Annotated in this window: 67 protein-coding genes, 1 pseudogene and 1 riboswitch (1 of these 69 running past the window's edge); of the genes and pseudogenes, 45 read left to right on the top strand and 23 right to left on the bottom strand. The window is 32.2% G+C overall.

The annotated features are described in order from the left end of the window. Positions 1-163 precede the first annotated feature (163 nt). From JV528_RS10570 to JV528_RS10560, 3 genes are all read left to right on the top strand, one after another. Positions 164-685, top strand: coding sequence for a hypothetical protein (locus tag JV528_RS10570; protein WP_000824478.1), 522 nt, complete (start codon positions 164-166; stop codon positions 683-685). 340 nt (positions 686-1,025) lie between these two features. Next, positions 1,026-1,712, top strand: coding sequence for a thermonuclease family protein (locus tag JV528_RS10565; RefSeq protein ID WP_001641381.1), 687 nt, complete (start codon positions 1,026-1,028; stop codon positions 1,710-1,712). Between the two features lie 356 nt (positions 1,713-2,068). Continuing rightward, positions 2,069-2,269, top strand: a complete 201-nt coding sequence (locus JV528_RS10560; protein ID WP_001059082.1) for a cold-shock protein — start codon at positions 2,069-2,071, stop codon at positions 2,267-2,269. Positions 2,270-2,766: 497 nt separating this feature from the next. Here JV528_RS10560 and JV528_RS10555 read toward each other — a convergent pair whose 3' ends face one another. From JV528_RS10555 to tsaA, 5 genes are all read right to left on the bottom strand, one after another. After that, positions 2,767-2,985, bottom strand: coding sequence for a hypothetical protein (locus tag JV528_RS10555; RefSeq protein ID WP_000005880.1), 219 nt, complete (start codon positions 2,983-2,985; stop codon positions 2,767-2,769). A gap of 61 nt (positions 2,986-3,046) precedes the next feature. Continuing rightward, positions 3,047-3,331: a hypothetical protein gene (locus JV528_RS10550; RefSeq protein ID WP_001004402.1), complete on the bottom strand. Its 285-nt coding sequence runs from the start codon at positions 3,329-3,331 to the stop codon at positions 3,047-3,049. An 87-nt stretch (positions 3,332-3,418) separates the two neighbouring features. After that, positions 3,419-3,988 (bottom strand): lipoprotein N-acylation protein LnsA, encoded by a 570-nt coding sequence (gene lnsA, locus JV528_RS10545; protein ID WP_001106650.1) that lies wholly within the window; start codon positions 3,986-3,988, stop codon positions 3,419-3,421. A 187-nt stretch (positions 3,989-4,175) separates the two neighbouring features. Then, positions 4,176-4,364 (bottom strand): type II toxin-antitoxin system toxin TsaT, encoded by a 189-nt coding sequence (gene tsaT, locus JV528_RS10540; RefSeq protein ID WP_000052076.1) that lies wholly within the window; start codon positions 4,362-4,364, stop codon positions 4,176-4,178. A gap of 28 nt (positions 4,365-4,392) precedes the next feature. Further along, entirely contained in the window at positions 4,393-4,653 is a 261-nt protein-coding gene (tsaA, locus tag JV528_RS10535; protein WP_001059690.1) for a type II toxin-antitoxin system antitoxin TsaA, read from the bottom strand. A 340-nt stretch (positions 4,654-4,993) separates the two neighbouring features. On the opposite strand from tsaA, the gene JV528_RS10530 reads away from it, so the two are divergent. Continuing rightward, positions 4,994-5,197: a sterile alpha motif-like domain-containing protein gene (locus JV528_RS10530; RefSeq protein WP_000145163.1), complete on the top strand. Its 204-nt coding sequence runs from the start codon at positions 4,994-4,996 to the stop codon at positions 5,195-5,197. Here the strand turns inward: JV528_RS10530 and JV528_RS10525 are convergent. Next, on the bottom strand, positions 5,194-5,430 hold the full coding sequence (locus JV528_RS10525) for a hypothetical protein (protein ID WP_000368687.1): 237 nt from the start codon (positions 5,428-5,430) through the stop codon (positions 5,194-5,196). The two genes, JV528_RS10530 and JV528_RS10525, sit on opposite strands and share 4 nt — an antisense overlap. A 224-nt stretch (positions 5,431-5,654) precedes the next feature. Here JV528_RS10525 and JV528_RS10520 point away from each other — a divergent pair, with 224 nt between their 5' ends. After that, on the top strand, positions 5,655-6,236 hold the full coding sequence (locus JV528_RS10520) for a histidine phosphatase family protein (protein WP_001140696.1): 582 nt from the start codon (positions 5,655-5,657) through the stop codon (positions 6,234-6,236). Positions 6,237-6,308: 72 nt separating this feature from the next. Here JV528_RS10520 and JV528_RS10515 read toward each other — a convergent pair whose 3' ends face one another. The 3 genes from JV528_RS10515 to JV528_RS10505 form a co-directional block, all read right to left on the bottom strand. Further along, positions 6,309-6,926, bottom strand: a complete 618-nt coding sequence (locus JV528_RS10515; protein ID WP_000255553.1) for a LysE/ArgO family amino acid transporter — start codon at positions 6,924-6,926, stop codon at positions 6,309-6,311. A 155-nt stretch (positions 6,927-7,081) separates the two neighbouring features. After that, complete coding sequence (locus JV528_RS10510) at positions 7,082-7,576, bottom strand: GNAT family N-acetyltransferase (RefSeq protein WP_000569881.1); 495 nt, start codon at positions 7,574-7,576, stop codon at positions 7,082-7,084. 398 nt (positions 7,577-7,974) lie between these two features. Next, the gene (locus JV528_RS10505) at positions 7,975-8,397 is read right to left on the bottom strand and encodes an organic hydroperoxide resistance protein (protein WP_204254830.1); all 423 of its coding nucleotides are present in this window, start codon (positions 8,395-8,397) and stop codon (positions 7,975-7,977) included. Between the two features lie 147 nt (positions 8,398-8,544). Here JV528_RS10505 and aroD point away from each other — a divergent pair, with 147 nt between their 5' ends. Both aroD and JV528_RS10495 read left to right on the top strand, forming a co-directional pair. Then, positions 8,545-9,261, top strand: coding sequence for a type I 3-dehydroquinate dehydratase (gene aroD, locus JV528_RS10500; RefSeq protein ID WP_204177179.1), 717 nt, complete (start codon positions 8,545-8,547; stop codon positions 9,259-9,261). 82 nt (positions 9,262-9,343) lie between these two features. Continuing rightward, entirely contained in the window at positions 9,344-9,883 is a 540-nt protein-coding gene (locus JV528_RS10495; RefSeq protein ID WP_000422908.1) for a nitroreductase family protein, read from the top strand. Positions 9,884-10,033: 150 nt separating this feature from the next. Here JV528_RS10495 and JV528_RS10490 read toward each other — a convergent pair whose 3' ends face one another. Next, the gene (locus JV528_RS10490) at positions 10,034-10,354 is read right to left on the bottom strand and encodes a thioredoxin family protein (protein WP_001147952.1); all 321 of its coding nucleotides are present in this window, start codon (positions 10,352-10,354) and stop codon (positions 10,034-10,036) included. Positions 10,355-10,497: 143 nt separating this feature from the next. On the opposite strand from JV528_RS10490, the gene JV528_RS10485 reads away from it, so the two are divergent. The 9 genes from JV528_RS10485 to JV528_RS10445 all read left to right on the top strand — a co-directional run bounded on the left by JV528_RS10485 (position 10,498) and on the right by JV528_RS10445 (position 17,460). Then, positions 10,498-10,854: an arsenate reductase family protein gene (locus tag JV528_RS10485; protein WP_000589549.1), complete on the top strand. Its 357-nt coding sequence runs from the start codon at positions 10,498-10,500 to the stop codon at positions 10,852-10,854. 157 nt (positions 10,855-11,011) lie between these two features. Continuing rightward, complete coding sequence (gcvH, locus tag JV528_RS10480) at positions 11,012-11,392, top strand: glycine cleavage system protein GcvH (protein WP_204177182.1); 381 nt, start codon at positions 11,012-11,014, stop codon at positions 11,390-11,392. Between the two features lie 178 nt (positions 11,393-11,570). Further along, entirely contained in the window at positions 11,571-12,449 is an 879-nt protein-coding gene (locus JV528_RS10475) for a YwqG family protein (RefSeq protein WP_000932207.1), read from the top strand. 531 nt (positions 12,450-12,980) lie between these two features. Next, positions 12,981-13,367, top strand: a complete 387-nt coding sequence (locus JV528_RS10470; RefSeq protein ID WP_001018959.1) for a toprim domain-containing protein — start codon at positions 12,981-12,983, stop codon at positions 13,365-13,367. Continuing rightward, the gene (locus JV528_RS10465) at positions 13,360-13,656 is read left to right on the top strand and encodes a thioredoxin family protein (RefSeq protein ID WP_001065801.1); all 297 of its coding nucleotides are present in this window, start codon (positions 13,360-13,362) and stop codon (positions 13,654-13,656) included. The genes JV528_RS10470 and JV528_RS10465 overlap by 8 nt, the downstream gene beginning before the upstream one ends. Positions 13,657-13,713: 57 nt before the next feature. Next, positions 13,714-13,817: riboswitch (SAM riboswitch) on the top strand. Positions 13,818-13,905: 88 nt separating this feature from the next. Further along, positions 13,906-14,931: a methionine ABC transporter ATP-binding protein gene (locus tag JV528_RS10460; RefSeq protein WP_000571213.1), complete on the top strand. Its 1,026-nt coding sequence runs from the start codon at positions 13,906-13,908 to the stop codon at positions 14,929-14,931. Further along, positions 14,924-15,619: a methionine ABC transporter permease gene (locus JV528_RS10455; RefSeq protein WP_000520233.1), complete on the top strand. Its 696-nt coding sequence runs from the start codon at positions 14,924-14,926 to the stop codon at positions 15,617-15,619. The genes JV528_RS10460 and JV528_RS10455 overlap by 8 nt, the downstream gene beginning before the upstream one ends. A 17-nt stretch (positions 15,620-15,636) precedes the next feature. Beyond that, positions 15,637-16,458 (top strand): MetQ/NlpA family ABC transporter substrate-binding protein, encoded by an 822-nt coding sequence (locus JV528_RS10450; protein ID WP_000732331.1) that lies wholly within the window; start codon positions 15,637-15,639, stop codon positions 16,456-16,458. Positions 16,459-17,265: 807 nt separating this feature from the next. Beyond that, a complete protein-coding gene (locus tag JV528_RS10445) occupies positions 17,266-17,460 on the top strand; it encodes a CsbD family protein (RefSeq protein WP_000752917.1) in 195 nt (64 codons plus the stop codon). Positions 17,461-17,693: 233 nt separating this feature from the next. On the opposite strand, the gene popT is transcribed toward JV528_RS10445, so the two are convergent. Then, complete coding sequence (popT, locus tag JV528_RS10440; protein WP_001183851.1) at positions 17,694-18,545, bottom strand: polyprenyl-phosphate transporter PopT; 852 nt, start codon at positions 18,543-18,545, stop codon at positions 17,694-17,696. A gap of 328 nt (positions 18,546-18,873) precedes the next feature. On the opposite strand from popT, the gene sufC reads away from it, so the two are divergent. The 6 genes and pseudogenes from sufC to JV528_RS10410 all read left to right on the top strand — a co-directional run bounded on the left by sufC (position 18,874) and on the right by JV528_RS10410 (position 24,721). Then, positions 18,874-19,635: a Fe-S cluster assembly ATPase SufC gene (gene sufC / locus JV528_RS10435; protein WP_000168845.1), complete on the top strand. Its 762-nt coding sequence runs from the start codon at positions 18,874-18,876 to the stop codon at positions 19,633-19,635. 97 nt (positions 19,636-19,732) lie between these two features. Further along, positions 19,733-21,040 carry a Fe-S cluster assembly protein SufD gene (gene sufD / locus JV528_RS10430; protein ID WP_065316539.1) on the top strand — a complete coding sequence of 436 codons (1,308 nt, stop codon included), beginning with the start codon at positions 19,733-19,735 and terminating at the stop codon, positions 21,038-21,040. Between the two features lie 105 nt (positions 21,041-21,145). Beyond that, the gene (locus JV528_RS10425) at positions 21,146-22,396 is read left to right on the top strand and encodes a cysteine desulfurase (protein ID WP_204177183.1); all 1,251 of its coding nucleotides are present in this window, start codon (positions 21,146-21,148) and stop codon (positions 22,394-22,396) included. Next, entirely contained in the window at positions 22,386-22,850 is a 465-nt protein-coding gene (gene sufU, locus JV528_RS10420; protein ID WP_001010508.1) for a Fe-S cluster assembly sulfur transfer protein SufU, read from the top strand. Before JV528_RS10425 ends, sufU begins: the two co-directional genes overlap by 11 nt. Positions 22,851-23,000: 150 nt before the next feature. Next, positions 23,001-24,398 (top strand): Fe-S cluster assembly protein SufB, encoded by a 1,398-nt coding sequence (gene sufB / locus JV528_RS10415; protein ID WP_001074405.1) that lies wholly within the window; start codon positions 23,001-23,003, stop codon positions 24,396-24,398. A gap of 183 nt (positions 24,399-24,581) precedes the next feature. Further along, positions 24,582-24,721 (top strand): annotated as a pseudogene (locus tag JV528_RS10410) (hypothetical protein). A gap of 5 nt (positions 24,722-24,726) precedes the next feature. Here JV528_RS10410 and JV528_RS10405 read toward each other — a convergent pair. Continuing rightward, a complete protein-coding gene (locus JV528_RS10405; protein ID WP_000274024.1) occupies positions 24,727-25,041 on the bottom strand; it encodes a hypothetical protein in 315 nt (104 codons plus the stop codon). A 364-nt stretch (positions 25,042-25,405) separates the two neighbouring features. Between JV528_RS10405 and JV528_RS10400 the strand changes: the two genes are divergently transcribed. The 7 genes from JV528_RS10400 (at position 25,406) to JV528_RS10370 (ending at position 32,418) form a co-directional block, all read left to right on the top strand. Then, a complete protein-coding gene (locus JV528_RS10400; protein WP_000582326.1) occupies positions 25,406-26,446 on the top strand; it encodes a hemolysin family protein in 1,041 nt (346 codons plus the stop codon). Between the two features lie 13 nt (positions 26,447-26,459). Further along, positions 26,460-27,527, top strand: a complete 1,068-nt coding sequence (locus tag JV528_RS10395; RefSeq protein WP_000267243.1) for an NAD(P)H-dependent flavin oxidoreductase — start codon at positions 26,460-26,462, stop codon at positions 27,525-27,527. 342 nt (positions 27,528-27,869) lie between these two features. Beyond that, a complete protein-coding gene (locus JV528_RS10390; protein ID WP_000608136.1) occupies positions 27,870-28,718 on the top strand; it encodes a DUF72 domain-containing protein in 849 nt (282 codons plus the stop codon). A gap of 12 nt (positions 28,719-28,730) precedes the next feature. Continuing rightward, positions 28,731-29,558: a sulfite exporter TauE/SafE family protein gene (locus JV528_RS10385; protein WP_000927619.1), complete on the top strand. Its 828-nt coding sequence runs from the start codon at positions 28,731-28,733 to the stop codon at positions 29,556-29,558. Between the two features lie 26 nt (positions 29,559-29,584). Beyond that, positions 29,585-30,904, top strand: a complete 1,320-nt coding sequence (locus JV528_RS10380; protein WP_001241230.1) for a bifunctional metallophosphatase/5'-nucleotidase — start codon at positions 29,585-29,587, stop codon at positions 30,902-30,904. Between the two features lie 83 nt (positions 30,905-30,987). Next, positions 30,988-31,905 (top strand): lipoyl synthase, encoded by a 918-nt coding sequence (gene lipA / locus JV528_RS10375; RefSeq protein ID WP_000201875.1) that lies wholly within the window; start codon positions 30,988-30,990, stop codon positions 31,903-31,905. Between the two features lie 129 nt (positions 31,906-32,034). Further along, on the top strand, positions 32,035-32,418 hold the full coding sequence (locus tag JV528_RS10370; RefSeq protein ID WP_000598444.1) for a YutD family protein: 384 nt from the start codon (positions 32,035-32,037) through the stop codon (positions 32,416-32,418). A gap of 78 nt (positions 32,419-32,496) precedes the next feature. On the opposite strand, the gene JV528_RS10365 is transcribed toward JV528_RS10370, so the two are convergent. Next, positions 32,497-32,763, bottom strand: a complete 267-nt coding sequence (locus JV528_RS10365) for a DUF3055 domain-containing protein (RefSeq protein WP_000566649.1) — start codon at positions 32,761-32,763, stop codon at positions 32,497-32,499. A gap of 97 nt (positions 32,764-32,860) precedes the next feature. Here JV528_RS10365 and JV528_RS10360 point away from each other — a divergent pair, with 97 nt between their 5' ends. The 9 genes from JV528_RS10360 (at position 32,861) to dltD (ending at position 39,740) form a co-directional block, all read left to right on the top strand. Next, positions 32,861-33,295: a DUF86 domain-containing protein gene (locus JV528_RS10360; RefSeq protein WP_000273979.1), complete on the top strand. Its 435-nt coding sequence runs from the start codon at positions 32,861-32,863 to the stop codon at positions 33,293-33,295. Next, the gene (locus tag JV528_RS10355) at positions 33,295-34,074 is read left to right on the top strand and encodes a TIGR01457 family HAD-type hydrolase (protein WP_000816182.1); all 780 of its coding nucleotides are present in this window, start codon (positions 33,295-33,297) and stop codon (positions 34,072-34,074) included. The genes JV528_RS10360 and JV528_RS10355 overlap by 1 nt, the downstream gene beginning before the upstream one ends. Before the next feature lie 32 nt (positions 34,075-34,106). Beyond that, positions 34,107-35,066, top strand: coding sequence for a 2-hydroxyacid dehydrogenase (locus tag JV528_RS10350; protein WP_065315867.1), 960 nt, complete (start codon positions 34,107-34,109; stop codon positions 35,064-35,066). 253 nt (positions 35,067-35,319) lie between these two features. Beyond that, positions 35,320-35,430 carry a hypothetical protein gene (locus JV528_RS10345; protein WP_001790652.1) on the top strand — a complete coding sequence of 37 codons (111 nt, stop codon included), beginning with the start codon at positions 35,320-35,322 and terminating at the stop codon, positions 35,428-35,430. A gap of 47 nt (positions 35,431-35,477) precedes the next feature. Beyond that, positions 35,478-35,630, top strand: coding sequence for a teichoic acid D-Ala incorporation-associated protein DltX (locus JV528_RS10340; RefSeq protein ID WP_000837752.1), 153 nt, complete (start codon positions 35,478-35,480; stop codon positions 35,628-35,630). 15 nt (positions 35,631-35,645) lie between these two features. Then, the gene (gene dltA / locus JV528_RS10335) at positions 35,646-37,103 is read left to right on the top strand and encodes a D-alanine--poly(phosphoribitol) ligase subunit DltA (RefSeq protein WP_000129656.1); all 1,458 of its coding nucleotides are present in this window, start codon (positions 35,646-35,648) and stop codon (positions 37,101-37,103) included. Beyond that, entirely contained in the window at positions 37,100-38,314 is a 1,215-nt protein-coding gene (gene dltB / locus JV528_RS10330; RefSeq protein ID WP_204177186.1) for a D-alanyl-lipoteichoic acid biosynthesis protein DltB, read from the top strand. Before dltA ends, dltB begins: the two co-directional genes overlap by 4 nt. 17 nt (positions 38,315-38,331) lie before the next feature. Next, positions 38,332-38,568 carry a D-alanine--poly(phosphoribitol) ligase subunit 2 gene (dltC, locus tag JV528_RS10325; RefSeq protein WP_000395692.1) on the top strand — a complete coding sequence of 79 codons (237 nt, stop codon included), beginning with the start codon at positions 38,332-38,334 and terminating at the stop codon, positions 38,566-38,568. Next, complete coding sequence (dltD, locus tag JV528_RS10320; RefSeq protein ID WP_000769416.1) at positions 38,565-39,740, top strand: D-alanyl-lipoteichoic acid biosynthesis protein DltD; 1,176 nt, start codon at positions 38,565-38,567, stop codon at positions 39,738-39,740. Before dltC ends, dltD begins: the two co-directional genes overlap by 4 nt. A 257-nt stretch (positions 39,741-39,997) precedes the next feature. Here the strand turns inward: dltD and JV528_RS10315 are convergent, their stop codons facing one another. Next, positions 39,998-40,240: a NifU family protein gene (locus JV528_RS10315; RefSeq protein ID WP_001141883.1), complete on the bottom strand. Its 243-nt coding sequence runs from the start codon at positions 40,238-40,240 to the stop codon at positions 39,998-40,000. A gap of 100 nt (positions 40,241-40,340) precedes the next feature. Between JV528_RS10315 and JV528_RS10310 the strand changes: the two genes are divergently transcribed. Further along, positions 40,341-40,664 (top strand): YuzD family protein, encoded by a 324-nt coding sequence (locus JV528_RS10310; RefSeq protein WP_000401414.1) that lies wholly within the window; start codon positions 40,341-40,343, stop codon positions 40,662-40,664. A gap of 59 nt (positions 40,665-40,723) precedes the next feature. Here JV528_RS10310 and JV528_RS10305 read toward each other — a convergent pair whose 3' ends face one another. Then, positions 40,724-41,788 carry an NAD(P)/FAD-dependent oxidoreductase gene (locus tag JV528_RS10305; protein ID WP_000794020.1) on the bottom strand — a complete coding sequence of 355 codons (1,065 nt, stop codon included), beginning with the start codon at positions 41,786-41,788 and terminating at the stop codon, positions 40,724-40,726. A 316-nt stretch (positions 41,789-42,104) separates the two neighbouring features. On the opposite strand from JV528_RS10305, the gene JV528_RS10300 reads away from it, so the two are divergent. From JV528_RS10300 to JV528_RS10275, 6 genes are all read left to right on the top strand, one after another. Then, entirely contained in the window at positions 42,105-42,341 is a 237-nt protein-coding gene (locus JV528_RS10300) for a YuzB family protein (protein ID WP_001068337.1), read from the top strand. 12 nt (positions 42,342-42,353) lie between these two features. Next, a complete protein-coding gene (locus tag JV528_RS10295; RefSeq protein WP_001143497.1) occupies positions 42,354-42,713 on the top strand; it encodes a HesB/IscA family protein in 360 nt (119 codons plus the stop codon). Between the two features lie 453 nt (positions 42,714-43,166). Next, complete coding sequence (locus JV528_RS10290) at positions 43,167-44,375, top strand: NAD(P)/FAD-dependent oxidoreductase (protein ID WP_204177188.1); 1,209 nt, start codon at positions 43,167-43,169, stop codon at positions 44,373-44,375. 130 nt (positions 44,376-44,505) lie between these two features. Continuing rightward, positions 44,506-45,981 (top strand): M17 family metallopeptidase, encoded by a 1,476-nt coding sequence (locus tag JV528_RS10285; protein WP_001009702.1) that lies wholly within the window; start codon positions 44,506-44,508, stop codon positions 45,979-45,981. A 409-nt stretch (positions 45,982-46,390) separates the two neighbouring features. Continuing rightward, on the top strand, positions 46,391-47,707 hold the full coding sequence (locus JV528_RS10280) for a Na+/H+ antiporter family protein (protein WP_000606320.1): 1,317 nt from the start codon (positions 46,391-46,393) through the stop codon (positions 47,705-47,707). 18 nt (positions 47,708-47,725) lie between these two features. Next, positions 47,726-48,100: a PaaI family thioesterase gene (locus JV528_RS10275; RefSeq protein ID WP_000149294.1), complete on the top strand. Its 375-nt coding sequence runs from the start codon at positions 47,726-47,728 to the stop codon at positions 48,098-48,100. A 56-nt stretch (positions 48,101-48,156) separates the two neighbouring features. Here JV528_RS10275 and JV528_RS10270 read toward each other — a convergent pair whose 3' ends face one another. The 8 genes from JV528_RS10270 to mnhA1 form a co-directional block, all read right to left on the bottom strand. Next, positions 48,157-49,311, bottom strand: coding sequence for an FAD/NAD(P)-binding protein (locus JV528_RS10270; RefSeq protein ID WP_000558774.1), 1,155 nt, complete (start codon positions 49,309-49,311; stop codon positions 48,157-48,159). Between the two features lie 264 nt (positions 49,312-49,575). Continuing rightward, positions 49,576-49,932, bottom strand: coding sequence for a Na+/H+ antiporter Mnh1 subunit G (gene mnhG1, locus JV528_RS10265; RefSeq protein ID WP_000590451.1), 357 nt, complete (start codon positions 49,930-49,932; stop codon positions 49,576-49,578). Beyond that, the gene (mnhF1, locus tag JV528_RS10260) at positions 49,910-50,203 is read right to left on the bottom strand and encodes a Na+/H+ antiporter Mnh1 subunit F (protein ID WP_001016306.1); all 294 of its coding nucleotides are present in this window, start codon (positions 50,201-50,203) and stop codon (positions 49,910-49,912) included. The genes mnhG1 and mnhF1 overlap by 23 nt, the downstream gene beginning before the upstream one ends. Beyond that, the gene (gene mnhE1, locus JV528_RS10255; protein ID WP_000290678.1) at positions 50,203-50,682 is read right to left on the bottom strand and encodes a Na+/H+ antiporter Mnh1 subunit E; all 480 of its coding nucleotides are present in this window, start codon (positions 50,680-50,682) and stop codon (positions 50,203-50,205) included. Before mnhE1 ends, mnhF1 begins: the two co-directional genes overlap by 1 nt. 1 nt (position 50,683) lies before the next feature. Further along, entirely contained in the window at positions 50,684-52,180 is a 1,497-nt protein-coding gene (mnhD1, locus tag JV528_RS10250) for a Na+/H+ antiporter subunit D (RefSeq protein WP_204177192.1), read from the bottom strand. Then, a complete protein-coding gene (gene mnhC1 / locus JV528_RS10245) occupies positions 52,173-52,514 on the bottom strand; it encodes a Na+/H+ antiporter Mnh1 subunit C (RefSeq protein ID WP_000402803.1) in 342 nt (113 codons plus the stop codon). The genes mnhD1 and mnhC1 overlap by 8 nt, the downstream gene beginning before the upstream one ends. After that, positions 52,514-52,942: a Na+/H+ antiporter Mnh1 subunit B gene (mnhB1, locus tag JV528_RS10240; RefSeq protein WP_001081626.1), complete on the bottom strand. Its 429-nt coding sequence runs from the start codon at positions 52,940-52,942 to the stop codon at positions 52,514-52,516. Before mnhB1 ends, mnhC1 begins: the two co-directional genes overlap by 1 nt. Next, positions 52,935-53,583 carry the 3' portion of a Na+/H+ antiporter Mnh1 subunit A gene (gene mnhA1, locus JV528_RS10235; RefSeq protein WP_000054596.1) on the bottom strand. The gene runs 1,757 nt beyond the window's last position, so only the last 649 of its 2,406 coding nucleotides appear in the window; its start codon lies beyond the right edge, outside the window; the stop codon is at positions 52,935-52,937. Before mnhA1 ends, mnhB1 begins: the two co-directional genes overlap by 8 nt.

Raw genomic sequence — 53,583 nt, 5'->3', positions numbered from 1 at the left:
ACAGGAGTCTGGACTTGACTTAAGACTCGAAATAATAGTTAATAGTTTGTTTATCGCAAGTTAATTATTGTTTCTAAAATATTGGTATATAATTTTCAATGGCGAAGAAAACAGGGTAAAAAAGTCGGTTTTTAAATCAAAGCAAATAAGGGAGCATAAAGAAATGAAAAGGAAAGTACTAGTACTAACAATGGGTGTAATTTGTGCAACTCAATTATGGCATTCTAATCACGCAAACGCATTAGTGACAGAGAGTGTTGAAACTAATTTTGTTGTAAAAGATTCGGATAATGAAAATGTTTTACAAACCCATACTGAAATTACTACTGAGGAGAAATTTTCAATAGTAGAAAAGAGTCAATTAAATAAATTAAAATCACTATCTAATGACAACTACATAGAATATGATTTACATACTAATCAAACAGGCATTAAAAAAGGTTGGTTATATGGTTATAGTGAAATTGACTCATCACATTTCACAGACCGTGACAAACGCGTTATTAGACGTGATCATGTTAAAGAAGCACAAAGCTTAATTAACGATTATAAAGATACACAAAGCTATGAAGATCTTGCTAAGGCAACTGCAAAAGTAAGTACACTTAGTCAGTCTCACCAAAATTATTTAAATAAACAAATTGATAAAGTGAATAATAAAATAGAGAAAACTGAAAAACGCTAATCCAAAGTAAATTATAAGTTATACATCTCGTTTTTAAATGACAATTTATCCCCGTAAATATAATAAATAATCTTTTCAAATTCCGCATAGATATAGAGACGCTAATAAACCTCTTTGTCTCGATATGATAGTCTGCAACGATTCATGTTGTAGGCTATTTAATTTTACAAATAAGGCTAAATATATAAGTTCTGACACCTAAAATATAGAAAATACATAAAAGTAAGTATAGTTATTTTATTATAATTATTAAATTTTTATTAATTAATTGTAAAAATGTAGAATTATAATTAATTAACGTTTAATATTAAAATTAACTAAAAAGAAAGAGGTGTTAGTTATGACAGAATACTTATTAAGTGCTGGCATATGTATGGCAATTGTTTCAATATTACTTATAGGGATGGCTATCAGTAATGTTTCGAAAGGGCAATACGCAAAGAGGTTTTTCTTTTTCGCTACTAGTTGCTTAGTGTTAACTTTAGTTGTAGTTTCAAGTCTAAGTAGCTCAGCAAATGCATCACAAACAGATAACGGCGTAAATAGAAGTGGTTCTGAAGATCCAACAGTATATAGTGCAACTTCAACTAAAAAATTACATAAAGAACCTGCGACTTTAATTAAAGCGATTGATGGTGATACGGTTAAATTAATGTACAAAGGTCAACCAATGACATTCAGACTATTATTGGTTGATACACCTGAAACAAAGCATCCTAAAAAAGGTGTAGAGAAATATGGTCCTGAAGCAAGTGCATTTACGAAAAAAATGGTAGAAAATGCAAAGAAAATTGAAGTCGAGTTTGACAAAGGTCAAAGAACTGATAAATATGGACGTGGCTTAGCGTATATTTATGCTGATGGAAAAATGGTAAACGAAGCTTTAGTTCGTCAAGGCTTGGCTAAAGTTGCTTATGTTTACAAACCTAACAATACACATGAACAACTTTTAAGAAAAAGTGAAGCACAAGCGAAAAAAGAGAAATTAAATATTTGGAGCGAAGACAACGCTGATTCAGGTCAATAATGCTCATTGTAAAAGTGTCACTGCTGCTAGTGGCACTTTTATAATTTTTAGATCACGTTATGATTTATTATCAAATCAGAATTAAAAAAGTAAATGATATCAAAATCAAGTGTATTTAATATTAGAAAATAAAAATTTTAAATTTAGTATTAAAATGAAATATTACTATATATTTCAATGTGTATTATCACAGAAAATAAAATAATGCTTTACTTCTATATTTAAAAGTGTATAATGAAAGTTAAGTAATAAAGAGCGTGAAGAAAAATGTGAGTTATTTATATAGAATATTCTCCTTTTCATTTATGAATTTGTTACAAAATATTTAGTGCAAAAGCACGACGGAGGTATTCAATATGAATAACGGTACAGTTAAATGGTTTAATGCAGAAAAAGGTTTTGGTTTCATCGAAAGAGAAGATGGTAGCGACGTATTCGTACACTTCTCAGCAATCGCTGAAGATGGATACAAATCATTAGAAGAAGGCCAAAAAGTTGAATTCGACATCGTTGAAGGCGACCGTGGCGAGCAAGCTGCAAACGTAGTTAAAATGTAATTTTAACTTATTCAAACAGTCCTTATTATAGGGCTGTTTTTTTATGCTTTAAATCGATAACAGTTGGTGTGGTAAAAGCACTAGCTGTTATTTTTTTGGTCCAATAAATTTAGGTGGAGATCTAACAATATATAATGGTTCTATAATAAATCGGACTGATGGAAAAGTTTTTTACTTTTCATCTGTCCGACTTTTGATTTTGAATATAAAAAAAGCGCCAATACAGAACTTTAATAATGACGAGAATTAAAGTCTGTATATGGCGATAACAAGAAGTAATGTTAAACACTCAAAATGTTTAACAATAATAGGATACCACATCGCATAATATCTTACTACTTAATTAATAATTTAACTAATCAACTTTTTGTTAATTTTTTATTAAGACTGATTAATTATTGAGAATATTTATTGTTTTTAAAATCTCATAATAATTCAGTAATCTTGTTTTCATTTAAAAGGCGAAAAATTAAAATAATTAAATAAAAATATTGCGTTTAATTTACAGCGTCAAATATACTTATTTCTAATGCTTTGGGGTCTACTGAAACAAGTAGAGAATGATCGATGTTACTAATATTGCCATTCTCCAAATCTATTTCTGTGAGTATTTGGAAGCTACCATTAGGCAATGGTTTAACAATAGACAATTGCTTTTCCGCTTGTTGTATTAAAAAAGGTTTTGTAGATTGATTATTAATATGCCATTCACTCATGTAAGTTTTTCACTCCTGCTTTAAAATAGGGTTAGAAAGTTTATAGTTGAGACATTCATGTTCAACCAAAATTTTGTTCAAATTCAATAAATGTCTTGTTTAAAATAGAAATATTGTAAATGTTATCGTCCAAAACTTCACCAGTTAAGTATTTGTTTTGAATTAAAATTTGGCAGTTAGTTAAGAATTCTTGATAATCACGATCGCAAAAATAGTTTTCACGTGCATCTTTAGCATCGCCAAAAAAGTTAGCGACTGTTTCTGTTTCTCCATTATTCGAACGTTCAATATATAATTTGTAAAATTTAGCTATTGTATACTTTTGTTCTTTAGTTAGTTCATTCAAAATATTGGGCCTCCTGAAATACCATTTGTAATCTATACCCAATTTATTGCAAAACACAAACTAATTTAACTATTTGATGAAACTGTATTAATAAGCTTTAACAAGCCTTAGTTTGTATGAATCTATAAAATTATCTTTAATTGCATAGGGTGAAATAATATGTAGTCCATAACTTTTAACTGATTTTTCACTTACACCAAATTTATAAGCTTGATAGATAATTTTAGTACAATACGTAAATTTTTTGCTGTTCAAATTTAATGTAACTAGATAACGATGATTTGTATTTTCATAGTTTTTCTTAACCCAGTCAGCCGCTTTTTTACCTGCACCAGGATAGCTGCAACGATAAACTTTCATCCAATCATTTTTGCCACTTGCATAATTATATTTAAAAGATTCGAAGGATTGTGTAGTTGGTTTGTCGCCAGGCCCCTCAATTTGTAAAATCGTTTTATCATCAATCGCGATACTACAATGACCAAAAAATCCCCACATGACAGGGCCTTTTGTAATAATAATATCACCAGGTTGTAATTGGAATTTGTCATCTTGAATTTCTGAATACTTATTATCTGCAATTGTTTTTGGTGAGTTTATAGGGGATACGACAACGAATAATATAAGTAAAATTATCGTTCGTTTAATATAGTTCACTTAAAAGCTCCTTGTTGAAGAAATATATGTAAATAGTCTTAAATTAGAATTGTAATCTTTAATAAGGTTGTAAGACTAAAACATATCTTAAATATTAAAGTATGAGAGTGTGAAATGTCTATTAAGAATAAAAAACAGTCTAAAACATCTTTGAGACGTTTCAGACTGGATATAAATTGAATTTCATTTATAGTACACCAAATATAAATGTGTATATTAAAATAGCGAATCCGAAAATATAGAGAATGACAGTGAAACTTAAATAGGATTCTTTTTTAGATTCTTTGCCAGTTTTTTTCATTAATACGAGTATAAACGTAGCGGCAACTAAGAAAATTAATGCTAGCCAAAACAGAATTGCAAAATGTAAAGACATGTCAAACCCTCCTTATATACCGTAATTATTAACCTATAAAACTATAAAAAATAGGATAAATGTAATAGAGAACGAGTACGATATTTATAAAAAATAATATTTCACTTAACCAGTTTTTAGTTATCATTGCAATGGTAAAGGATACAATGAGTATCACACCACAAATGATAATACCAGGCAGGAGCCAACATAAATCATCTAAATCTTTATTATATGTGATTAAAATATTAAAGATAACAAAAGTGGTAGTAATAACTATATTGATAGCATTTAACAAAATGTTATTCATGATTGACACCTACTAGTATTAAAATAGCTTCTTAATAAATATGATAACACTATTTTCCAATAGGTAAATAAAAAGTATAGTTATTTTTAAAATATTATTTGTAGAATGCTAAAGTTTATTAATTCAAACAAGTGAGCATATATAGGGGTGTATAGTATTAATATGAAAAGAATATTTACATACTAAAAACCCTTAAAGTTGTACAATTCGTTAATATTTTTAGAATCAGATAACAAAAAAATGTGCAAAATCACTTTTGCACATTTACAAATACTAGTTTTCTGATAAGATTAATAATAACACTTTAAATAGCGCTTAATAAATGAAGGGGGCAAGTCTTATGACGTTTTACAATTTCATCATGGGTTTTCAAAATGATAACACACCATTTGGTATATTGGCCGAACACGTTAGTGAAGATAAAGCATTCCCTCGATTAGAAGAAAGACACCAAGTAATTAGAGCATATGTGATGTCTAATTACACAGATCATCAATTAATTGAAACTACAAATAGAGCTATTAGCTTATATATGGCAAATTAATTTGAGTAGTACCAATTATGATGTATTAGTGCATCCCAAATATCTTTTGTTTTAAAGTTTATTTCATCATTTCTTATCGAAAATGGTGTAATAATGTCTTTATCTAACCAAGTGTTTATAAGTTCATTTGGTACACCATCTAACAACATTTCACTTTTACTAATTATAAAACATTCCCAGTCAAGTGAAACATTTTGTGGATTCACATAATTACATTGATTATGATTATCCATAAACACTCACTCCTTTAAAATTCTGTACTCTTCATTGCGTTTTACCCCGTCACATTATCTTTTAAACTAAAATCATCATTACTTATGAAAAAAATGTACATCAAAAGCAAAGGTTTTCGCTACCGAAAAAGTTTAAATAATGGTTTAATATATTTGGTACTCATTTTAATAAAAAGAGAATACATTTTGAGCTATCAATACTTTTTATTGAAGAGGTGTTATTGTTGGCTAAAACGTTATATTTAATGCGCCACGGACAAACTTTGTTTAATTTTAAGGGACTAATTCAGGGATTTGGAGATTCGCCGCTAACAGAACTTGGAATTGCTCAAGCTCAAAAGGCACGTAGTTATTATGAAACTAAGGGGATAAACTTCGATTTATATGCATCATCAACGCAAGAACGCGCAAGTGACACACTTGAAAATGTTGCTCCTAACCAATCGTATCAACGTTTTAAGGGACTAAAGGAATGGCATTTTGGATTATTTGAAGGTGAGTCAGTCTATCTATTTGATAATCTATACAAGCCTGAGGACTTATTCGGAGATCGAATTGTTCCTTTCAAAGGAGAGGCAAGGCAACAAGTTGAAGATCGCATTGTGAAAACTTTACATGACATTATGTCTCAAACAAAGAATAATGCATTAGTCGTGAGTCATGGAACAATAATGGGAGTATTTTTAAGATATTGCCTTAAACTAGATGAAGCATTAAAGCATAATATCGGTAATTGTAATATCCTGAAATTTGAATATGACAATGGAACATTTAAATTTGTTGAGTTAATTGATCCAAATTTATAATAAATAAAGCGTTATACATAGACACAAGTATGTCTTTTGTATAACGCTTTTAAAATACAACTATATAACGCTTTAGAATATTAATTGAATAAGTTTTTGTAATATCATCAGAGCGACAATAATAATTATTATACTTGATATTTTATTGATTATTGTTAATAATTTTCCGGTTTTATCAATTGATCCAACCATTTTACCTAAAATTGCGAGTAAAAAGAACCATAACCATGAAACGCTGATACAAGCGATTGTAAACGCAATTTTATTGCTGCCACTATATAATGCAGCACTACTACCAATTACACCAATTGTATCTAAAATAGCATGTGGATTGAGTAAAGAAACTGATAAAGCAAAACTTACTTGTTTCATTGGAGACATAATTTGAGCTTCTCCATCTGTTGAGGGTTTATCATGCCAAATGGTCCAAGCCATATACATCAAGAAAATTAAACCAACTATATAAATAATTGCTTGAAGTACAGGTAAAGACATAATAATGATAGATACTCCTACCACTGCAATAATAATAAGTAAGCTGTCTGACAACCCGGCTGTAATTATTGCAGGCAATACATATCTATATTTTGGTTGATTAGCTCCTTGGTTAAAAATAAATACATTTTGTGCACCTAAAGGTAAAATTAGACCAATCGCTAAGATAAATCCATGAATAATTGCGGTTACCATTAAGTTTTGACACCCCTAAAAAATAGAATATTCTGAAAAAACTTATTGATATCATATCAAATAAAAAACAACTACTCAATAGTAGAGTAGTTGTATGAAAAAAAGATTAATATATGATTTGAATTTATGAGAAATGTAGAATATATAAAACTGTATTACTTATTAATCAAATCATAAAAAAGCCAATGTTCATCGAAATAGGTATTTCCGATTTTAATTGCATTTTTCTCAAAACCAAGAATGTCGAATCCTAGTGCACTATAGAAAACTTTAGCACCTATGTTGTTTGACACAATTGATGTAAGTAAAGATTCGTAATTGTTCTGCCGTGCATAATTAATAATGAAATTAATGAGCTCGCTATTTATCGATTTATCGTTATTAGTAACAAAGTTGTATTTAATTAATGATTTATGTTCTTTTCCAACGTATCGAATTTGTTCTAAGGCAGCTGTTGCGATAAGTGCTTCGTTTTCATAACAGCCAAATACAATACATTTCGGTGAACCTTGATTTAAAATGTCATGTATTAAGGTGTCAGTCATTGTTTGACTATAATGTGAATCTTGAGTGAATTCTTCATTGACTGTCGAAACAAGTCTCTTATACTCATTAAAATCATTATTCGTTAATGTTTTAATTTCAATCATTACTGACCTCCTTAATCATTATTAAGAAAGATTTTGTACTAAAAAAATTTCTTAATTACATATTAAAATGTTTATTAAAATTTTGCAATCATTGATTTATATGCACATTCTTGTAAATGGATTATCAATTTAATTATATTTATTTTTAAGTTCAGGAAATTATGGAATTGGTTATTGGTCGACACTGGACTTTTATTTGTAGACGGTATGCGAAGAAGTCAAGCCAGTATTGGAACCGGTCACATTTATGATGATTAAGAGACAATTATTTTCAGTTAAATATTGCCAGAAATTTCAATCACGATTAGAAAAAATAACCAACCAAAAATTTTTGGTTGGCAAATTTGAATTTTATGTGAATTTTATTAATAACGTTGAATAATCTCTTTAAGTTAATGCTAATCTACAACATTTATATTTAAATCGACATTAATATTTCCTTGAGTCGCTTTTGAATATGGACAAAATTCATGAGCCATTTGTAAATATTTTTCAGCTTCTTCTTGAGATATAACATTTTTAATTGTCGCATCAATTGAAACACTTAATTTAGGACTTTCTGAGTCTGGATCATCTTCTAGTCTCACTGTTAGTGTTACTTCTGGATGAGCATCACGCACTTTGTTTTGCTTTAAAATTAGGTCGAAGGCACCGTTGAAGCAAGATACATAACCTGCTGCAAATAATTGTTCGGGGTTAGTAGCTTTACCATCTGCTTGAGCAGGCGGAACGATATCAATATCTAATGCTCGATCATCAGTATAAACATGTCCTTTACGTCCGCCAACATTCGTCGCTTTAGTTTCATAATGTATTGCCATTCTTATAACCTCCTAATTTAAAATACATTTATGCTTTACCCATTAGAAAATACCTTAATCATATTCATTTATAGCATTGTTTGATTGAAGGATAAAAAGTTGTTGTTTACAATAAAAATAATGAGTATCTGAAATGAGGGATTTACTATGACACATGTGGAAGTAGTAGCGACTATCGCGCCACAATTATATATCGAAGAAACTTTAATTCAAAAAATTAATCATCGTATTGATGCAATAGACGTATTAGAATTACGAATTGATCAAATTGAAAATGTCACAGTTGATCAAGTGGCAGAAATGATTACAAAGCTGAAGGTTATGCAAGATTCATTTAAATTATTAGTTACGTATCGTACAAAGTTACAAGGTGGCTATGGGCAATTTACAAATGACTTGTATCTTAATTTAATATTAGACTTAGCAAATATCAATGGCATAGATATGATTGATATAGAATGGCAAGCAGATATTGACATTGAAAAACATCAACGAATCATTACACATTTGCAACAGTATAATAAAGAGGTGGTTATATCACATCATAATTTCGAAGGTACGCCTCCATTAGATGAATTGCAATTTATATTTTTTAAAATGCAAAAGTTCAACCCAGAATACGTTAAATTAGCAGTAATGCCACATAATAAAAATGATGTGTTAAATTTATTGCAGGCAATGTCTACATTTTCAGATACTATGGACTGCAAAGTTGTTGGTATTTCAATGTCTAAACTTGGACTAATAAGTAGAACGGCTCAAGGCGTTTTTGGTGGTGCGTTGACTTACGGTTGTATCGGAGAACCACAAGCTCCAGGACAGATTGATGTTACTGATTTAAAAGCGCAAGTGACTTTATACTAATAAAATGAATTAGGTTGCTTTTGTGTAAGTGCTGTCTTATAATTGAGAAGTATTATCATTGTTCGTGGAGGAGCGATTTTAGATGGAATTACAACAAGCAATAGCTAATAGAAGAAGTGTGAAAAAATTTAAAAGAGACATGCACATAGATGACGCATTGCTATATCAAGCAATTGAGAAAGCTGCTGATGCTCCAAATCATGGAATGAGGGAACCATGGAGAGTTGTGCATGTTCCGAAAGACAGATTAGGAGATATGAGTAAGGATATTTCTAAATTTGCATTTCCTAATGAATTAGATAAGCAACAATGTCATTATGATGCAGTAACGAAACTAGGTGGCATGTTATTGCTTATTTTAAAAACAGATCCAAGACAACGTCAAAATGATGAAAACTACTTTGCATTTGGTGCATATGCACAAAATCTTATGTTGTTACTTTATGAAGCGGGGATAGGTACATGTTGGAAATCGCCATTATATATCTATGATCCTAAAGTAAGAAAAACACTTGGTATAAAGAAAGATGAAGTTCTTGCTGGATTCTTATATTTAACGGATTTAGAAGAAGATATGCCTAAAGCACCACGTAAAAATAGAAACTTAATTACATTATATTAATATGTATAATTATAGAAAACATTAATAAAAGCTGAGACATGAATTGATGGACATCTATCGAGTTAGAGATTTAATCTAATTTACTAGAGTCGGTACAATCACAGTCTCAGCTTTTTATTGTGCAGTATATACACATTTGTATTTTAGTATTTATTTAAAAGTTTCTGCTAAAAATGATTCAACTTGTTCAGGTGACTTAGCATTTGCTGAATGAAGGTGTGCAATTTTGTCGCCGTTTTTAAATACTAGCAAGCTAGGGATACCCATAACTTCATTTTCAACAACTACATCTTCTAATTCATCACGATTAACAGTATACCATTGGTAATCATTATATTGTTCTACGATTGGGTCAATCCATAAATCCATAGCACGACAGTCTGGGCACCATCCTGCCTCAAATTTAACAATTACAGGTGTATCGCTATTAATTATAGATTTAAATGATTCATTACTTTTGATTGCTTGCATTGTAACAACTCCTCTAGATAGTTTAATAATTTTTATTATAGCTAAATTTATATCATAATAAAAAATTTTAGCTTCAAAATGAAAGCCTTTTGCTATGGAAAATGATATATTTATTTTAAATACATAAAGGAGGTTGCAGTCGTATGATTAAATTTTACCAATATAAGAATTGTACAACTTGTAAAAAGGCAGCAAAGTTTTTAGATGAATATGGCGTAAGTTATGAACCAATTGATATCGTTCAACATACACCTACAATAAATGAATTTAAAACAATAATTGCAAATACAGGCGTAGAAATTAATAAATTGTTTAATACACACGGTGCGAAATATCGTGAGCTTGATTTGAAAAATAAATTACAAACTTTATCAGATGATGAAAAGTTAGAGTTGTTATCATCTGATGGTATGTTAGTAAAGCGTCCTCTAGCAGTAATGGGCGATAAGATAACATTAGGATTCAAAGAAGATCAATATAAAGAAACTTGGTTAGCGTAAGCGTAATGTAAACGTTTACTAAATATCTCGATATTTAGATTCATTACATGTAAAATGAAATAAGCTATACAATTGTTAATTTTTATAAATATAGTTGAATAGCATCTAGCCTTATGGCATCATTAATGATGTAAAGATTAATTAGGAGGGGATTCTCTTGGCAGTACCAAATGAATTGAAATATTCAAAAGAGCATGAATGGGTTAAAGTTGAAGGTAATGTAGCAACAATTGGAATCACAGAATACGCACAAAGCGAGTTAGGTGATATTGTTTTTGTTGAATTACCAGAAACAGATGATGAAATTAATGAAGGGGATACGTTTGGTAGCGTAGAATCAGTTAAAACTGTATCAGAATTATATGCACCAATCTCTGGTAAAGTAGTTGAAGTCCACGAAGAACTAGAAGATAGTCCCGAATTTGTAAATGAATCTCCATACGAAAAAGCATGGATGGTAAAAGTAGAAATTAGTGATGAAAGTCAGCTTGAAGCTTTATTAACAGCTGAAAAATATTCAGAAATGATTGGTGAATAATCACCGTGTAACTCCTTAATCTAAGATTGAGGAGTTTATTTTTAGTCTGAGTAAGTAAATAATATGAAAGAAAATTTATTAGGCACTATTATTTGGAGTATTGTTACATTTTATTATTCAAGAATGATGAAAATAATGAATTTAGCTATTTTAAAAATAAAAATTGGGGGAAGTTAATATGCTAAACATTCAAGACGTTAGTCATCTTTCTAAAAAGGAGCAAAAAGCATATAACCGTTTCGTAGAATCTGTAGAAAACGGTAATTTACCAGTACTACCATGTATTGAAATAGATCTAAAAGAGATGCAAGAAGAAACTTTAAGCCAGAGTAAGATTGGTGGAATGCCATTTTTAAAATCTTTTAAAGATATACCATTAGATGAAAATAATGTACCAATGGTATTGTTAGCACAGATTAATTTGAATGATCTTCCAGAACAACAAGAATTATTTCCTGTAAATGAAGGGATATTGCAGTTTTGGATTAGTTCAGAAGATCAAATGTATGGTATGTCTGAAAATTTAAAGGGAAACAATATAAACTCAAGGCTTGTTTATATAAAAGAGCCAATTACAGATTTATCACTTGAAAATATTCAAATGCATTTGAAGTCATTAGATGCTGATAATGAGGATATCCCGTTCAGTGGAGCATTTTCTATAGAATTTAGATTGTCGAAACAAACTATTACATGTACTGATTATAAGTACGATGAGGACGTGCTTGCATTGTGGAATAAAGTCAATCCATCCTTCGCGCTAAAATCGATGTTTGGTGGATATGATGAATTAATGGAACCTGTGTGTAACACATTTACTGCTAAGGAGCCATTTAATCAACTTGGTGGTTATCCATATTTTGACCAAATAGATCCAAGAACGAACGATCAAGAACTGAAAATGTATGATAGAGTCTTACTGCAAATTGATTCTACAAGAGATGGTAATTCTTCGATTATATGGGGTGATTTGGGTATTGCCAATATCTTAGTAAAATCTACTGACCTTGAGGCTATGAAGTTTGATGATTACATGTATTCATGGGATTGCAGCTAAGAGAATCATAAAAATATATTACTTTAATAAGTGTAGTAACTATAGATCAATCTAGGGAGTGGGATAGAAATGAAAAAGAACCACTAGTGATTTATAATGTAGTGGTTCTTTTTCATAAGCCACAGCTAATGTGTACTTAAAAATAGGAATACATGAGTAAAACTCATGCATAAGAAATACTAATTTCTAAAGAAAAAGTATTTCTTTATGTTGGGGTCCACCCCAACTTGCATTGTTCGCAGAATTTCTTTTCGAAATTCTCTGTGTTGGGGCCCCGCTATAATTGAAAAAGCTTGTTATAGGTGTATTTTCTTTTGGTTAACTATTGGTAATATAACATTGTAGATTTTAGGATGTTGATTTATGGTTTAGCCTTTGTCTGTTTATGTAAAATGTCCTAGCTAGTCAAACATTGAGTTTGTAATTATTATATTAAGCTAGTTTAAATTTTTTGTGATTTATGTTTTATTCATACCAATTTTGTGAAATGATACAGTGACAGATGTTTATTGATTTTAAAGGGTGATGATGATGGCTATTGTAAATAAAGTGATAATTGTTGAAGGAAAATCTGATAAAAAAAGGGTGCAACAGGTTATTGCAGAACCAGTCAATATTATTTGTACTCATGGAACAATGAGTATAGATAAGCTTGATGATATGATAGAATCACTATATGATAAACAAGTTTTTGTATTAGCCGATTCTGATGACGAAGGAGATCGAATTAGAAATTGGTTTAAACGTTATTTGAGTGAATGTGAACATATATTTATTGATAAAACTTACTGTCAAGTTGCGAATTGCCCCAAACAATATTTGGCGCATGTACTTTCAAAACATGGCTTTACTTGTAAGAAAGAAACACCTTCCTTACCGAATATAAATAATGAAAGGTTAGTTTTAGTAAATGAATAATTCATTAGACATCAAAGATGTAACTACATTTTATGAGGAAGACAAACATTTAATCTTTGGTTATACACCAACATGTGGTACTTGTAAGGTTTCAGAAAGAATGTTAGACATTGCTAATGAAATATTGCAGTTGCCATTATTGAAAATAGATTTAAACTTTTATCCTCAGTTTTGTAAAGATATGCAAATCATGTCTACGCCGATTTTATTGTTGATGAATAAAGATAAAGAAGTAAAGCGAATTTATGCATTTAAATCGGTGACTGATTTGTTAGAAAATTTAAAATAGTTATTGACGAAATTTTACTAAGGTGTTAGGATTAATACAAATTAAATGATGCGTAAACTCTTATCGAGAGTGGTGGAGGGATGTGCCCTACGAAGCCCGGCAACCGTCTTATATAGAAATGGTGCCAATTCACATAAAGTTTTAACTTTTGAAGATGAGAGAAACAATACTACTATTGCTTTCTCAATTTTTCTATCGATATTGAGAAAGCATTTTTTATTTTATTAAGCAACACAGGGAGGAATCAACGTGATTGAATTAAAAGAAGTTGTTAAAGAATATCGGACTAAAAATAAAGAAGTCCTTGCTGTAGATCACGTTAATTTATCGATTCGAGCAGGATCGATTTATGGCGTCATTGGTTTTTCTGGAGCAGGAAAAAGTACTTTGATTCGAATGTTTAATCATTTAGAAGCGCCTACATCAGGTGAGGTTATTATAGATGGAGACCATATAGGCCAATTGTCCAAAAATGGATTAAGAGCAAAAAGACAAAAAGTAAGTATGATCTTCCAACATTTTAATTTGTTATGGTCAAGGACTGTGCTAAAAAATATTATGTTTCCGCTTGAAATAGCAGGTGTCCCTAGAAGGAGAGCAAAGCAAAAAGCATTAGAACTTGTCGAACTCGTCGGTTTAAAAGGTAGAGAAAAGGCTTATCCATCAGAGTTATCAGGTGGACAAAAGCAACGTGTTGGGATTGCACGAGCGTTAGCTAATGATCCAACGGTCTTGCTTTGTGATGAGGCAACAAGTGCACTTGATCCGCAAACAACAGATGAAATTTTAGATCTACTACTAAAAATTAGAGAACAACAAAATTTAACAATTGTACTAATTACGCATGAAATGCATGTCATTCGTCGTATTTGTGATGAAGTTGCAGTTATGGAAAGTGGTAAAGTGATAGAACATGGACCGGTGACACAGGTTTTTGAAAATCCGCAACACACTGTGACAAAACGATTTGTGAAAGAAGATTTAAATGATGATTTCGAAACATCTTTAACAGAATTAGAGCCATTAGAAAAAGATGCTTATATCGTTAGATTAGTTTTCGCTGGTTCAACAACAACCGAGCCTATTGTATCGAGTCTATCAACTGCCTATGATATTAAAATTAATATTTTAGAAGCAAATATTAAAAATACCAAAAATGGAACAGTCGGCTTTTTAGTTCTGCATATTCCATATATTTCAAGTGTAGATTTCGGAAAATTCGAAAAAGAGTTAATTGAGCGACAAGTTAAAATGGAGGTGTTAAGACATGGGTAAATCATTTAGTGAAATTATAAATGAAATGATTACAATGCCTAATATTCAGTGGCCAGAAGTTTGGACTGCAATAGTCGAAACACTATACATGACAGTCGTCTCAACTATATTTGCATTTATACTCGGTCTTATTTTAGGTGTGTTATTATTCTTGTCTGCTAAAGGTAAGTCTATCGGTGCAAGGTTATTTTATTCTATCGTTTCTTTCATTGTTAACTTATTTAGAGCGATACCATTTATTATTTTAATTTTATTATTAATACCATTTACAAGTTTGATACTTGGAACGATAAGTGGTCCGACAGGTGCGTTACCAGCCTTGATCATTGGTGCAGCGCCGTTTTATGCAAGGCTCGTAGAAATTGCTTTTAAAGAAATTGATAAAGGTGTCATCGAAGCGGCCTGGTCAATGGGTGCTAATACTTGGACAGTAATTCGTAAAGTCCTCTTACCTGAAGCCATGCCAGCGCTAGTGTCTGGCATTACAGTTACAGCAATCGCTTTAGTTGGTTCAACGGCAGTTGCAGGTGTAATTGGTGCCGGTGGTTTAGGAAATTTAGCATACTTAACAGGTTTCACTCGAAATCAAAATGATGTCATTTTAGTATCAACAGTTTTTATTTTAATTATTGTATTTATAATCCAATTCATTGGGGATTGGCTTACAAATAAACTTGATAAACGATAAATTGGGGGTTTCATTTTATGAAAAAATTATTTGGTCTTATTTTAGTATTAACATTTGCAGTTGTATTAGCAGCTTGCGGTAATGGAAGCAAAAGTGGCGGTGACGACAAGAAAATAACAGTAGGTGCTTCACCAGCACCACATGCTGAAATTTTAGAAAAAGCAAAACCATTATTAGAGAAAAAAGGTTATGAACTAGATATTAAAACAATTAACGATTACACTACGCCTAATAAATTACTAGACAAAGGTGAAATTGACGCAAACTATTTCCAACACACACCATATTTAAACACAGAGAAAAAGGATAAAGGTTACAAAATCGTAAGTGCCGGTGATGTTCACTTAGAACCTATGGCTGTGTACTCTAAAAAGTATAAAAGTTTAAAAGAATTACCAAAAGGTGCAACAGTCTATGTGTCTAATAATCCAGCTGAACAAGGACGTTTCTTAAAATTCTTCGTTGATGCAGGTTTGATTAAAATCAAAAAAGGCGTAAAAATTGAAGATGCTAAGTTTAGTGATATTACAGAGAATAAAAAAGATATTAAGTTTAATAATAAACAATCAGCAGAATTCTTACCTAAAATTTATCAAAATGAAGACGCTGATGCTGTTATCATTAATTCAAACTTTGCAATCGAACAAAAACTAAATCCTAAAAAAGATTCTATTGCTGTAGAAAGTGCGAAAGATAATCCTTATGCAAACTTAATTGCTGTTAAAGAAGGACATCAAGATGATAAGAAAATCAAAGCATTAATTGAAGTATTACAATCTAAAGATATTCAAGACTTTATTAATGAAAAATACAACGGTGCAGTTATTCCTGCTAAATAATTATTAATTAGAGCTCATTGACTGATATGCTCCCATCAAAGTAGACATTGAAAAAATGCAAACTTTGATGGGAGTTTTTTTAAATTAGAATCAATATGAAATGTGGAAGATTTAATATGATAAGAGATGGATAACTATATATAAATGATTATCAAGTCATTATGTATTAAGTGAAAGCCTATATGATTCTGTGACTTCAATCAATGTCCAAAGCTTTACAATATTATATAAGCAGTAGTTGATTGAATGAAAATACGATTGTAACAACCTTTTTACAATAATTGCGGGGCCCCAACATAGAGGATTTCGAAAAGAAATTCTACAGGCAGTGCGAGTTGGGGTTGGGCCCAATACAGAAGCTGATGGAAAGCCAGCATACAATAATTGCGGGGCCCCAACATAGAGGATTTCGAAAAGAAATTCTACAAACAATGCAAGTTGGGGGGCGAGGCCCCAACATAGTAGCTGGCGGAAAGGCAGCATACAATAATGTGCAAGTTGGCGGGGCCCCAACATAGAGAAATTGGATTCCCAATTTCTACAGACAATGGAAGTTGGGGTGTGACGACGAAATAAATTTTGCGAAAATATCATTTCTGTCCCACTCCCAAGAACCATTACATAATAAATCAATAGTGATTCTTTATTATTTCAGTCGCACTCCCTCAAGTTAATGATGAATCTATTTCGCTAGTTATAAAATGACGTCAAATCAATATCAAAAATTATTTAAGTAAAATGTTTAGATAATTTTTCAGTGGGTAAGTATTATATATAACATTTAATTATTCCGAGGAGGCATTTATTATGGCAGACGAAAGTAAATTTGAACAAGCTAAAGGTAATGTTAAAGAAACAGTAGGTAATGTTACTGATAATAAAAATTTAGAAAACGAAGGTAAAGAAGATAAAGCTTCTGGTAAAGCGAAAGAATTCGTTGAAAATGCAAAAGAAAAAGCAACTGATTTTATTGATAAAGTAAAAGGTAACAAAGGCGAGTAATTTTACTTTTTATTCCTAATACACTGCACATGCCACTTAGTCGGTATAACCATCGGCTAGGTGGTTTTTTGTATTAAAAAAGTGGATACCAAAATTTATTAATAATTATTTTAATGTTAGAAAAAAACTAAATAAAAACTCGCTAATGATATCCAATAATATGTATACAAAACGAGACATATATTGCATATGATTAACGAGATACTGAATATATTTTATCACCCCTAAAATGATTATTCATTTTCAGCGGTAATTCGACCTAAAGTCAAACTTACAATAAAACCGATGATAAATACTACTAATGAAACGAACCACATCACGATATTAGTTGGTAAACCTGGAAATACTGCAAAGAGGGAGCCAACAACAAAACCAATGATTAACGCAAAAGTCATTAGTTTATGATGTGTTAGGAAATACTGGATAATTTTGCTTGAAATAATGAATCCAGCAAGCACGCCAAATCCGACTGCAAGTAATATAGGAAGACCGGCAAAGTTAAGTTTAACAACTTCAGATATGGCTAGCATGACTGTGCCATAGACGCCAAATACTAATAACATAAATGACCCTGAAATACCTGGGAGTAACATAGCACTAGATGCACACATACCTGCAATAAAGTATTTAATAATAAGACCAGTTGATAGAGTAAGTGTTTCTCCAGCATGTTTATCGCCATTATTCATTAATGTAATAACAATTAAGATAGCGATACCAGCTATAACCATCATGTAATGTTTAGTTGTAAATGACGTTTTATAGTTAGAAATTTTCAATAAATATGGAACGATACCAATGATTAATCCACCAAAGAAAAACATAGTTGGAATATGGTGTTGGCTTAATAAATAATTAAAAAGATTACTTAGTGATCCCATTGCCAGTAACATTCCAATTATAATGGGGATTAAAAATGTAAAACTTGGCCAAAAACGTCGTGAGAATATGCCGCTAATTGAAGCGATAAATTGATTGTATATACCTAACAATAATGCGATAGTCCCACCGCTAACACCAGGTACCAAGTCACTCGTTCCCATAGCAAAACCTTTGAGAATATTAATCCATTTAAATTGTTGCATGAATAACTCCTTTCAAACGATTGGAATAAAATCATAAATAGCATCATACCATATTACAAATGTCCTAGTGAAATGATAACATATTTTAAATTCATAAAATCCATTGAGAAATTATGTCTACTTATTATCATTTATATTTTTAAAAGAGAGCGGATTAGAGTTGTACTTTAGAGTTATTAAAAATAATAAAAAGGGTTTAAGTTGTTTATATTAAGGTATAAGTAAGTTATAATTAACTGAACGCATTATTACAAAGTCTTTTTGACTACAAATTAAAATTATTATAAACTAGTTAAGAAAACTTTATATTTTACGGAGGGAATATAAAATGGCATCAACATTAGAAATCAAAGACCTACATGTGTCTATTGAGGATAAAGAAATCTTAAAAGGTGTTAACTTGACAATTAACACTGATGAAATACATGCGATTATGGGACCAAACGGGACAGGTAAATCAACTTTATCATCTGCAATTATGGGACACCCAAGCTATGAAGTAACTAAAGGAGAAGTACTTTTAGACGGTGTAAATATTTTAGAATTAGAAGTTGATGAAAGAGCAAAAGCAGGATTATTCTTGGCAATGCAATATCCATCAGAAATTACAGGTGTTACAAATGCTGATTTCATGCGTTCAGCTATCAATGCGAAACGTGAAGAAGGACAAGAAATCAACTTAATGCAATTTATTAAGAAATTAGATAAAAATATGGATTTTCTAGACATAGATAAAGACATGGCACAACGTTATTTAAATGAAGGTTTCTCAGGTGGAGAGAAGAAACGTAACGAAATCTTACAATTAATGATGTTAGAACCTAAGTTTGCAATCTTAGATGAAATCGATTCAGGGTTAGACATCGATGCATTAAAAGTTGTATCTAAAGGTATTAACCAAATGCGTGGGGAAAACTTTGGTGCATTAATGATCACACACTACCAACGATTATTAAATTACATTACTCCTGATAAAGTACATGTAATGTATGCTGGTAAAGTCGTTAAATCTGGTGGTCCAGAATTAGCAAAACGTCTTGAAGAAGAAGGATATGAATGGGTTAAAGAAGAGTTCGGTTCAGCTGAATAATCTTATTAATACAGTATCCATGAGATGTTCATCTATATATGATGAAAATGAACATTTATACGAAATAGTAAATTTCATCAAGTAGGAGGAAAAAGTTATGACAACTGATATTTTGAACATTTCTGAAGAACAACTTGTTGATTATTCTAAAGCCCACAATGAACCTTCTTGGATGACAGAATTACGTAAAAAAGCTTTGAAATTAACAGAAACTTTAGAAATGCCAAAACCTGATAAAACAAAATTAAGAAAATGGGATTTTGATTCTTTTAAACAACACGATGTAAAAGGTGATGTTTATCAATCTTTATCACAATTACCTGAGTCAGTAAGAGAAATTATTGACGTAAATCATTCTAAAAACTTAGTAATTCAACATAATAATACGATTGCGTACACACAAGTTGATGATAATGCATCGAAAGATGGCGTTATCGTTGAAGGTTTAGCAGACGCTCTTATGAATCATAGTGATTTAGTACAAAAGTACTTTATGAAAGATGCAGTAACAGTAGATGAACATCGTATCACAGCGCTACACACGGCATTAGTTAATGGTGGCGTATTTGTTTATGTTCCTAAAAATGTAGTTGTAGAACATCCAGTACAATACGTTGTGTTGCACGACGACGAAAATGCAAGCTTTTATAACCATGTCATCATCGTTACTGAAGAAAGCGCCGAAGTCACATATGTTGAAAATTACCTATCAAATGCATCTGGTGAAGGAAATCAATTAAATATTATTTCTGAAGTGATTGCTGGTGCAAATTCAAATATCACATATGGCTCAGTAGACTATATGGATAAAGGCTTTACAGGTCATATCATTCGACGTGGTATTACTGAAGCGGATGCCTCAATTAATTGGGCACTAGGTTTAATGAATGAGGGTAGCCAAATTATTGATAATACAACAAATTTATTTGGTGATCGTTCAACAAGTTCACTTAAATCAGTAGTTGTAGGTACAGGCGAACAAAAAATTAATCTAACATCTAAAATCGTACAATATGGTAAAGAAACAGATGGTTATATCCTTAAACATGGTGTTATGAAAGAACATGCATCATCTGTATTTAATGGTATCGGCTACATTAAGCATGGTGGAACTAAATCAATTGCTAATCAGGAATCACGTGTATTAATGTTATCCGAACATGCTCGTGGTGACGCGAATCCTATTTTATTAATTGATGAAGATGATGTACAAGCTGGTCATGCTGCATCAGTAGGTCGTGTTGATCCAGATCAACTTTACTATTTAATGAGTCGTGGTATTTCTCAAAGAGAAGCGGAACGTCTTGTTATACATGGTTTCTTAGATCCAGTAGTACGTGAATTACCTATCGAAGACGTTAAACGTCAATTGAGAGAAGTAATTGAACGCAAAGTTTCTAAATAATATTTTGAAAATAAAAGTTTGTAATAGATATAGACTGTCGATATTGGTATAAGACTAATACAACGTCAGTATTTAAATGATTAGGATTTTTATTTAAGAAAGGTCGTGAATGAAGTGGCCGAACACTCATTTGACGTTAATGAAGTAATCAAGGATTTTCCGATATTAGATCAAAAGGTCAATGGCAAACGTTTAGCATATCTTGATTCAACAGCGACAAGTCAAACGCCTGTGCAAGTGTTAAATGTTTTAGAGGATTACTACAAGCGTTATAATTCAAACGTTCATCGTGGTGTTCATACATTAGGATCATTGGCAACTGATGGTTATGAAAATGCTCGTGAAACCGTTCGTCGTTTTATTAATGCGAAGTATTTTGAAGAAATCATTTTCACACGCGGAACAACTGCATCGATTAACCTTGTAGCACATAGCTATGGTGATGCAAATGTTGAAGAGGGCGATGAAATTGTTGTCACTGAAATGGAACATCATGCCAATATTGTTCCTTGGCAACAGTTAGCAAAGCGTAAAAATGCGACATTGAAATTTATACCAATGACAGCTGACGGGGAATTAAACATCGAAGATATTAAGCAAACGATTAATGATAAAACAAAGATCGTTGCTATTGCACATATTTCTAATGTACTCGGTACAATTAATGATGTTAAAACCATTGCAGAAATAGCTCATCAACATGGTGCAATTATCAGTGTTGATGGGGCGCAAGCAGCACCACATATGAAACTTGATATGCAAGAAATGAATGCTGATTTTTATAGTTTTAGTGGACATAAAATGCTTGGACCAACAGGTATTGGCGTATTATTTGGTAAACATGAGTTACTACAAAAAATGGAACCGATTGAGTTCGGTGGCGACATGATTGATTTTGTAAGTAAGTATGATGCAACATGGGCTGATTTACCTACTAAATTTGAGGCGGGTACTCCATTAATTGCTCAAGCAATTGGGCTTGCAGAAGCTATTCGATATTTAGAACGCATAGGTTTTGATGCAATTCATAAATATGAACAAGAATTAACGATATATGCTTATGAGCAAATGTCTGCAATTGAAGGAATTGAAATTTATGGCCCGCCAAAGGATCGTCGTGCAGGTGTAATAACGTTTAATTTACAAGATGTACATCCACACGATGTTGCTACAGCCGTAGATACAGAAGGTGTAGCGGTTAGAGCTGGGCATCATTGTGCGCAACCGTTAATGAAATGGTTAAATGTGTCTTCAACAGCTAGAGCGAGTTTTTATATATACAACACGAAAGAAGACATTGATCAGTTAATAAATGCCTTGAAACAAACGAAGGAGTTTTTCTCTTATGAATTTTAATAATCTAGATCAATTATATAGATCTGTCATTATGGATCATTATAAAAATCCTAGAAATAAAGGTGTATTAGATAACGGGTCTATGACAGTAGATATGAATAACCCGACATGCGGTGACCGTATACGACTAACATTTGATATAGAAGACGGCATTATAAAAGATGCTAAGTTTGAAGGTGAAGGTTGTTCGATTTCAATGGCAAGTGCATCGATGATGACACAAGCTGTTAAAGGTCATTCACTTGGAGAAGCAATGCAAATGAGCCAAGAATTTACGAAAATGATGCTTGGTGAAGACTATGTGATTACAGAAGAAATGGGAGATATTGAAGCATTGCAAGGTGTATCTCAATTCCCAGCTCGTATTAAATGTGCCACATTAGCTTGGAAAGCATTGGAAAAAGGTACTGTTGCTAAAGAAGGTAAAGCAGAAGGTACGACTGAAGAAGAATAGAATGCTGTTAATCATAGATGATTTTGATATTAGACATATAAAAGTATAAAAATTTTTATAAGATGTCATGTCATTGTTATAATATGGTTTACATCATGAATTAAAAACTTACGCACGCCGTTGTAAATATATTTTTAAGGAGTGATTGAAATGGCTAAAAAAGCACCTGATGTTGGGGATTATAAATATGGATTCCACGACGATGATGTGTCCATTTTCAGATCAGAACGTGGTTTAACTGAGAATATCGTTAGAGAAATTTCTAACATGAAAAATGAGCCGGAATGGATGTTAGATTTCCGTCTTAAATCATTAAAATTGTTTTATAAAATGCCAATGCCTCAATGGGGTGGCGACTTATCAGAATTGAATTTCGATGACATTACTTACTATGTAAAGCCTTCAGAACAAGCTGAACGTTCATGGGATGAAGTGCCAGAAGAAATTAAAAGAACTTTCGATAAATTAGGAATTCCTGAAGCTGAACAAAAATATTTAGCTGGAGTTTCTGCTCAATATGAATCTGAAGTTGTTTACCATAATATGGAAAAAGAACTTGAAGAAAAAGGTATTATCTTTAAAGATACAGATAGTGCTTTACAAGAAAATGAAGAATTATTCAAAAAATACTTTGCTTCTGTAGTACCTGCAGCAGATAACAAATTTGCGGCGTTAAACTCAGCAGTATGGTCAGGTGGTTCGTTCATTTATGTACCTAAAAATATCAAACTAGATACGCCACTACAAGCTTATTTCCGTATTAACTCTGAGAACATGGGTCAATTTGAACGTACATTAATCATTGCTGATGAAGGTGCTTCTGTACATTACGTAGAAGGTTGTACTGCACCAGTTTATACAACTAGTTCTTTACACTCTGCTGTTGTGGAAATCATTGTGCATAAAGATGCGCACGTTCGTTATACTACGATTCAAAACTGGGCGAACAATGTATACAATTTAGTTACGAAACGTACTTTTGTTTATGAAAACGGAAATATGGAATGGGTAGATGGTAACTTAGGTTCTAAGTTAACGATGAAATATCCAAACTGTGTTCTTTTAGGTGAAGGTGCAAAAGGTAGTACATTATCTATTGCATTTGCTGGTAAAGGACAAGTTCAAGATGCCGGTGCTAAAATGATTCATAAAGCGCCAAATACATCTTCAACGATTGTTTCTAAATCTATTTCTAAAAATGGTGGTAAAGTTATTTATCGTGGTATTGTACATTTTGGACGTAAAGCAAAAGGCGCTCGTTCAAATATTGAGTGTGATACATTAATCTTAGATAACGAATCAACATCAGATACAATTCCATATAACGAAGTATTCAACGATCAAATATCATTAGAACATGAAGCGAAGGTTTCAAAAGTTTCTGAAGAACAATTATTCTATCTAATGAGTCGTGGTATTTCTGAAGAAGAAGCGACAGAAATGATTGTTATGGGATTCATCGAACCATTTACAAAAGAACTTCCAATGGAATACGCGGTCGAAATGAACCGTTTAATCAAGTTCGAAATGGAAGGTAGTATTGGATAGCTTTAAACCGCGATGTTAAGCTATTCTTGACTTCCGGAAATGACTATTGATACCATTTTGATACCGAATATAACAAAAAGCCACATTACTGTGGCTTTTTTTGTTTTATAACTAAATCGGATTGATAGATAAGCTTTGTACTTATTTATCAGTCCGATTTTTGATTTGTGTAAAAAATAATCATTGATGGTGGATAAAGCGACAACACAAACACAACATGATTGTGGCATTAGAGTGCTGGTCTTTATTAAATTAATTGAAAACTACATCAAATATTCTTTAAAGATAATTCGATATTAGTTCTATTAAGATTCGTTGTATAAGTGAGTTAAAATAAGAAAACTATTAATAATATTAAGTTCACTACAGATGTTGCTAATGGACCGTAAGTTTTAAAGACATCTTTACTTTTATAACCAACAATCGCATCTAAAAATTGAACTAAAATCATTGCAATGGATATAGTTATCAAAAATATAGCACTATGAATGACTAAAGAAAAAATAGCTAATAAAAATAAAGGTAAGCTTCGACTAAGTGCATAATATGCATTTATATTATGGCTAGATGCACATGCTTGAAATGAATAACCTAAACTTACACTGGCGCTAATGATTGTAAATATTGCTAAAACAAAATACATGTTAATCCTTCTTTCTATATTTGAATATAAACAAGTACTTGTCTAAAGATATTTAAAAGATAATTAGAATAAATTTATGAGAAACTTGTTGTTATCATTATAACGGTTTCAAATCATTACAACTATGTCATAAACTGAATTTGTTGAAATTTTTCATTATGTAAATTTATTCGTAACAATCAGGTCGAACTATAGCATCATTTTACTAATGAATGCATTAAAGTAACTATGATTAAAAATGCATATTAATTATCATTATTAAGTCTATTATATATAATGAATTTTAACTGGTTTATTAAACGAGAACGTCGGGAATTAAGTAACTACAATAAAAATAAGATATGACAATAAGGAGACTACACGCGTGATCATTGCCATAATTATATTGATATTTATTTCGTTTTTCTTTTCAGGAAGCGAGACGGCATTAACGGCTGCTAATAAAACAAAATTTAAAACTGAAGCTGACAAAGGTGATAAAAAAGCAAAAGGCATTGTAAAGTTACTTGAAAAACCAAGTGAGTTTATTACAACGATTCTAATTGGGAATAATGTTGCGAATATTTTATTACCAACACTTGTTACAATTATGGCTTTACGTTGGGGGATTAGCGTTGGTATTGCATCAGCTGTTTTAACAGTTGTTATCATTTTGATTTCCGAAGTGATCCCCAAGTCTGTCGCTGCAACATTTCCAGATAAAATAACAAGGCTTGTATATCCAATTATTAATATTTGTGTAATTGTGTTCCGTCCTATCACACTACTTTTAAATAAGTTGACGGACAGTATTAATCGAAGTTTATCTAAGGGTCAACCTCAAGAACATCAATTTTCAAAAGAAGAATTTAAAACAATGTTAGCAATTGCTGGACATGAAGGTGCTTTAAATGAAATTGAGACGAGTAGGTTGGAAGGTGTCATTAATTTTGAAAATTTAAAAGTAAAAGATGTTGATACAACACCTAGAATTAATGTGACGGCATTTGCTTCAAATGCGACATACGAAGAAGTTTATGAAACGGTTATGAATAAGCCATACACTAGATATCCAGTGTACGAGGGAGATATTGATAACATTATTGGGGTGTTTCATTCTAAATATCTGTTGGCTTGGAGTAATAAAAAAGAAGATCAAATTACAAACTATTCAGCTAAGCCATTATTTGTGAATGAACACAATAAAGCTGAATGGGTATTACGTAAGATGACTATTTCTAGAAAACATTTAGCAATTGTGTTGGACGAATTTGGTGGTACTGAAGCGATAGTGTCACATGAAGACTTAATTGAAGAATTATTAGGTATGGAAATTGAAGATGAGATGGATAAAAAGGAAAAAGAAAAACTTTCTCAACAGCAAATTCAATTTCAACAACGGAAAAATCGCAACGTATCTATATAAGGAGCGAACAGCTATGTGGAATAAGAATCGACTTACTCAAATGTTAAGTATTGAATATCCAATTATACAAGCAGGTATGGCAGGAAGTACGACACCGAAATTAGTTGCATCAGTAAGTAACAGTGGTGGATTAGGCACAATAGGCGCAGGTTACTTTAATACGCAGCAATTAGAAGACGAAATAGATTATGTACGCCAATTAACGTCAAATTCTTTTGGTGTAAATGTCTTTGTACCAAGTCAACAATCATATACCAGTAGTCAAATTGAAAATATGAATGCATGGTTAAAACCTTATCGACGCGCATTACATTTAGAAGAGCCGGTTGTAAAAATTACCGAAGAACAACAATTTAAGTGTCATATTGATACGATAATTAAAAAGCAAGTGCCTGTATGTTGTTTTACTTTTGGAATTCCAAATGAATCTATTATAAAAAGATTGAAAGAAGCAAACATTAAGCTAATAGGTACAGCAACAAGTGTTGATGAAGCTATTGCGAATGAAAAAGCGGGTATGGATGCTATCGTTGCTCAAGGTAGTGAAGCAGGTGGACATCGTGGTTCATTTTTAAAACCTAAAAATCAATTACCTATGGTTGGAACAATATCTTTAGTGCCACAAATTGTAGATGTCGTTTCAATTCCGGTCATTGCCGCTGGTGGAATTATGGACGGTAGAGGAGTTTTGGCAAGTATTGTCTTAGGTGCAGAAGGGGTACAAATGGGCACCGCATTTTTAACATCACAAGATAGTAATGCATCAGAACTACTGCGAGACGCAATTATAAATAGTAAAGAAACAGATACAGTCGTTACAAAAGCGTTTAGTGGAAAGCTTGCACGCGGTATCAACAATAGGTTTATCGAAGAAATGTCCCAATACGAAGGCGACATCCCAGATTATCCAATACAAAATGAGCTAACAAGTAGCATAAGAAAAGCCGCAGCAAACATCGGCGACAAAGAGTTAACACATATGTGGAGTGGACAAAGCCCGCGACTAGCAACAACGCATCCCGCCAACACCATCATGTCCAATATAATCAATCAAATTAATCAAATCATGCAATATAAATAATCGACCGCAATCCACAAAAGCACAAGCACCCCCAAACATTATTTTAGTGCTTGCCATTTTTGTGGATTGCGTTTCTATTTTACCAATCTAGTCAAACGAAAACATCAAACTAAAGTTCGCTGAAATGATTATAATTAAACGAAATCATCAAGCTAAAGATCACTGAAATGATTATAGTCAAACGAAATTATCGAGCTGAAGATCACTGAAATGATTATAGTCAAACGAAATCATCGAGCTAAAGTTCGCTGAAATGATTATGATCAAACGAAAACATCAAACTAAAGTTCGCTGAAATGATTATGATAAAAGTTATATGGTATGATGACATTGGTGATATATATGATAAACATCGGATTAACAGGTTGGGGTGATCACTATTCATTATATGAAGATTTAGAACGCCAAACCGATAAACTTAAAACATATGCTGGACATTTTCCGGTTGTCGAATTAGATGCGACATACTATGCGATACAACCGGAAAGAAATATATTGAAATGGATAAAAGAAACGCCTGATACATTTGAATTTGTGGTCAAAATTCATCAAGCACTCACATTGCATGCAGACTACAAAACATTTGCAGATACAAGGCAAGAACTATTTGACCAATTTAAGAATATGTTAGAGCCCTTACAAACACAGAAAAAATTAGCAATGGTATTGGTTCAATTTCCTCCATGGTTTGACTGCAATGCACAAAATATCAAATATATTTTGTATGTAAGACAGCAATTACAAGCATTTCCAATGTGTGTAGAATTTAGGCATCAATCATGGTTTAGTGATGCATTTAAAGAACAAACATTGGCATTTTTAACAGAACATCAAATCATTCATGCAGTAGTTGATGAACCACAAGTGAAAGATGGCAGTGTACCTTTAGTCAATCGAATCACAAATGAAATTGCGTTTGTACGTTATCATGGACGTAATCATTACGGTTGGACTAAGAAAGATATGTCAGATCAAGAATGGCGAGATGTACGCTATTTATATGATTATAATGAGCAAGAATTAATAGACTTGGCACAAAAGGCACAAATATTAGCTCAAAAAGCTAAGAAAGTTTACGTCATATTTAACAATAATTCTGGTGGTCATGCAGCAAATAATGCCAAAACATATCAGCGATTATTGAATATAGAATATGAAGGGTTAGCACCACAACAATTAAAATTATTTTAAGAGGCGACGACTATGTTATTAACAATTACATTATTAGTTCTAATCGGTGGTTTGTCAGCAATCATCGGATCAATCGTTGGTATTGGAGGCGGCATTATAATCGTTCCGACATTGGTCTATTTAGGTGTTGAACATGGGTTATTACATAATATTACAACGCAAATAGCGATTGGGACATCGTCTGTCATTCTAATTGTGACAGGACTTTCTTCATCGCTTGGATATCTAAAAACAAAACAAGTTGATATTAAAAATGGCTCTATCTTTTTATTTGGATTATTACCAGGTTCATTGCTTGGGTCATTCATTAGTAGATATTTAACATTTGAGTCATTTAATTTATATTTTGGAATCTTTTTAATCTTTGTAGCTATTTTATTAATGGTAAGAAATAAGATTAAACCGTTTAAAATATTTGATAAACCAAAGTATGAAAAAACTTATGTAGACGCTAAAGGTAAAACATATCATTATAGTGTGCCACCATTGTTTGCTTTTATTACAACGTTTTTAATTGGTATATTGACAGGTTTATTTGGTATTGGAGGTGGCGCACTAATGACGCCACTAATGCTTATTGTATTTAGATTTCCACCTCATGTAGCTGTTGGAACAAGTATGATGATGATTTTCTTTTCAAGTGTCATGAGTTCTATAGGGCACATTGCTCAAGGGCACGTAGCTTGGGGTTATGCAATCATTTTAATTATTTCTAGTTATTTTGGTGCGAAAATCGGTGTCAAAGTGAACCAATCAATTAAATCAGATACGGTAGTAACAATACTTAGAACGGTAATGCTATTGATGGGTATTTATTTAATTATTCGTGCACTGATTTAATACAACTTTAAAAGGAGGACGTCAATTTGAGGCTTACAATTTATCATACGAACGATATTCATAGTCATTTACATGAATACGAACGCATTAAAGCATATATGGCAGAACAACGGCCACGACTTAATCATCCTTCTTTGTATGTTGATCTAGGTGATCATGTAGATTTATCCGCACCTATAACTGAAGCAACTTTAGGTAAAAAGAATGTGGCATTACTAAATGAAGCAAAATGTGATGTTGCAACAATCGGTAATAATGAAGGGATGACCATTTCACACGAAGCTTTAAATCACCTTTACGACGAAGCAAAATTTATAGTGACATGTAGCAATGTTATAGATGAATCAGGTCATTTACCAAATAATATCGTTTCTTCTTATATTAAGGATATAGACGGTGTGAAAATACTATTCGTTGCAGCGACAGCACCTTTCACCCCATTTTATCGTGCACTAGATTGGATTGTTACCGATCCACTTGAATCTATAAAAGAAGAAATTGAACATCAACGAGGTAAATTTGATGTATTAATCGTGCTAAGTCATTGTGGCATTTTCTTCGATGAAACATTATGCCAAGAATTGCCTGAAATTGATGTCATTTTTGGTAGTCATACGCATCATTATTTTGAACATGGTGAAATCAATAATGGTGTACTGATGGCGGCAGCTGGAAAGTATGGTAATTATCTTGGAGAGGTTAATTTAACTTTTGAGGCACATAAAGTAGTACATAAAACTGCAAAGATTATTCCTTTAGAAACATTACCTGAAGTTAAAACTTCATTTGAAGAAGAAGGAAAAACGCTAATGTCCAATCCAGTAATTCAACATCCAGTAGTGCTTAAGCGTAGTATGAACCACATAACTGAAGCTGCATACTTATTAGCTCAAAGTGTTTGTGAGTATACACATGCACAATGTGCCATCATCAATGCTGGCTTACTCGTTAAAGATATTGTAAAAGATGAAGTGACAGAATATGACATTCATCAAATGTTACCGCATCCGATTAATATGGTAAGGGTTAGACTTTCTGGTGTGAAATTAAAAGAGATTATAGCTAAAAGTAATAAACAAGAGTATATGTATGAACATGCACAAGGTTTGGGTTTCAGAGGGAATATATTTGGAGGATATATTCTTTATAATTTAGGGTACATTCATTCTACAGGGCGTTACTATCTGAATGGAGAAGAAATCGAAGACGGCAAAGAATATGTACTAGGTACGATAGATATGTATACGTTCGGTCGTTATTTCCCAACATTGAAAGAATTACCAAAAGAGTATTTAATGCCAGAGTTTTTAAGAGATATATTTAAAGAAAAATTATTGGAATATTAAAAAGTAAGATTATTGGATTTTCATTTGTCATGAATTTCGATATAATGTTTAAAGATACACTTAACAGGAGGGTATGTGTTGTTATGGCGACAAAAAACGAGGAAATATTACGTAAACCGGATTGGTTGAAAATAAAATTAAATACCAACGAAAACTATACAGGACTTAAGAAGATGATGAGGGAAAAAAATCTTAATACTGTATGTGAAGAAGCTAAATGTCCTAATATACATGAATGTTGGGGTGCACGTCGTACAGCGACATTTATGATTTTAGGTGCCGTATGTACAAGAGCTTGTCGTTTTTGTGCGGTTAAGACAGGTTTACCTAATGAACTTGATTTAAATGAGCCTGAACGTGTAGCTGAATCAGTTGAATTAATGAACTTGAAACACGTTGTTATCACTGCTGTTGCGCGTGATGATTTAAGAGATGCTGGTTCAAATGTTTATGCTGAGACAGTACGTAAAGTCAGAGAAAGAAATCCATTTACAACGATTGAAATTTTACCATCAGATATGGGCGGGGACTATGATGCGTTAGAAACATTAATGGCTTCAAGACCTGACATTTTAAACCATAATATTGAAACTGTTCGTCGATTAACACCGAGAGTTCGTGCGCGTGCGACTTACGACAGAACATTAGAGTTTTTACGTCGTTCAAAAGAATTACAACCGGATATCCCAACTAAATCAAGTATTATGGTTGGATTAGGTGAAACTATAGAAGAAATTTATGAAACGATGGATGATTTACGTGCGAATGATGTAGATATTTTAACGATTGGTCAATATTTACAACCTTCACGTAAACATTTAAAGGTTCAAAAATATTACACGCCTTTAGAGTTTGGTAAATTAAGAAAAGTGGCAATGGATAAAGGGTTTAAACATTGCCAAGCTGGACCTTTAGTACGTAGTTCTTATCATGCCGATGAGCAAGTAAATGAAGCTGCTAAAGAAAAGCAACGCCAAGGTGAGGCACAGTTAAATAGTTAATATTTAACCATTAATAAGGCATAAAGGCTTAGTTTGTACAAAACGAACGTGTCATAGAAGTAATCATTATTTTTATGAAACACTAAAAGTATAAACTGAGCCTTTCATTGTCATAGATAGGTGAAGAATTTGATAAAAGTAGATCAACATTACTTTGAATTAATAGAAAATTATCGCGAATGTTTTAATGAAGAACAATTTATTGCTAGGTATTCAGATATTTTAGATAAATATGATTACATAGTTGGTGACTATGGTTACGATCAATTACGATTAAAAGGTTTTTACAAAGATTCTAATAAAAAAGCAGAGATGAGTAAACGTTTTTCAAATATTCAAGATTACATATTTGAATATTGTAACTTTGGTTGTCCTTACTTTGTATTAAGACATTTGTCTAAACAAGAGGTTAAAAAGTTAATCGAAGAAGTTCATCCGTCTGATGTGATAGATGACGACAATAAACTTCAAGATGTGAAGATTAAGCCAACCATTCAAGATACTGAACATTAATAAAACCCTTAGCTAGATTGAAAATGGGAATCATGCAATTCAAGCATGGACCTGTAATCTAGTTAGGGGTTTTTATCTTTAATGAATGACTTCATTTAAATACTCAGTAATTTCATCGCCTTCTTCAGCATTTACACCTAAAATATGAGCGATATAGCCTTCTTCTTTTAAATCATCAGTACCGATAATACCGAATTTATTTGTTTGCATATTAAGTACGAGTGTCTTACCATAATGTCTATTTGTATGGACTAACATTAAATCATATCGACTATGCTCGCCAACAAAACCAACAAACTGAACTTGACTCTCTTCGTTGTCATCATATAAATACATATCAATCATTTTGTAGTGACTCCTTTTAAAAGTAGTAAAGTTAGTATAACGACAAATGAAGTATACTGCAAAATTATGATAATATATAAGCGAGAGGTGACAAGGAATGTATTTTGTAGACAAAGATAAACTAACTCAGAAATTAGCCTATTTACAAGCATTAACTGATGATTACCATGAGAGTAAGCACAATCATTATGCATTTGAACGCATTGCTCAAATGTTGATAGAATCATCGGTAGATATAGGGAATATGATTATCGATGCATTTATTTTAAGGGATCCTGGTAATTATAAAGATGTGATTGATATATTAGAACTAGAAAATGTTATTACTAAAGAAACACAGCAGGCGATTAATAAAACTGTCGATATTCGTAAACAATTTACATATGATTACACAGCCTTAGATATTAAGGTTATCATGCCAATGTTTGATGACGCATTACCTTATTACAAACAATTTATTACAGAAGTAACGACATTTTTACATCAAGAAAATGTACCAGTAACAGCTTTTGGTAAAGGAGAAAATCAATAATGAAACAGTATAAAGCGTATTTAATCGATTTAGATGGCACAATGTATATGGGAACAGATGAGATTGATGGAGCAAAACAATTCATCGATTATTTAAATGTAAAAGGCATTCCTCATTTATACGTAACTAATAATTCAACGAAAACACCTGAGCAAGTAACTGAAAAATTACGTGAAATGCACATTGATGCTAAACCAGAAGAGGTTGTAACGTCAGCGTTAGCCACTGCTGATTATATTTCAGAACAATCACCAGGAGCATCAGTATATATGTTAGGTGGGAGTGGTTTAAATACTGCGTTAACCGAAGCGGGACTTGTCATTAAAAATGACGAGCATGTTGATTATGTAGTTATTGGACTTGACGAACAAGTTACATATGAAAAGCTTGCGATTGCAACGTTAGGTGTAAGAAATGGAGCAACATTTATTTCTACAAATCCAGATGTGTCAATTCCAAAAGAGCGAGGATTTTTACCAGGGAATGGTGCTATTACAAGTGTTGTAAGTGTATCGACAGGTGTATCGCCACAATTTATTGGTAAACCAGAACCGATTATTATGGTTAAAGCATTAGAAATTTTAGGATTAGATAAATCTGAAGTTGCTATGGTAGGCGATTTGTACGATACCGATATTATGTCTGGTATTAACGTAGGTATGGATACGATTCATGTACAAACAGGTGTATCTACGTTAGAAGATGTGCAAAATAAAAATGTGCCACCAACGTATTCTTTTAAAGATTTAAATGAAGCAATAGCTGAATTAGAAAAATAGATATAGTCATTTTATAAAGTAGGTGAATTGATTTGGTAAAAATAGTTGTTTCGAGGAAAATTCCAGATAAATTTTATCAACAATTAAGTAAACTTGGTGACGTTGTTATGTGGCAAAAATCATTAGTGCCTATGCCTAAAGATCAATTTGTGACAGCACTTCGTGACGCAGATGCTTGTTTTATCACATTAAGTGAACAAATCGATGCAGAAATTTTAGCACAATCACCAAATTTAAAAGTAATTGCGAATATGGCTGTAGGATATGACAACATCGATGTTGAAAGTGCAACAGAGAACAACGTGATTGTCACGAATACACCAAATGTACTTACTGAAACAACTGCAGAATTAGGATTTACATTAATGCTTGCTATAGCACGCCGTATTGTAGAAGCTGAAAAATATGTTGAAGCAGATGCATGGCAAAGCTGGGGTCCTTATTTATTGTCAGGTAAAGATGTCTTCAATTCAACTATTGGAATATATGGTATGGGAGATATTGGTAAAGCTTTTGCAAGAAGGTTGCAAGGGTTTAATACTAATATTCTTTATCATAATCGATCAAGACATAAAGATGCAGAGGCGGACTTTAATGCAACATATGTTTCTTTTGAAACGTTGTTAGCAGAAAGTGATTTTATCATCTGTACAGCGCCACTTACAAAAGAAACACATCATAAATTTAATGCTGAAGCATTTGAGCAAATGAAAAATGATGCAATTTTTATTAATATCGGTAGAGGGCAAATTGTAGATGAAACAGCATTAATCGATGCACTAGACAATAAAGAAATATTAGCATGTGGTTTAGATGTATTAGCAAATGAACCAATTGATCATACACATCCATTAATGGGACGTGATAATGTTCTGATTACACCACACATTGGTAGCGCATCAGTAACAACACGGGACAATATGATTCAATTATGTATTAAAAATATAGAAGCGGTTATGACAAATCAGGTACCACATACTCCAGTAAATTGAAAATAAGTATGGTTTTTAATCATTGGTAAAGCAAGCAAAGCAATTGTAAAATATGTTATGCTTGACTTGCGAATGTATATATTTGCGCTGATGATAATTCAATAACATTATAAACTCGTCATATTAATGTGATGAGTTTATTTGATTTTGACGTATATAACAAAATTGTTATATAGACTGTAATTGTTTATTGTTTAAATAACCTTTAAAATGAATGATGTTCTCAACAAAGTGTATCATTTACAATAATTGAGTGATGACAACCAATTACTATGTTGAATCTATAAAATTAAAATTGAATTTCATTATGAATATCGATATAATGAATTGTAAAAAACAAATTTTAAAACGTATTTTATATTGAACGGTCTTTATAAAGGCGTTTTTACTAAGAACTTTAAGAGGTGCAATATGAAATCTAAAAGTAAACAGCCACCTAATAAATATGTTGAAGCATTCAAACCATATTTATTAACACTATTGTATTTGGCAATATTTATTACTTTATATTTAATTTATGGCAGTGGCGACACACACAATAACTTCATTTATAATGAGTTCTAATGAGGGAGACTTAATATGACAGATATTATTAACAAGCTGCAAGCGTTTGCGGATGCAAATCCACAAAGCATTGCTGTTAGACACACAACTGATGAATTAACTTATCAACAGTTAATGGATGAGTCTAGTAAATTAGCACATCGATTACAAGGTAGTAAGAAACCGATGATTTTATTCGGTCACATGTCACCATATATGATTGTTGGGATGATTGGTGCCATTAAAGCAGGATGTGGATATGTACCTGTAGACACTTCAATTCCTGAAGACCGTATTAAAATGATTATTAACAAGGTTCAACCAGAGTTTGTATTTAATACGACTGATGAATCATTTGAAAGTTTAGAAGGCGAAGTATTTACAATAGAAGATATTAAAACATCTCAAGACCCAGTAATTTTTGATAGTCAGATTAAAGATAACGACACAGTATACACAATCTTTACATCTGGTTCTACTGGGGAACCTAAAGGTGTTCAAATTGAATATGCAAGTTTAGTTCAATTTACTGAGTGGATGTTAGAACTTAATAAATCAGGAAATGAACAACAATGGCTTAACCAAGCGCCATTTTCATTTGATTTATCTGTAATGGCTATTTATCCATGTTTAGCATCAGGCGGTACATTAAATCTTGTAGATAAAAACATGATTAATAAACCTAAATTATTAAATGAAATGCTAACAGCAACACCGATTAACATTTGGGTATCAACACCATCATTTATGGAAATGTGTTTATTATTACCAACGCTTAATGAAGAACAGTATGGTAGTCTTAACGAATTCTTCTTCTGTGGTGAAATTCTACCTCACAGAGCAGCAAAAGCGTTAGTAAGCCGTTTCCCAAGTGCGACGATTTACAACACATATGGTCCAACTGAAGCTACGGTAGCAGTTACAAGTATTCAAATTACACAAGAAATCTTAGATCAATATCCGACATTACCTGTTGGCGTTGAAAGACCAGGCGCAAGATTATCTACGACAGATGAAGGTGAACTTGTTATCGAAGGTCAAAGTGTAAGTTTAGGATACTTAAAAAATGACCAAAAAACAGCTGAAGTATTTAATTTCGATGACGGTATTCGTACTTATCACACTGGTGATAAAGCGAAGTTTGAAAATGGTCAATGGTTCATTCAAGGTCGTATTGATTTCCAAATCAAATTGAATGGCTACAGAATGGAATTAGAAGAAATTGAAACACAATTACGCCAGTCTGAGTTCGTAAAAGAAGCGATTGTTGTACCTGTATATAAAAATGATAAAGTTATTCATTTAATTGGTGCAATTGTGCCAACGACTGAAGTTACGGACAATGCAGAAATGACTAAAAATATTAAAAATGACTTGAAATCACGCTTACCAGAGTATATGATTCCTAGAAAGTTTGAATGGATGGAACAATTGCCATTAACTTCAAATGGTAAAATTGACAGAAAGAAAATTGCAGAGGTAATTAACGGATGATTCCATATGGTGATTTTACATTCTTCTTAATTGCTTTAATTGCATTATTACCAGTCATTATACTTGGATTTTTAGGTAAGCGAAGTTACATTTATAATGGCGTAGTTACAGCATTTATGATTGTGTTAATCTTTTCTTCTGATAAACATAATCTGTTTGACCAAAAGTATTTAAGTGTTCAATTAATTAGTTTTATTATTTACGTCGTATGGCAAGTTTTATTGATAATGTTTTATTATCATTCAAAACCAAAAAATAATTCATTTTCAAAATTTGTAACTGTAATGGTTTTATCAATATTGCCATTAGCACTTGTGAAAGTATTACAAAGTACATGGTTAGGTGGACATCAGATTCACTTCCATGAAAGTAAATTAATTGAATTTGTTGGTTTCTTAGGAATTTCTTATGTTACATTCAAAAGTGTGCAGTTAATTATGGAAATTCATGATGGTTCTATCAAAGAAATTAAAGTATGGAAATTAATTCAATTTATTTCATTCTTCCCAACGATTTCATCTGGACCAATCGATCGTTACAAACGTTTCGTTAAAGACGATAAAAAAGTACCAACAGGCAATGAATATCGTGAATTAGTATTAAAAGCAATTCACATGATTATGCTTGGTTTCTTGTATAAATATATTGTTGCTTACTTTATTAACACATATGCAATTATGCCGTTACAATTAGACTTACATGGCTTTGTCAATTTGTGGTTATATATGTACGCATACAGCTTATATTTATTCTTTGACTTTGCAGGTTATAGTTTATTTGCGATAGCATTTAGTTATTTATTCGGTATTAAAACACCACCAAACTTCGATAAACCTTTCAAAGCGAAAAATATTAAAGATTTCTGGAATAGATGGCATATGACATTATCATTCTGGTTCAGAGATTGTATTTATATGAGATCTTTATTCTACATGTCTCGTAAAAAATTATTGAAGAGTCAATTTGCAATGTCTAACGTGGCATTCTTAATCAACTTCTTCATAATGGGAATTTGGCATGGTATCGAAGTGTATTACATTGTTTATGGTTTATACCATGCAGCATTGTTTATAGGTTATGGCTATTATGAACGTTGGCGTAAGAAACATCCGCCACGTTGGCAAAATGGTTTCACAACAGCACTTAGCATTGTGATTACATTCCACTTTGTAACATTTGGCTTTTTAATCTTCTCAGGTAAACTTATATAATAAAGGAGAATTTAATTATGGAATTTAGAGAACAAGTATTAAATTTATTAGCAGAAGTAGCAGAAAATGATATTGTAAAAGAAAATCCAGACGTAGAAATTTTTGAAGAAGGTATTATTGATTCTTTCCAAACAGTTGGATTATTATTAGAAATTCAAAATAAACTTGATATCGAAGTATCTATTATGGACTTTGATAGAGATGAGTGGGCAACACCAAATAAAATCGTTGAAGCATTAGAAGAGTTACGATGAAATTAAAACCTTTTTTACCCATTTTAATTAGTGGAGCGGTATTCATTGTCTTTCTATTATTACCTGCTAGTTGGTTTACAGGATTAGTAAATGAAAAGACTGTAGAAGATAATAGAACTTCATTGACAGATCAAGTACTAAAAGGCACACTCATTCAAGATAAGTTATACGAATCAAATAAGTATTATCCTATATACGGCTCTAGTGAATTAGGTAAAGATGACCCATTTAATCCTGCAATTGCATTAAACAAGCATAACGCCAACAAAAAAGCATTCTTATTAGGTGCTGGTGGTTCTACAGACTTAATTAACGCAGTTGAACTTGCATCACAGTATGATAAATTAAAAGGTAAGAAATTAACATTTATTATTTCACCACAATGGTTTACAAACCATGGTTTAACGAATCAAAACTTTGATGCTCGTATGTCTCAAACTCAAATTAATCAAATGTTCCAGCAGAAAAACATGTCTACTGAATTAAAACGTCGTTATGCACAACGTTTATTACAGTTTCCACATGTACACAATAAAGAATACTTGAAATCTTATGCTAAAAACCCTAAAGAAACTAAAGATAGTTATATTTCTGGTTTTAAAGAGAATCAATTGATTAAAATAGAAGCGATTAAATCATTGTTTGCAATGGATAAATCTCCATTAGAACATGTTAAACCTGCTACAAAACCAGACGCTTCTTGGGATGAGATGAAACAAAAAGCAGTTGAAATTGGTAAAGCTGATACTACATCGAATAAATTTGGTATTAGAGATCAATACTGGAAATTAATTCAAGAAAGTAAGCGTAAAGTTAGACGTGACTACGAATTCAATGTTAATTCTCCAGAATTCCAAGATTTAGAATTACTTGTAAAAACAATGCGTGCTGCTGGTGCAGATGTTCAATATGTAAGTATTCCATCAAACGGTGTATGGTATGACCACATTGGCATCGATAAAGAACGTCGTCAAGCAGTCTATAAAAAAATCCATTCTACTGTTGTAGATAATGGTGGTAAAATTTACGATATGACTGATAAAGATTATGAAAAATATGTTATCAGTGATGCCGTACACATCGGTTGGAAAGGTTGGGTTTATATGGATGAGCAAATTGCGAAACATATGAAAGGTGAACCACAACCTGAAGTAGATAAACCTAAAAATTAAAATACAAATAGCACATAACTCAACGATTTTGATTGAGCGTATGTGCTATTTTTATATTTTAAATTTCATAGAATAGTAATATGCGCTTGGATATGTGGCTATAATAAAATAATGAATCAGATAAATAGTATAAAATAACTTTCCCATCAGTCCAATTTGACAGCGAAAAAAGACAGGTAATAACTGATTATAAATAATTCAGTATTCCTGTCTTTGTTGTTATTCATAATATGTGCTGTTAACTTAATATCTTTATATTAGAATACTTGTTCTACTTCTATTACACCAGGCACTTCTTCGTGTAATGCACGCTCAATACCAGCTTTAAGAGTGATTGTAGAACTTGGGCATGTACCACATGCACCATGTAATTGTAATTTAACAATACCGTCTTCTACGTCAATCAATGAGCAGTCGCCACCATCACGTAATAAAAATGGGCGAAGACGTTCAATAACTTCTGCTACTTGATCAAACATCGTTGTATCTTCAGTAGGCATCAGGCAAGTCTCCTTTCGAGAGATGAATTTGATAATCTTTATTAGTATATTATAATAGATAGTGTAATAAAAATCTATCAAACCAATGGGGGATAAATATATGGAGCACGTGAGTGTGGTAGTATATGGGGCAGATGTTATATGTGCAAGTTGCGTTAATGCGCCAACATCGAAAGATATTTATGACTGGCTACAGCCGCTATTAAAAAGAAAATACCCAAATATATCATTTAAATATACGTATATAGATATTACAAAAGATAATGACAACTTAACAGATCATGATTTACAATTTATTGAAAGAATAGAACAAGATGAGCTATTTTACCCATTAATTACAATGAACGATGAATATGTAGCAGATGGTTATATACAAACAAAGCAAATCACTCGATTTATAGACCAAAAGCTTGTGAATGAATAATATACACATAATAAAAAGCAATGTCAGTAATAGTGCGAACTGACATTGCTTTTTAATTTTTAACCATTATGATATTTATATAACCAAAGTACGCCGGATTTTAAAATAGAAGCGAGTCGTCCTGTTACAGTGCGATCCATGATATATGCAAAACCTTGTTTATCTCCTAATGACCCAACGATACCTTGTACCTTTAGTTCGGGCATTTTGTCAGGTAATGGTTCATTTAGCCATTGCTTTTTAAGCACATCGGCAATTTGATCACCTTGAACTTCGGCTAACTGAGCACTTGGCGCATGTGGTAAATCAGCACAATCACCAACTACATAGACGTTACGATATGTTGGTACTTGATGATACTGGTTAACTATCACGCGTCCATTACTATTTATGTCAATCGGCAAGTTACGAACAACTTCAACAGGTTGAATTCCTGCTGTCCATACAACTAAATCAATATCTTTAGGTTCATCACAGTTATATATTTTACCAGGTTCAACTTTATTAATATTTGAATTTGGAACAACGGTAACATTATTTTTGGCGAACCATTTCGCAACATACTTACTTAATTTTTCTGGAAAATTTCTTAAAATTCGTGGCCCACGGTCATAAAGATATATTTCCAAGTCTGATCTACTTTCTCTTAATTCGCTGGCAAGTTCTATGCCGCTTAATCCAGCACCAACGATACCAACTTTAGCACCTTCTGGTAGTTCACTAATACTATGGAAAGTATCCCGAGCCTTTGAGAGTGTTTGAATACTATGTGTATATTCTTCGGCTCCTGGAACGTTATGATATTTATCTTCACATCCTAAACCAATGATTAGCTCATCATAATCAATTTTAGAATTACCGACTGAGACAATTTGAGCATCTAAATCTATGTCGTTAATTTCACCATAAACCGTATTCACTTGTGGATGATTAGGGAATTTCATGCGAACATCTTTATCTGATTTCGTGCCCGCAGCTAAAGCATAAAATTCTGGTTTCAATCCATGAAATGGCATACGATCAACTAATGTGACTGTATAATCTTGTGGTAAAGATGTAGTTAAAATGCGTGACATGATACGCATATTACCATATCCGCCGCCTAACAAAACTAAGTTTTTCATAATGAAGTACCCCTTTTATATGTTAATATTTACTTTAATTTTGAAAAGATCAAAGTGCATAGATATATTTGTTAATGAACAGTTATAAAATGCAAGTGTCTTTGATTCATCAATAACCCCTAAAAAAGTAAATATGTATTTATATGCTTATTATATATTTTTTTGAAAATGACTACAAATAAATATTTGTACTAACTAAGGCACTATTGCATAACTGGGATAAGAAACATCAGTTGTTGCTAATTGAGCACATCATGTTAAAATACCAGTTTTAAAATGCTATAATATTGTAACAAATGAAATAAGAAGGTGAAGTATGAATCCGATCGTAGAATTTTGTCTCTCTAACATGGCAAAAGGTGGAGATTATGTTTTTAATCAACTGGAAAATGACCCAGATGTCGATGTGTTAGAGTATGGTTGCCTGACACATTGTGGTATATGTTCAGCCGGGTTGTATGCTTTAGTAAATGGTGATATTGTTGAAGGTGATTCGCCGGAAGAATTATTACAAAATATATATGCACATATAAAAGAAACTTGGATTTTTTAAGGAGGAGTTATCATGCCAACAGTTATATTAACAGAAGCAGCTGCCTACGAAGTAAAAGATATGCTTAAAGCAAATGAAATGCCAGATGGCTATTTAAAAATTAAAGTGAATGGTGGCGGGTGCACTGGTTTAACATACGGTATGGGTGCAGAAGAAGCGCCTGGTGAAAATGATGAAGTCTTAGAATACTTTGGATTAAAAGTTTTAGTAGACAAAAAAGATGCACCCGTATTAAATGGTACGACTATTGATTTTAAGCAATCATTAATGGGTGGCGGTTTCCAAATCGACAATCCTAATGCAATTGCATCATGTGGCTGTGGTAGTTCATTTAGAACTGCAAAAGTTGCAGGTAATCCTGAAAACTGCTAATAAAATAACTTTTTAATGATTAACCCAATTTTGGGGATACAAATTGATATCAATTTCGATTAGGGACATATTTGATTATGTCCTATTTTTGCGTAAAGATATTTTGTTTTATTAAAAAGCTTATTGAAAATTAAGAATCTGACTATTAATAGTATTTTAAATGATCGTGATAACGGATACATTTTTAATCGAAATCAGGCTACGAAAAAATTAATTAATTTTTTCACAATCTGACTGAATCTTGCTTGAAAATATAACATAAAAGCTATAGAATTAGTATTGGATTAAAAATGTCTTTTTTGTGAACATCACAGGTTTTTACATAATTTAAAAGACTTAAATAACAAAATGATGATAAACTAGTATACATTGTGGTAAAAGTAGTAATGACCAGTTGTTACTAGTAATTATCAGCATTTGGTTAAAAAAATATGAAAGCTTAGGTGAAATTAAATGGCTCAAGATCGTAAAAAAGTACTTGTACTTGGTGCTGGTTATGCAGGTTTACAAACTGTAACTAAATTGCAAAAAGCGATATCAACAGAAGAAGCAGAAATTACGCTTATTAATAAAAATGAATATCACTATGAAGCAACATGGTTACATGAAGCATCAGCAGGTACACTAAACTATGAAGATGTATTATATCCTGTGGAAAGTGTCTTGAAGAAAGACAAAGTGAACTTTGTTCAAGCAGAAGTAACAAAAATTGACCGTGATGCTAAAAAGGTAGAAACAAATCAAGGCATTTATGACTTTGATATTTTAGTAGTAGCATTAGGTTTCGTTAGTGAAACATTCGGCATCGAAGGTATGAAAGATCATGCTTTCCAAATTGAAAATGTTATCACAGCACGTGAATTATCACGTCATATCGAAGACAAATTTGCTAACTATGCAGCATCAAAAGAAAAAGATGATAACGATTTATCTATCTTAGTTGGTGGTGCTGGATTCACTGGTGTTGAATTCTTAGGTGAATTAACAGACAGAATTCCTGAATTATGTAGCAAATATGGTGTGGATCAAAATAAAGTTAAAATCACTTGTGTTGAAGCAGCACCTAAAATGTTACCAATGTTCTCAGAAGAATTAGTTAACCACGCAGTTAGCTACTTAGAAGACCGCGGTGTTGAATTTAAAATTGCTACACCAATCGTTGCTTGTAACGAAAAAGGTTTCGTAGTTGAAGTAGATGGTGAAAAACAACAATTAAATGCAGGTACTTCAGTATGGGCAGCTGGTGTACGTGGTAGTAAATTAATGGAAGAATCATTTGAAGGCGTTAAACGTGGACGTATCGCTACAAAGCAAGATTTAACAATTAATGGTTACGACAACATTTTTGTTATTGGTGACTGTTCAGCGTTTATCCCAGCTGGAGAAGAACGTCCATTACCAACTACAGCACAAATTGCAATGCAACAAGGTGAAAGTGTTGCTAAAAACATTAAACGCATCTTAAACGGTGAATCAACTGAAGAATTCGAATACGTTGATCGTGGAACTGTTTGTTCTTTAGGTTCACATGACGGTGTAGGTATGGTATTTGGTAAACCTATCGCTGGTAAAAAAGCAGCATTCATGAAAAAAGTGATTGATACACGTGCGGTATTCAAAATCGGTGGTATCGGTTTAGCATTCAAAAAAGGTAAATTCTAGGCTTTAAATTAAGTTACAGCTAAACACATAAAATTAAATTATTCATTTATAAAGTCCTTCAGTGTCACTGAAGGGCTTTATTGTTGTACAATTTGAAGTGAGTAACATATCAAATCTAAGGAGGTACATTATGAATTTTAAATTAAATAACACACTAAGCAACGAAATAAATACATTGATTATTGGTATACCAGAACATTTAAATCAGTTAGAGCGCATTAGTTTTAATCATATCGATATTACAGAATCACTTGAAAGACTAAAACATCAACATATTATTGGTAGTAAAGTTGGGAAGATTTATACAACTGCATTTGATGTACAAGATCAAACATATCGTTTAATTACAGTTGGTTTAGGAAACTTAAAAACACGTAGTTATCAAGATATGTTGAAAATATGGGGACATCTTTTCCAATACATAAAGTCAGAACACATTGAAGATACGTATTTACTTATGGATTCATTTATTTCAAAATATGATCAGTTATCAGATGTATTAATGGCATGCGGCATTCAAAGTGAGCGTGCAACATATGAATTCGATCATTATAAATCAAGTAAGAAGGCACCGTTTAAGACGAATTTAAACCTTATTAGTGAATCATTAATTGAATTAGATTTCATTCATGAGGGTATCAGTATTGGCCAATCCATTAATTTGGCAAGAGACTTTAGTAATATGCCACCGAATGTATTAACACCACAAACATTTGCAGAAGATATTGTTAATCATTTTAAAAATACAAAGGTCAAAGTAGAGGTTAAAGATTATGACACTTTAGTTTCTGAAGGATTTGGACTTTTACAAGCGGTAGGTAAAGGTAGTAAGCATAAACCGAGATTAGTAACCATCACATATAATGGCAAAGATAAAGATGAAGCACCAATTGCCTTAGTTGGTAAAGGTATAACGTATGATTCTGGTGGTTATAGTATTAAAACGAAGAATGGCATGGCTACAATGAAATATGACATGTGTGGCGCTGCGAATGTCGTTGGCATCATTGAAGCGGCTAGTCGTTTACAACTGCCTGTAAATATTGTCGGAGTGCTTGCTTGTGCTGAAAATATGATAAATGAAGCATCAATGAAGCCAGATGATGTATTTACAGCATTAAGTGGTGAAACTGTAGAAGTAATGAATACAGACGCTGAAGGTAGATTAGTCCTTGCAGATGCTGTGTATTATGCAAATCAATATCAGCCTAGTGTGATTATGGACTTTGCTACATTAACGGGTGCAGCAATTGTTGCACTAGGAGATGATAAAGCTGCTGCATTTGAATCGAATAGTAAAGTGATATTAAACGATATATTACAAATAAGTTCTAAAGTCGATGAAATGGTATTTGAATTACCGATTACTGCCACCGAACGTGCAAGTATTAAACACAGTGATATCGCTGATTTAGTTAACCATACGAATGGACAAGGTAAAGCGCTATTTGCGGCAAGTTTTGTAACACATTTTAGTGGTCAAACACCTCACATTCATTTCGATATTGCAGGTCCAGCAACGACTAATAAAGCTTCATATAATGGTCCAAAAGGGCCAACAGGATTTATGATTCCAACGATAGTCCAATGGTTAAAACAACAATAATTTAATTATTTGCCTGATACAACTTGTGTCTTGTTATACATTTCTAATTTAACTCTTGAAAGTATAAAGGATCGCATTGTAGCAGGCATTTTCATTATTGTAAGAAAATATAAATCGCATATCCTTGTGAGCATAAATCAACTTGAATAGCATTGCAAAAAATATTATAAGCATATGTTCATTCAGTCAACGACTACTAATATAACATTATAGAACTTAGGATTTTGATTGGTGTTCCAGGCTTGTAAAATTGTTTGATTTAATGAAAGCGAAAATTATTTTAAGAAAGACAATTAACTAAAAAATAAAGATTATTAGTATAGTTTGCTATTGACAGGTGTTAAAGCTACTGATACTATGTAGTCTATAAACGCTTTAGTTCGATAGAGTGATAAAGGATGGTTGTCATATGATAAATGCAGTAGTAATAGCAGTAATATTAATGATTGTGCTATGTTTATGTCGATTAAACGTAGTTATAAGCTTATTTATCAGTGCGCTAGTTGGTGGCTTAATTTCAGGCATGAGCATTGAAAAAGTTATAAATGTATTTGGGAAAAATATAGTCGATGGTGCTGAGGTAGCATTAAGCTATGCCTTATTAGGTGGATTTGCAGCATTAATTTCATACAGTGGTATCACAGACTATTTAGTAGGAAAAATTATAAATGCAATTCACGCTGAAAATAGTCGATGGTCAAGAGTTAAAGTAAAAGTGACAATAATTATTGCATTATTAGCTATGAGTATCATGAGTCAAAACTTAATTCCTGTACATATTGCATTCATTCCAATTGTCATCCCACCATTGTTAAGTCTGTTTAATGATTTAAAAATAGATAGACGTTTAATCGGTTTGATTATCGGTTTTGGTTTATGTTTCCCGTATGTATTATTACCTTATGGATTCGGTCAAATTTTCCAACAAATTATTCAAAGTGGCTTTGCAAAGGCGAATCACCCAATTGAGTTTAATATGATTTGGAAAGCAATGCTTATTCCTTCAATGGGGTATATTGTTGGCTTACTTATCGGCTTATATGTATATCGTAAACCACGTGAATATGAAACACGTAAAATTTCAGATAGTGACAATGTTACAGAGTTAAAACCATATATCTTAATAGTAACAATTGTAGCAATACTAGCTACATTTTTAGTACAAACATTTACAGATTCAATGATTTTTGGTGCACTGGCCGGAGTACTCGTATTCTTTATTTCACGTGCATATAATTGGTATGAATTAGATGCTAAGTTTATTGAAGGTATTAAAATTATGGCTTATATTGGTGTAGTTATTTTAACAGCAAATGGATTTGCTGGTGTAATGAATGCTACTGGTGATATAGATGAATTAGTTAAAACTTTAACAAGTATTACTGGTGATAATAAATTATTTAGCATTATCATGATGTATGTGATAGGTTTAATTGTCACTTTAGGTATTGGATCATCATTTGCAACAATTCCTATTATCGCATCATTATTCATTCCTTTTGGAGCGTCAATTGGACTAGATACAATGGCATTAATCGCATTGATTGGAACAGCGAGTGCATTAGGTGACTCAGGTTCACCTGCAAGTGATTCAACATTAGGACCAACTGCGGGATTAAATGTTGATGGCCAACATGATCATATACGCGATACATGTGTACCAAACTTCCTGTTTTATAATATTCCTTTAATGATTTTCGGTACTATTGCTGCTATGGTACTATAAGCATAAAGAGGTGAAAATATGACTCATTTATTAGAGACATTTGAGATGTCAATAGATCACCAGGAAGATGGTTTAGTTGTTATTTCTATGCCTGTTACTGATAAAGTAAAACAACCATTTGGATATTTACATGGTGGTGCTTCGATTGCTTTAGGTGAAACAGCATGTTCATTAGGATCTGCTAATCTAATTGATACAACCAAATTTATTCCATTAGGTTTAGAGATGAATGCCAACCATATTCATTCTGCTAAAGATGGTCGTGTTACTGCGACAGCTGAAATTATTCATCAAGGTAAGTCGACACATGTATGGGATATAAAAATTAAGAATGACAAAGAACAATTAATTACAGTTATGCGTGGTACAGTTGCTATTAAACCTTTAAAATAAAAGAACTGCTAGCTGAAATGTTATGAGATATTCATAACTACGGCTAGCAGTTTTTTTTATGCGCTATATTGCTGTAGTTTTAGAAATGCTTGTTCAATGCGTTCGGCAGCTTTACGGCCACCCATAACATTTCTACCAAATGGTCCTAATTCTAAGTCTGCAAAGCATCCTGCGACAAATAGATTTGGTATCCATTCTAATTTTTCGGAAATAACAGGGTAATTACATTCGTTGATAGGTGCATCATAATTTTGTATTAATTGCTTAATAAGTGGTTGTGACATAAAATCTTGTTCAAAACCAGTTGCAACCATAATCTGTTGATATGGAACAGAATCATTTTCAGTGTTAATTAAACCATCACTAATTTGAGTGATAGGTGTTTTATGCACATTTATACGACCATTTTTAATATGTTTTTTAAGGCGTAAGTACAGTTCGTGAGGCATTGATCCTTTATGACGTTCACGTTGTACAATGGCATTTCTTTCACGCATGCTTTTAGTACTTAAAAATGAAGACATATTTTTCGGACCTAACCAACCAGGGTCAGCATCAAAGTCATGTATTTCAATATCTTTATTTAGCCATAAATGAATCTTTTTATCGTCATCATGATTTAACAATTTAAGTGCAAGATGTGCAGCAGTAATGCCACTACCAACGATATGATCGGTCTTATCATATACTACTTGATCATGTTCTTTCTCGAAGATATGATTTACATTCTGTTTGTCTTTTAAAATGTCAGGCATAAACGGAATATTTGTACTACCTATTGCAATAACGACGCAATCTGTAGTGATAATTTGTCCATCTTCTAACTTGATATGCCATTTGTCTCCTTGTTTATCTAAAGTTTGAACTAAACCTTGAACTAAGCAATCCTCTAATTGATATTGTTTAGAAGCATGTGCAATATGATCCATAAACATTGTCAATTCAGGTCGCTGATAAGGACCATAAAAAGCATTTGTATATTGGTGCTGTTTAGCGAATTGTTTTAGATGGAACGGTTGTGGATGTACGTGATGTACAATCGGTGATCTCAAATAAGGCATTTCTATTCGATTTGTATATGAGTTAAACCTTTGGCAAAAAGTTTCGTGTGGGTCAATGATTGTTAATCGGTCTGTTGTTAATCCGCTTGATAATAGTTTTTGTGCGATTGCAGTTCCCTGTATGCCACCGCCGATAATTGTCCAATGCATAATAAAACCTCTCTCTTTTTTTAAAGCGTAATCGTTACGATTTATAATTATTATTATCATAATACATAACGACATGAAAGGCAATTAAATTAAAGAGATATACGTGGATTGGGCGAAGCTGTAGTCAAAGAAGTATGTACTAAACTAAATTCATTGAAAAAGAGGTAACAATGTCAAAAGAAAACAGCAGTAAAATCATTCCTAATTTGGAATCATCTTACTGCTGTTTGTTGTTGATTTATATTCATGACTTTGTTATATAATCTATAATTTTGTGTCTTTTAAGTCTTCCGAAATTTCATCGACTTTAGTCTTTTTAGTATAAGGCGTTTTAATATTATATGCTGCTTTCATAATCATATGACTTGAAAGAGGACCTGTAATTAATACAAAGATAATCGCAACGATTAATTGCATATTTACAAAACCTTGAGTAGCAATAAAATATAAAAACGTACCAAATAGTAATGACATTGCACCTAATGTTGATGCTTTTCCGGCAGCATGTGCACGTGAATATACATCTTCAAGTCTCAATAATCCTATGGCTGCTAGGGCGCTAATTAAAGCACCGATGATAACAAAGATAAGTGCAAGACTAATCAGTATGATTTTGATCATGTTCAATCACCTTACCTTTGTCCATAAATTTAGAGAATACTGCAGTACCTAAAAAGGCTAATATACCAATCATCATAATAACGACAATCATGTATTTAATATTTAATAAAATACTGAATAATGCTATAACTGCCATTAATTGAAGACCAATCGCATCTAATGCGACAACACGATCGGCAAGTGATGGGCCTAGTACAACGCGAATGAGCATAGCTAACATAGAAATGACAACTATGATTAATGCAATAACGATAATAACATTATGATTCATTATATTTCGCCCACCTCTCTTACAATTTTCTCTAATGATGTTTTAATACTTTCTACTTCTTGCTCTTTAGTTGAAAAATCTATGGCATGAATATAAATTTTTGTACGATCATCACTTACACCAAGCACTACAGTACCAGGTGTTAATGTAATTAAATTAGACAACAAGACAATTTGCCAATCTTTTTTTAAATCTGTGTGGTAAACAAAGAATCCCGGTTCATTTTTAATCGAAGGTTTAATAATAATTTTCAAAACATCAAAATTAGCTTTAATCAGTTCGATTAAGAAAATAATAACTAATTTAACAATACGATATAGCGTGATGACATAAAACCTACCTGGTAACACTCTGTGTAAGAGGTAAACAAGAACTAGGCCAAAGATGAAACCTAACACAAAGTTATTTGTTGTGTAACTATTTGTCACAAACAACCAAAACACTGCGATAATAAAGTTTAATACTAATTGTACAGCCATGTTATTTACCTCCTAATACAGCTTTAACGTAGGTTGATGGATTGTAGAATGTCTCTACACCAGCTTTTACCATTGGATATAAGTAATCTGCTGACAATCCATATAAAACAGTTATCACAACTGCAACGATTGCAATCGTAGTTAAATATTTGACGTCGACTTTGTTATTAAGATCATATCCTTTTGGTTGACCGAAAAAGCCTTGTAGGAATATGCGAATGACAGAATATAATACGACTAAACTTGATAATAAGACGATGACACCACTTAAATAAAATCCTCTTTCAAATGTTGATTGGACAATGAAAAATTTTCCATAAAAGCCACTGAGTGGGGGAATGCCAGCTAAACTTAATGCTGCGATAAAGAATGACCAACCAAGTACAGGATATTGTTTAATTAAGCCACCAAATTGTCTTAAATCAGCAGTGCCTGTAATTTTAATCATAATTCCGATAAGCAAGAATAATGCAAGTTTTACTAACATGTCGTGCAATGTATAGTAAATAGCACCAATCATACCTGACTCTGTCATCATTGCAACGCCGACTAAGATCACACCTACAGCAATCATGACATTGTATAGGATGATTTTTTTAATGTTGGCATATGCAACAGCACCGACACAACCAAAGATGATCGTTAATAGTGCTAAGAATAAAATGACATAATGTGAAAAGCTTACATTATCACTAAAGAATAAGCTCAATGTTCTAGCGATTGCATAAACACCAACTTTTGTTAACAAAGCACCAAAGAATGCAATGATTGGAATTGGTGGTGCATAGTATGCACTAGGTAACCAAACAAACATTGGAAATACGCCAGCTTTTGTAGCAAAAACAAAGATAAATAGTATGAAAACGATATTGACTAAGCCACTGTCATGCGCTGAAAGGTTAGCTAATTTATTGCTTATATCTGCTAGATTCAATGTTCCTACTACTGAATATAAAATCGCTACACCCATTACGAAGAAGGATGATGATACAACGTTAACAAGAACATATTTTATTGTTTCTTGTAGTTGAATTTTTGTAGAACCAATTACTAATAAGAAATATGATGACATTAGAAATACTTCGAAAAATACGAATAGGTTGAAAATGTCACCAGTTGTAAAGGCACCAATGATACCTATTAACATAAATAGTACTGAAAAATAATAATAATATCTTTCACGTTCAATACCAATTGTTTGGTATGAATATAAAATCACAATAGCTGTAATAATAATACTAGTAATAATTAGTAGGGCACTGAATATGTCTAAAACAAAGACAATACTGTAAGGCGCTTTCCATGAACCTAGTTCAACTCGTAATGGTCCATGTTTTACAACATTTGCTAAATTGATAATTGCCGCGACCAAGGTTAATAATGTACCGCCTAGTGCGACATAACGCTTTATAATAGGACGTTTTCCAATAAAGACAAGTAATATGGCTGTAATTACTGGAATGACGAGCGTTAACACAAGCATATTACTTTCAATCATCTTCTGGAACTCCTTTCATACTCTCAACGTTATCTGTGCCTAATTCTTTATATGTTCTAAATGCTAATACTAAGAAAAAGGCTGTTGTCGCAAAGGCGATAACGATTGCTGTTAAAATAAGTGCTTGCGGGATAGGATCAACATAGCTTTTTACGTTCGCTTCATAAATTGGAACAGTACCATGTTTAAGTCCACCCATAGTTATTAAAAATAAATTTGCTGCATGTGTTAGTAGTGTAGTTCCCATAACAATTCGTATCAGACTTTTAGACAAAACGAGATAGACACTAATTGCTGTGAGAATACCACTAACAAAAATCATAATAATTTCCACTATTCGTTCTCTCCAATCGAAATAATAATTGTCATGACAGTACCAACTACTGCACATAAAACACCGAAATCAAAGAATACTGCTGTTGTCATATGAACAGGTTCTAATATAAATAACGGTATATCAAATGTGACATGCGTAAAGAAATTTTTACCTAAAAACCAACTTGCGATAGGCGTCGCAATACAAAAAACTAATCCGATACCTATCAAGATTTTAAAATCTAATGGGAAAATTTTACGCATTGTTTCTATATCAAATGCAATCGTAATGATAACAAGTGAACTTGCGAATAATAATCCGCCGACGAAACCGCCACCAGGTGTATAATGTCCTGCTAAGAAAAGTGAAAAACCAAAGACCATTACCATGAAAAAGATAATAACTGCAGCAAATTGCAAAATTAGATCATTTTGTTGTCTATTCATGATTTTTCACCTCGTTACCTTGCGTTTGACGCTTTTTACGTAATTTAATCATTGTATATACAGCTAATCCTGCGATACCAAGCACAGATGACTCGAATAAAGTATCCATACCACGGAAATCAACAAGTATGACGTTTACCATGTTTTTACCGTGAGCTAAATCATAAACGTGCTCTTGATAAAACTTAGATATCGATTCAAAATGTCTATTTCCGTATGCAATTAAACCGATAATAATGACGGACAAACCAACACCACCAGCAATTAAAGCATTAGTAAGCTGGAATGAGCGCTTTTCATTATAACGATTTAAATTTGGTAAGTGGTAGAAGCATAATAAGAACAATGCTGTTGAAATAGATTCAACGACAAACTGTGTCAATGCTAAGTCGGGTGCTTTAAAGAATATAAACAATACAGACACAGCATATCCAACTGCACTTAACATAATGATGCTAAATAATCTTGATTTAGCGAAAAGAATTAAAAAGGCAGCACTTAATAATAAAATTACGATACAAACTTCGAAAATTCTAATCGGACTAACGTCTTTAAAATTAATGTTGAAAGGTACTGAGAATACAGTGACAAATGTTAATAAAATTAATGCACCAAAAATGATAACTAAATTATTACGTGAA

Source organism: Staphylococcus sp. GDB20D11A (assembly GCF_016893255.1).
Taxonomy (GTDB): Bacteria; Bacillota; Bacilli; order Staphylococcales; family Staphylococcaceae; genus Staphylococcus; species Staphylococcus aureus.
This window is presented reverse-complemented; position numbering and strand designations above follow the sequence as displayed.

Excerpts from the sequence above, each read along its gene's own strand:
- JV528_RS10570 (WP_000824478.1), top strand. The coding sequence starts at position 164 with ATGAAAAGGAAAGTACTAGTACTAACAATGGGTGTAATTTGTGCAACT.
- JV528_RS10565 (WP_001641381.1), top strand. The coding sequence starts at position 1,026 with ATGACAGAATACTTATTAAGTGCTGGCATATGTATGGCAATTGTTTCA.
- JV528_RS10560 (WP_001059082.1), top strand. The coding sequence starts at position 2,069 with ATGAATAACGGTACAGTTAAATGGTTTAATGCAGAAAAAGGTTTTGGT.
- JV528_RS10555 (WP_000005880.1), bottom strand. The coding sequence starts at position 2,985 with ATGAGTGAATGGCATATTAATAATCAATCTACAAAACCTTTTTTAATA.
- tsaT (WP_000052076.1), bottom strand. The coding sequence starts at position 4,364 with ATGTCTTTACATTTTGCAATTCTGTTTTGGCTAGCATTAATTTTCTTA.
- tsaA (WP_001059690.1), bottom strand. The coding sequence starts at position 4,653 with ATGAATAACATTTTGTTAAATGCTATCAATATAGTTATTACTACCACT.
- JV528_RS10530 (WP_000145163.1), top strand. The coding sequence starts at position 4,994 with ATGACGTTTTACAATTTCATCATGGGTTTTCAAAATGATAACACACCA.
- JV528_RS10525 (WP_000368687.1), bottom strand. The coding sequence starts at position 5,430 with ATGGATAATCATAATCAATGTAATTATGTGAATCCACAAAATGTTTCA.
- JV528_RS10515 (WP_000255553.1), bottom strand. The coding sequence starts at position 6,926 with ATGGTAACCGCAATTATTCATGGATTTATCTTAGCGATTGGTCTAATT.
- JV528_RS10510 (WP_000569881.1), bottom strand. The coding sequence starts at position 7,576 with ATGATTGAAATTAAAACATTAACGAATAATGATTTTAATGAGTATAAG.
- JV528_RS10505 (WP_204254830.1), bottom strand. The coding sequence starts at position 8,397 with ATGGCAATACATTATGAAACTAAAGCGACGAATGTTGGCGGACGTAAA.
- aroD (WP_204177179.1), top strand. The coding sequence starts at position 8,545 with ATGACACATGTGGAAGTAGTAGCGACTATCGCGCCACAATTATATATC.
- JV528_RS10495 (WP_000422908.1), top strand. The coding sequence starts at position 9,344 with ATGGAATTACAACAAGCAATAGCTAATAGAAGAAGTGTGAAAAAATTT.
- JV528_RS10490 (WP_001147952.1), bottom strand. The coding sequence starts at position 10,354 with ATGCAAGCAATCAAAAGTAATGAATCATTTAAATCTATAATTAATAGC.
- JV528_RS10485 (WP_000589549.1), top strand. The coding sequence starts at position 10,498 with ATGATTAAATTTTACCAATATAAGAATTGTACAACTTGTAAAAAGGCA.
- JV528_RS10475 (WP_000932207.1), top strand. The coding sequence starts at position 11,571 with ATGCTAAACATTCAAGACGTTAGTCATCTTTCTAAAAAGGAGCAAAAA.
- JV528_RS10470 (WP_001018959.1), top strand. The coding sequence starts at position 12,981 with ATGGCTATTGTAAATAAAGTGATAATTGTTGAAGGAAAATCTGATAAA.
- JV528_RS10465 (WP_001065801.1), top strand. The coding sequence starts at position 13,360 with ATGAATAATTCATTAGACATCAAAGATGTAACTACATTTTATGAGGAA.
- JV528_RS10455 (WP_000520233.1), top strand. The coding sequence starts at position 14,924 with ATGGGTAAATCATTTAGTGAAATTATAAATGAAATGATTACAATGCCT.
- JV528_RS10450 (WP_000732331.1), top strand. The coding sequence starts at position 15,637 with ATGAAAAAATTATTTGGTCTTATTTTAGTATTAACATTTGCAGTTGTA.
- JV528_RS10445 (WP_000752917.1), top strand. The coding sequence starts at position 17,266 with ATGGCAGACGAAAGTAAATTTGAACAAGCTAAAGGTAATGTTAAAGAA.
- popT (WP_001183851.1), bottom strand. The coding sequence starts at position 18,545 with ATGCAACAATTTAAATGGATTAATATTCTCAAAGGTTTTGCTATGGGA.
- sufC (WP_000168845.1), top strand. The coding sequence starts at position 18,874 with ATGGCATCAACATTAGAAATCAAAGACCTACATGTGTCTATTGAGGAT.
- sufD (WP_065316539.1), top strand. The coding sequence starts at position 19,733 with ATGACAACTGATATTTTGAACATTTCTGAAGAACAACTTGTTGATTAT.
- sufU (WP_001010508.1), top strand. The coding sequence starts at position 22,386 with ATGAATTTTAATAATCTAGATCAATTATATAGATCTGTCATTATGGAT.
- sufB (WP_001074405.1), top strand. The coding sequence starts at position 23,001 with ATGGCTAAAAAAGCACCTGATGTTGGGGATTATAAATATGGATTCCAC.
- JV528_RS10405 (WP_000274024.1), bottom strand. The coding sequence starts at position 25,041 with ATGTATTTTGTTTTAGCAATATTTACAATCATTAGCGCCAGTGTAAGT.
- JV528_RS10395 (WP_000267243.1), top strand. The coding sequence starts at position 26,460 with ATGTGGAATAAGAATCGACTTACTCAAATGTTAAGTATTGAATATCCA.
- JV528_RS10390 (WP_000608136.1), top strand. The coding sequence starts at position 27,870 with ATGATAAACATCGGATTAACAGGTTGGGGTGATCACTATTCATTATAT.
- JV528_RS10385 (WP_000927619.1), top strand. The coding sequence starts at position 28,731 with ATGTTATTAACAATTACATTATTAGTTCTAATCGGTGGTTTGTCAGCA.
- lipA (WP_000201875.1), top strand. The coding sequence starts at position 30,988 with ATGGCGACAAAAAACGAGGAAATATTACGTAAACCGGATTGGTTGAAA.
- JV528_RS10365 (WP_000566649.1), bottom strand. The coding sequence starts at position 32,763 with ATGATTGATATGTATTTATATGATGACAACGAAGAGAGTCAAGTTCAG.
- JV528_RS10360 (WP_000273979.1), top strand. The coding sequence starts at position 32,861 with ATGTATTTTGTAGACAAAGATAAACTAACTCAGAAATTAGCCTATTTA.
- JV528_RS10355 (WP_000816182.1), top strand. The coding sequence starts at position 33,295 with ATGAAACAGTATAAAGCGTATTTAATCGATTTAGATGGCACAATGTAT.
- JV528_RS10340 (WP_000837752.1), top strand. The coding sequence starts at position 35,478 with ATGAAATCTAAAAGTAAACAGCCACCTAATAAATATGTTGAAGCATTC.
- dltA (WP_000129656.1), top strand. The coding sequence starts at position 35,646 with ATGACAGATATTATTAACAAGCTGCAAGCGTTTGCGGATGCAAATCCA.
- dltB (WP_204177186.1), top strand. The coding sequence starts at position 37,100 with ATGATTCCATATGGTGATTTTACATTCTTCTTAATTGCTTTAATTGCA.
- dltC (WP_000395692.1), top strand. The coding sequence starts at position 38,332 with ATGGAATTTAGAGAACAAGTATTAAATTTATTAGCAGAAGTAGCAGAA.
- dltD (WP_000769416.1), top strand. The coding sequence starts at position 38,565 with ATGAAATTAAAACCTTTTTTACCCATTTTAATTAGTGGAGCGGTATTC.
- JV528_RS10315 (WP_001141883.1), bottom strand. The coding sequence starts at position 40,240 with ATGCCTACTGAAGATACAACGATGTTTGATCAAGTAGCAGAAGTTATT.
- JV528_RS10310 (WP_000401414.1), top strand. The coding sequence starts at position 40,341 with ATGGAGCACGTGAGTGTGGTAGTATATGGGGCAGATGTTATATGTGCA.
- JV528_RS10305 (WP_000794020.1), bottom strand. The coding sequence starts at position 41,788 with ATGAAAAACTTAGTTTTGTTAGGCGGCGGATATGGTAATATGCGTATC.
- JV528_RS10300 (WP_001068337.1), top strand. The coding sequence starts at position 42,105 with ATGAATCCGATCGTAGAATTTTGTCTCTCTAACATGGCAAAAGGTGGA.
- JV528_RS10295 (WP_001143497.1), top strand. The coding sequence starts at position 42,354 with ATGCCAACAGTTATATTAACAGAAGCAGCTGCCTACGAAGTAAAAGAT.
- JV528_RS10290 (WP_204177188.1), top strand. The coding sequence starts at position 43,167 with ATGGCTCAAGATCGTAAAAAAGTACTTGTACTTGGTGCTGGTTATGCA.
- JV528_RS10285 (WP_001009702.1), top strand. The coding sequence starts at position 44,506 with ATGAATTTTAAATTAAATAACACACTAAGCAACGAAATAAATACATTG.
- JV528_RS10280 (WP_000606320.1), top strand. The coding sequence starts at position 46,391 with ATGATAAATGCAGTAGTAATAGCAGTAATATTAATGATTGTGCTATGT.
- JV528_RS10275 (WP_000149294.1), top strand. The coding sequence starts at position 47,726 with ATGACTCATTTATTAGAGACATTTGAGATGTCAATAGATCACCAGGAA.
- JV528_RS10270 (WP_000558774.1), bottom strand. The coding sequence starts at position 49,311 with ATGCATTGGACAATTATCGGCGGTGGCATACAGGGAACTGCAATCGCA.
- mnhG1 (WP_000590451.1), bottom strand. The coding sequence starts at position 49,932 with ATGATCAAAATCATACTGATTAGTCTTGCACTTATCTTTGTTATCATC.
- mnhF1 (WP_001016306.1), bottom strand. The coding sequence starts at position 50,203 with ATGAATCATAATGTTATTATCGTTATTGCATTAATCATAGTTGTCATT.
- mnhE1 (WP_000290678.1), bottom strand. The coding sequence starts at position 50,682 with ATGGCTGTACAATTAGTATTAAACTTTATTATCGCAGTGTTTTGGTTG.
- mnhD1 (WP_204177192.1), bottom strand. The coding sequence starts at position 52,180 with ATGATTGAAAGTAATATGCTTGTGTTAACGCTCGTCATTCCAGTAATT.
- mnhB1 (WP_001081626.1), bottom strand. The coding sequence starts at position 52,942 with ATGAATAGACAACAAAATGATCTAATTTTGCAATTTGCTGCAGTTATT.